This is a genomic window from Micrococcus porci, from assembly GCF_020097155.1.
Taxonomy (GTDB): domain Bacteria; phylum Actinomycetota; class Actinomycetes; order Actinomycetales; family Micrococcaceae; genus Micrococcus; species Micrococcus porci.
On the sequence record NZ_CP083691.1, the window covers coordinates 1,231,749 to 1,286,135 of the forward strand.

At 73.5% G+C, this 54,387-nt stretch carries 54 protein-coding genes and 4 pseudogenes (2 of these 58 running past the window's edge); 31 read left to right on the plus strand and 27 right to left on the minus strand.

Annotated features, from left to right (window positions below; genetic code table 11):
- On the minus strand, window positions 1-42 hold the 5' end (the start) of the coding sequence (locus KW076_RS05945) for an oleate hydratase (RefSeq protein WP_224356659.1). The gene continues 1,716 nt to the left of window position 1, outside the view; 42 of the gene's 1,758 nt are visible here — the first part of the coding sequence; the start codon lies at window positions 40-42; the stop codon falls past the left edge of the window.
- Between the two features lie 87 nt (window positions 43-129).
- Between KW076_RS05945 and KW076_RS05950 the strand changes: the two genes are divergently transcribed.
- From KW076_RS05950 to nhaA, 4 genes and pseudogenes are all read left to right on the plus strand, one after another.
- Window positions 130-852, plus strand: a complete 723-nt coding sequence (locus KW076_RS05950; RefSeq protein ID WP_224356660.1) for a TetR/AcrR family transcriptional regulator — start codon at window positions 130-132, stop codon at window positions 850-852.
- Window positions 853-920: 68 nt separating this feature from the next.
- A pseudogene (locus KW076_RS05955) lies at window positions 921-1,022 on the plus strand (type II toxin-antitoxin system YoeB family toxin); the annotation flags it as partial.
- Between the two features lies 1 nt (window position 1,023).
- On the plus strand, window positions 1,024-1,590 hold the full coding sequence (locus KW076_RS05960) for a mismatch-specific DNA-glycosylase (protein ID WP_224356661.1): 567 nt from the start codon (window positions 1,024-1,026) through the stop codon (window positions 1,588-1,590).
- An 86-nt stretch (window positions 1,591-1,676) separates the two neighbouring features.
- Window positions 1,677-3,521 (plus strand): Na+/H+ antiporter NhaA, encoded by a 1,845-nt coding sequence (gene nhaA, locus KW076_RS05965; RefSeq protein WP_224356662.1) that lies wholly within the window; start codon window positions 1,677-1,679, stop codon window positions 3,519-3,521.
- 147 nt (window positions 3,522-3,668) lie between these two features.
- Here nhaA and KW076_RS05970 read toward each other — a convergent pair whose 3' ends face one another.
- From KW076_RS05970 to KW076_RS06000, 7 genes are read right to left on the minus strand one after another with little or no spacing between them, the layout of a single operon-like run.
- Entirely contained in the window at window positions 3,669-4,451 is a 783-nt protein-coding gene (locus tag KW076_RS05970; RefSeq protein WP_224356663.1) for an SCO1664 family protein, read from the minus strand.
- Complete coding sequence (locus KW076_RS05975; RefSeq protein WP_224356664.1) at window positions 4,451-4,993, minus strand: DUF3090 domain-containing protein; 543 nt, start codon at window positions 4,991-4,993, stop codon at window positions 4,451-4,453. Before KW076_RS05975 ends, KW076_RS05970 begins: the two co-directional genes overlap by 1 nt.
- Entirely contained in the window at window positions 4,990-5,715 is a 726-nt protein-coding gene (locus KW076_RS05980) for a histidine phosphatase family protein (protein WP_224356665.1), read from the minus strand. Before KW076_RS05980 ends, KW076_RS05975 begins: the two co-directional genes overlap by 4 nt.
- A 30-nt stretch (window positions 5,716-5,745) precedes the next feature.
- The gene (locus KW076_RS05985; RefSeq protein ID WP_224356666.1) at window positions 5,746-6,135 is read right to left on the minus strand and encodes a hypothetical protein; all 390 of its coding nucleotides are present in this window, start codon (window positions 6,133-6,135) and stop codon (window positions 5,746-5,748) included.
- Window positions 6,132-7,538, minus strand: coding sequence for a Dyp-type peroxidase (locus KW076_RS05990; protein WP_224356667.1), 1,407 nt, complete (start codon window positions 7,536-7,538; stop codon window positions 6,132-6,134). Before KW076_RS05990 ends, KW076_RS05985 begins: the two co-directional genes overlap by 4 nt.
- Window position 7,539: 1 nt before the next feature.
- The gene (locus tag KW076_RS05995; RefSeq protein WP_224356668.1) at window positions 7,540-8,235 is read right to left on the minus strand and encodes a hypothetical protein; all 696 of its coding nucleotides are present in this window, start codon (window positions 8,233-8,235) and stop codon (window positions 7,540-7,542) included.
- A 53-nt stretch (window positions 8,236-8,288) separates the two neighbouring features.
- Entirely contained in the window at window positions 8,289-9,365 is a 1,077-nt protein-coding gene (locus KW076_RS06000) for a catalase family protein (protein WP_224356669.1), read from the minus strand.
- A 224-nt stretch (window positions 9,366-9,589) separates the two neighbouring features.
- On the opposite strand from KW076_RS06000, the gene abc-f reads away from it, so the two are divergent.
- The 4 genes from abc-f to KW076_RS06020 all read left to right on the plus strand — a co-directional run bounded on the left by abc-f (window position 9,590) and on the right by KW076_RS06020 (window position 13,924).
- Window positions 9,590-11,242 (plus strand): ribosomal protection-like ABC-F family protein, encoded by a 1,653-nt coding sequence (gene abc-f, locus KW076_RS06005; RefSeq protein ID WP_224356670.1) that lies wholly within the window; start codon window positions 9,590-9,592, stop codon window positions 11,240-11,242.
- Window positions 11,243-11,356: 114 nt separating this feature from the next.
- Window positions 11,357-12,040 (plus strand): type 1 glutamine amidotransferase domain-containing protein, encoded by a 684-nt coding sequence (locus KW076_RS06010; protein ID WP_224356671.1) that lies wholly within the window; start codon window positions 11,357-11,359, stop codon window positions 12,038-12,040.
- A 40-nt stretch (window positions 12,041-12,080) separates the two neighbouring features.
- On the plus strand, window positions 12,081-13,091 hold the full coding sequence (locus tag KW076_RS06015) for an NADP-dependent oxidoreductase (RefSeq protein WP_224356672.1): 1,011 nt from the start codon (window positions 12,081-12,083) through the stop codon (window positions 13,089-13,091).
- Window positions 13,088-13,924, plus strand: a complete 837-nt coding sequence (locus KW076_RS06020) for an alpha/beta fold hydrolase (RefSeq protein WP_224356673.1) — start codon at window positions 13,088-13,090, stop codon at window positions 13,922-13,924. The genes KW076_RS06015 and KW076_RS06020 overlap by 4 nt, the downstream gene beginning before the upstream one ends.
- A 33-nt stretch (window positions 13,925-13,957) precedes the next feature.
- Here the strand turns inward: KW076_RS06020 and KW076_RS06025 are convergent, their stop codons facing one another.
- Window positions 13,958-14,446, minus strand: a complete 489-nt coding sequence (locus KW076_RS06025) for a MarR family winged helix-turn-helix transcriptional regulator (protein WP_224356674.1) — start codon at window positions 14,444-14,446, stop codon at window positions 13,958-13,960.
- Between the two features lie 111 nt (window positions 14,447-14,557).
- Here KW076_RS06025 and KW076_RS06030 point away from each other — a divergent pair, with 111 nt between their 5' ends.
- Both KW076_RS06030 and KW076_RS06035 read left to right on the plus strand, forming a co-directional pair.
- Window positions 14,558-14,977, plus strand: coding sequence for an organic hydroperoxide resistance protein (locus KW076_RS06030; RefSeq protein ID WP_088478497.1), 420 nt, complete (start codon window positions 14,558-14,560; stop codon window positions 14,975-14,977).
- Window positions 14,977-15,402 (plus strand): DoxX family protein, encoded by a 426-nt coding sequence (locus KW076_RS06035; RefSeq protein WP_224356675.1) that lies wholly within the window; start codon window positions 14,977-14,979, stop codon window positions 15,400-15,402. The genes KW076_RS06030 and KW076_RS06035 overlap by 1 nt, the downstream gene beginning before the upstream one ends.
- Window positions 15,403-15,464: 62 nt before the next feature.
- Here the strand turns inward: KW076_RS06035 and KW076_RS06040 are convergent, their stop codons facing one another.
- The 3 genes from KW076_RS06040 to scpC form a co-directional block, all read right to left on the minus strand.
- The gene (locus KW076_RS06040) at window positions 15,465-15,752 is read right to left on the minus strand and encodes a M20/M25/M40 family metallo-hydrolase (protein WP_255612698.1); all 288 of its coding nucleotides are present in this window, start codon (window positions 15,750-15,752) and stop codon (window positions 15,465-15,467) included.
- Window positions 15,680-16,135, minus strand: a complete 456-nt coding sequence (locus tag KW076_RS06045) for an AbgT family transporter (RefSeq protein ID WP_224356676.1) — start codon at window positions 16,133-16,135, stop codon at window positions 15,680-15,682. The genes KW076_RS06040 and KW076_RS06045 overlap by 73 nt, the downstream gene beginning before the upstream one ends.
- Before the next feature lie 124 nt (window positions 16,136-16,259).
- A complete protein-coding gene (gene scpC / locus KW076_RS06050) occupies window positions 16,260-17,774 on the minus strand; it encodes a succinyl-CoA:acetate CoA-transferase ScpC (protein ID WP_224356677.1) in 1,515 nt (504 codons plus the stop codon).
- A 267-nt stretch (window positions 17,775-18,041) separates the two neighbouring features.
- On the opposite strand from scpC, the gene KW076_RS06055 reads away from it, so the two are divergent.
- The gene (locus KW076_RS06055) at window positions 18,042-18,452 is read left to right on the plus strand and encodes a DinB family protein (RefSeq protein WP_224356678.1); all 411 of its coding nucleotides are present in this window, start codon (window positions 18,042-18,044) and stop codon (window positions 18,450-18,452) included.
- Between the two features lie 502 nt (window positions 18,453-18,954).
- On the opposite strand, the gene KW076_RS06060 is transcribed toward KW076_RS06055, so the two are convergent.
- Entirely contained in the window at window positions 18,955-19,158 is a 204-nt protein-coding gene (locus KW076_RS06060) for a type II toxin-antitoxin system RelE family toxin (protein WP_350354987.1), read from the minus strand.
- 55 nt (window positions 19,159-19,213) lie between these two features.
- Between KW076_RS06060 and KW076_RS06065 the strand changes: the two are divergent.
- From KW076_RS06065 to KW076_RS06105, 9 genes and pseudogenes are all read left to right on the plus strand, one after another.
- A pseudogene (locus KW076_RS06065) lies at window positions 19,214-19,354 on the plus strand (IS3-like element ISAar24 family transposase); the annotation flags it as partial.
- Window positions 19,355-19,425: 71 nt separating this feature from the next.
- Window positions 19,426-19,995, plus strand: coding sequence for a type 1 glutamine amidotransferase domain-containing protein (locus KW076_RS06070; protein ID WP_224356679.1), 570 nt, complete (start codon window positions 19,426-19,428; stop codon window positions 19,993-19,995).
- Window positions 19,992-20,300, plus strand: a complete 309-nt coding sequence (locus KW076_RS06075; RefSeq protein ID WP_224356680.1) for a putative quinol monooxygenase — start codon at window positions 19,992-19,994, stop codon at window positions 20,298-20,300. Before KW076_RS06070 ends, KW076_RS06075 begins: the two co-directional genes overlap by 4 nt.
- Window positions 20,301-20,442: 142 nt before the next feature.
- Window positions 20,443-21,570, plus strand: a complete 1,128-nt coding sequence (locus tag KW076_RS06080; protein WP_224356681.1) for an NAD(P)/FAD-dependent oxidoreductase — start codon at window positions 20,443-20,445, stop codon at window positions 21,568-21,570.
- A 321-nt stretch (window positions 21,571-21,891) separates the two neighbouring features.
- A pseudogene (locus tag KW076_RS06085) lies at window positions 21,892-22,057 on the plus strand (IS3-like element ISPfr13 family transposase); the annotation flags it as partial.
- Window positions 22,058-22,244: 187 nt separating this feature from the next.
- A pseudogene (locus KW076_RS06090) lies at window positions 22,245-22,463 on the plus strand (transposase family protein); the annotation flags it as partial.
- 56 nt (window positions 22,464-22,519) lie between these two features.
- Window positions 22,520-23,653: an L-dopachrome tautomerase-related protein gene (locus KW076_RS06095; RefSeq protein ID WP_224356682.1), complete on the plus strand. Its 1,134-nt coding sequence runs from the start codon at window positions 22,520-22,522 to the stop codon at window positions 23,651-23,653.
- A 318-nt stretch (window positions 23,654-23,971) separates the two neighbouring features.
- Window positions 23,972-25,294 carry a DUF4921 family protein gene (locus tag KW076_RS06100; protein ID WP_224356683.1) on the plus strand — a complete coding sequence of 441 codons (1,323 nt, stop codon included), beginning with the start codon at window positions 23,972-23,974 and terminating at the stop codon, window positions 25,292-25,294.
- A 43-nt stretch (window positions 25,295-25,337) separates the two neighbouring features.
- On the plus strand, window positions 25,338-26,993 hold the full coding sequence (locus KW076_RS06105) for an ABC1 kinase family protein (protein WP_224356684.1): 1,656 nt from the start codon (window positions 25,338-25,340) through the stop codon (window positions 26,991-26,993).
- Here KW076_RS06105 and KW076_RS06110 read toward each other — a convergent pair.
- Complete coding sequence (locus KW076_RS06110; protein WP_224356685.1) at window positions 26,990-27,289, minus strand: hypothetical protein; 300 nt, start codon at window positions 27,287-27,289, stop codon at window positions 26,990-26,992. The genes KW076_RS06105 and KW076_RS06110 overlap by 4 nt on opposite strands.
- A gap of 144 nt (window positions 27,290-27,433) precedes the next feature.
- Between KW076_RS06110 and KW076_RS12635 the strand changes: the two genes are divergently transcribed.
- The gene (locus tag KW076_RS12635) at window positions 27,434-29,386 is read left to right on the plus strand and encodes a GNAT family N-acetyltransferase (RefSeq protein WP_350354988.1); all 1,953 of its coding nucleotides are present in this window, start codon (window positions 27,434-27,436) and stop codon (window positions 29,384-29,386) included.
- The gene (locus tag KW076_RS06125; protein WP_224356686.1) at window positions 29,383-30,018 is read left to right on the plus strand and encodes an SDR family NAD(P)-dependent oxidoreductase; all 636 of its coding nucleotides are present in this window, start codon (window positions 29,383-29,385) and stop codon (window positions 30,016-30,018) included. Before KW076_RS12635 ends, KW076_RS06125 begins: the two co-directional genes overlap by 4 nt.
- Window positions 30,019-30,021: 3 nt before the next feature.
- Here KW076_RS06125 and arfB read toward each other — a convergent pair whose 3' ends face one another.
- Together arfB and KW076_RS06135 are read right to left on the minus strand one after the other, a co-directional pair.
- A complete protein-coding gene (gene arfB / locus KW076_RS06130) occupies window positions 30,022-30,462 on the minus strand; it encodes an alternative ribosome rescue aminoacyl-tRNA hydrolase ArfB (protein WP_224356687.1) in 441 nt (146 codons plus the stop codon).
- A gap of 21 nt (window positions 30,463-30,483) precedes the next feature.
- The gene (locus tag KW076_RS06135) at window positions 30,484-31,005 is read right to left on the minus strand and encodes a DinB family protein (protein WP_224356688.1); all 522 of its coding nucleotides are present in this window, start codon (window positions 31,003-31,005) and stop codon (window positions 30,484-30,486) included.
- 102 nt (window positions 31,006-31,107) lie between these two features.
- Here KW076_RS06135 and KW076_RS06140 point away from each other — a divergent pair, with 102 nt between their 5' ends.
- From KW076_RS06140 to KW076_RS06155, 4 genes are all read left to right on the plus strand, one after another.
- Window positions 31,108-32,160: a cation diffusion facilitator family transporter gene (locus KW076_RS06140; RefSeq protein WP_224356689.1), complete on the plus strand. Its 1,053-nt coding sequence runs from the start codon at window positions 31,108-31,110 to the stop codon at window positions 32,158-32,160.
- 278 nt (window positions 32,161-32,438) lie between these two features.
- Window positions 32,439-33,740 (plus strand): ferredoxin reductase family protein, encoded by a 1,302-nt coding sequence (locus KW076_RS06145; protein WP_224356690.1) that lies wholly within the window; start codon window positions 32,439-32,441, stop codon window positions 33,738-33,740.
- A gap of 25 nt (window positions 33,741-33,765) precedes the next feature.
- Window positions 33,766-33,963: a hypothetical protein gene (locus KW076_RS06150; protein WP_224356691.1), complete on the plus strand. Its 198-nt coding sequence runs from the start codon at window positions 33,766-33,768 to the stop codon at window positions 33,961-33,963.
- The gene (locus KW076_RS06155; protein WP_224356692.1) at window positions 33,963-34,790 is read left to right on the plus strand and encodes an FAD:protein FMN transferase; all 828 of its coding nucleotides are present in this window, start codon (window positions 33,963-33,965) and stop codon (window positions 34,788-34,790) included. The genes KW076_RS06150 and KW076_RS06155 overlap by 1 nt, the downstream gene beginning before the upstream one ends.
- Window positions 34,791-34,840: 50 nt before the next feature.
- On the opposite strand, the gene KW076_RS06160 is transcribed toward KW076_RS06155, so the two are convergent.
- Window positions 34,841-35,380, minus strand: coding sequence for a DUF3253 domain-containing protein (locus KW076_RS06160; protein ID WP_224356693.1), 540 nt, complete (start codon window positions 35,378-35,380; stop codon window positions 34,841-34,843).
- Window positions 35,381-35,410: 30 nt separating this feature from the next.
- Between KW076_RS06160 and KW076_RS12640 the strand changes: the two genes are divergently transcribed.
- From KW076_RS12640 to KW076_RS06180, 3 genes are read left to right on the plus strand one after another with little or no spacing between them, the layout of a single operon-like run.
- A complete protein-coding gene (locus KW076_RS12640; protein ID WP_350354989.1) occupies window positions 35,411-36,430 on the plus strand; it encodes a GNAT family N-acetyltransferase in 1,020 nt (339 codons plus the stop codon).
- Window positions 36,431-36,452: 22 nt separating this feature from the next.
- Window positions 36,453-36,890, plus strand: a complete 438-nt coding sequence (locus tag KW076_RS06175) for a VOC family protein (RefSeq protein WP_224356694.1) — start codon at window positions 36,453-36,455, stop codon at window positions 36,888-36,890.
- Window positions 36,891-36,943: 53 nt separating this feature from the next.
- Entirely contained in the window at window positions 36,944-39,337 is a 2,394-nt protein-coding gene (locus KW076_RS06180; RefSeq protein ID WP_224356695.1) for an ATP-binding cassette domain-containing protein, read from the plus strand.
- Window positions 39,338-39,386: 49 nt separating this feature from the next.
- Here the strand turns inward: KW076_RS06180 and KW076_RS06185 are convergent, their stop codons facing one another.
- Genes KW076_RS06185 through KW076_RS06195 form a run of 3 tightly spaced genes read right to left on the minus strand, consistent with a single transcriptional unit; the run spans window position 39,387 to window position 43,196 of the window.
- Window positions 39,387-40,091 carry a ZIP family metal transporter gene (locus KW076_RS06185; RefSeq protein WP_224356696.1) on the minus strand — a complete coding sequence of 235 codons (705 nt, stop codon included), beginning with the start codon at window positions 40,089-40,091 and terminating at the stop codon, window positions 39,387-39,389.
- Window positions 40,092-40,116: 25 nt separating this feature from the next.
- Complete coding sequence (locus KW076_RS06190) at window positions 40,117-41,400, minus strand: NAD(P)/FAD-dependent oxidoreductase (RefSeq protein ID WP_224356697.1); 1,284 nt, start codon at window positions 41,398-41,400, stop codon at window positions 40,117-40,119.
- A gap of 26 nt (window positions 41,401-41,426) precedes the next feature.
- The gene (locus tag KW076_RS06195) at window positions 41,427-43,196 is read right to left on the minus strand and encodes a bifunctional 3'-5' exonuclease/DNA polymerase (protein ID WP_224356698.1); all 1,770 of its coding nucleotides are present in this window, start codon (window positions 43,194-43,196) and stop codon (window positions 41,427-41,429) included.
- A gap of 116 nt (window positions 43,197-43,312) precedes the next feature.
- Here KW076_RS06195 and KW076_RS06200 point away from each other — a divergent pair, with 116 nt between their 5' ends.
- The gene (locus KW076_RS06200) at window positions 43,313-44,416 is read left to right on the plus strand and encodes a DUF4190 domain-containing protein (protein ID WP_224356699.1); all 1,104 of its coding nucleotides are present in this window, start codon (window positions 43,313-43,315) and stop codon (window positions 44,414-44,416) included.
- Window positions 44,417-44,498: 82 nt separating this feature from the next.
- On the opposite strand, the gene KW076_RS06205 is transcribed toward KW076_RS06200, so the two are convergent.
- The 6 genes from KW076_RS06205 to KW076_RS06230 all read right to left on the minus strand — a co-directional run bounded on the left by KW076_RS06205 (window position 44,499) and on the right by KW076_RS06230 (window position 51,999).
- Window positions 44,499-45,797 (minus strand): dicarboxylate/amino acid:cation symporter, encoded by a 1,299-nt coding sequence (locus tag KW076_RS06205; protein WP_224356700.1) that lies wholly within the window; start codon window positions 45,795-45,797, stop codon window positions 44,499-44,501.
- Window positions 45,798-46,061: 264 nt separating this feature from the next.
- Complete coding sequence (locus KW076_RS06210; RefSeq protein WP_224356701.1) at window positions 46,062-47,699, minus strand: alkaline phosphatase D family protein; 1,638 nt, start codon at window positions 47,697-47,699, stop codon at window positions 46,062-46,064.
- Window positions 47,700-47,809: 110 nt separating this feature from the next.
- Window positions 47,810-48,982, minus strand: a complete 1,173-nt coding sequence (locus tag KW076_RS06215; protein ID WP_224356702.1) for a cysteine desulfurase family protein — start codon at window positions 48,980-48,982, stop codon at window positions 47,810-47,812.
- Window positions 48,979-49,899: a carboxylating nicotinate-nucleotide diphosphorylase gene (gene nadC, locus KW076_RS06220; protein WP_224356703.1), complete on the minus strand. Its 921-nt coding sequence runs from the start codon at window positions 49,897-49,899 to the stop codon at window positions 48,979-48,981. Before nadC ends, KW076_RS06215 begins: the two co-directional genes overlap by 4 nt.
- Window positions 49,896-51,236 carry a quinolinate synthase NadA gene (gene nadA, locus KW076_RS06225; protein ID WP_224356704.1) on the minus strand — a complete coding sequence of 447 codons (1,341 nt, stop codon included), beginning with the start codon at window positions 51,234-51,236 and terminating at the stop codon, window positions 49,896-49,898. Before nadA ends, nadC begins: the two co-directional genes overlap by 4 nt.
- A gap of 28 nt (window positions 51,237-51,264) precedes the next feature.
- Window positions 51,265-51,999 (minus strand): NUDIX hydrolase, encoded by a 735-nt coding sequence (locus tag KW076_RS06230; protein ID WP_224356705.1) that lies wholly within the window; start codon window positions 51,997-51,999, stop codon window positions 51,265-51,267.
- Between the two features lie 128 nt (window positions 52,000-52,127).
- On the opposite strand from KW076_RS06230, the gene KW076_RS06235 reads away from it, so the two are divergent.
- Window positions 52,128-52,961, plus strand: coding sequence for an alpha/beta fold hydrolase (locus KW076_RS06235; protein WP_224356706.1), 834 nt, complete (start codon window positions 52,128-52,130; stop codon window positions 52,959-52,961).
- 28 nt (window positions 52,962-52,989) lie between these two features.
- On the opposite strand, the gene KW076_RS06240 is transcribed toward KW076_RS06235, so the two are convergent.
- Window positions 52,990-54,387 carry the 3' portion of an MFS transporter gene (locus tag KW076_RS06240; protein WP_224356707.1) on the minus strand. The gene runs 33 nt beyond the window's last position, so 1,398 of the gene's 1,431 nt are visible here — the last part of the coding sequence; its start codon lies beyond the right edge, outside the window — the gene reads right to left on this strand; its stop codon occupies window positions 52,990-52,992.

A 54,387-nucleotide genomic window follows, 5' to 3' on the forward strand; every position in this document is an offset into this window, starting at 1 on the left:
GGGACGCGCGAACGCCTCGTAGTTACCTGCCGTGTACTGCATGATCCATCCTTCCCGGCGCGTGCCGGATGCCGATCACCCGGCCGCGATATTGAGTGTACTCAGAATTGAGTCGACTACAATGGCCGCATGGACACTCGGGATGACACGGAGCTGGCGCCCTCGGCGACGCTGGGCAGGCGCGAGCGGGCGAAGGCGGAGAAGCGCGCCCGCATCCTCGCCGCGGCGCGCGCGCTGTTCGAGGAGCGCGGTTTCGAGCGGACCTCGATGAGCGAGGTCGCGCGCGCGGCGGATGTGGCCGAGGGCACTGTCTTCCAGTACGCGGCGACGAAGGTCGAGCTGCTCATGATGGTCGTCGATGCGCTCTGGGGAGCCCACGAGCGCGCGACGACCACTCCTTCGCTCTCTGCGTTCGCCGCGCCCGGCGCCGCGACGGCGGGCGGGGAGACCGCGGACCGGATCGCGGAGCTGATCTCGCCGCTCGTCACCGCAATGTGGCGCTGGTCCGAGCTTGCGACGTGGGTCGCACGCGAGATCCTCTTCGGTGCGGACATGCCGCATCGCCGGCGGGTCCTCGACCACGTCGATCGCCTCGAAGAGGAGATCGCCGCGCGCCTGCAGGACGGCCGAGCCGACGCTTCCGGTGCGATCGGAGCGGCGCGGGACGGTGCCACAGGCACTGCCGGCGAGGAGCCCGGTGCGGCTGCGGCGGCCGGCGCCCGCCTCATCGTCGCCGGGGTGCTGGCCGAGCTCAACCGCTCCCGGCAGAGACGGATCGACGGCGAGGACGTCGATGTGGTGCTCCGCAGGCTCATCGACCTCGTGGTGGCGGGGGCGGGCGCCGCCCGGTGACCCGGAAGCCGTCCGGGCCGTTCGGGCCGCCGCTGGCACCGGCCAGCGCCGCCGCGATTGCCCGCCGCGCGGCCGGGGCGTGGTCGCGGCGCATCACGGCGGAGCACAGGCTCGTCTACCTCGTCGACGGCGAGGACCTGATCATCCTCCAGGCGAGGTATCACTACTGACATGCGCTTCACCCAGGCCGAGCTTCAGCAGTTCCGCGACCGCACCGTCCCCGACCTGCTGCCGGACCCGCTGCGGCTGCTGTTCATCGGCATCAACCCCGGCCTGTGGACCGCCGCCACCGGTGCGCACTTCGCCCGCCGCGGCAACCGCTTCTACCCGGCCCTGTACCGTGCCGGGCTCACCCGGCACCTGATCGACGCCTCCGGCGGCTACAAGGCCGAGGACCTCGCCGAGCTGCACGCCCGCGGCATCGGGATCTCCAACCTCGTCCCGCGTGCCACCGCCCGCGCCGACGAGCTCACCGCGGAGGAGCTCGCCGCCGCCCCCGCCCGCCTGGACGCGCTCGTGGCAGCGCACGCGCCGGCCGTCGTCGCCGTGTTGGGGGTGACGGCCTACCGGCAGGCGTTCGGACGCCCGAAGGCGGCGCTGGGGGAGCAGCAGACGCCGTGGCCGGGCACGCGGCTGTTCGTTGCGCCGAACCCCAGCGGGCTCAACGCTCACGCCACCCTGGACTCACTCGCCGCGGATTACCGCGCGGCCGGTGCCGCGGCGGGGCTCGTGGACTGAGTGCGCCCGCCGTCCCTGCGACCGCGCTGCACGGTCGACAAGGCTCGCCGCCGGGCGCTGCCCTGGGGTCCCGATATGCTTCCCGGATGACGAGCGGGCAGATGGAACGGCGCATGAGTTGGCGAACGATTCGCACGGAGGCGGGTTCGGCTGTGCTCCTGGTCGTCGTCACAGCGGTCGCCCTGCTCTGGGCGAACTCGCCACTCTCCGAGGCCTATTTCGGGCTGTGGGATGTCGAGATCGGGTTCGATGTCGGCGGGTTCGGACTGCACATGAACCTGCACCACTGGATCAACGACGGCCTCATGATGACCTTCTTCCTCGTCGTTGGCCTCGAGGTGCGGCAGGAGTTCGCGCATGGGACGCTCCGAGACGCCAGCCGCGCGCGTCTCGCGTTGATCGCTGGCGTCGTCGGCGTGGCACTGCCCGCAGTCTTCTACATCCTGATCGTGGCCGCCGCGGGCGGCGAGGGGCTCGGTGGATGGGGCGCGGTGGTCGGTACCGACACCGCGTTCCTGTTGGGTGCCCTCGCGCTCGTCGGCCCGAAACTCTCCGGCCAGTTGCGGGTGTTCCTCCTCACCCTCACCGTCGTCGATGACTTCCTCGCCGTCTCCATCATCGGCATCGTCTACAGCGACGAGATCCGGCTCGTTCCGCTGCTGATCGCAGGTGCCTGCCTCGTCGGGCTGTGGCTTCTGGGTCGTTCGCGGCAGTGGAGCGCCACACCGTACGTGCTGATTGTCATTGTGCTCTGGTTCGCGACCGTGGAATCCGGAGTCCACGCCTCCCTCGCGGGCATGGTCGCAGGACTCCTCATCCCCGCCTACCCGACGCGTCGGCAACAAGTGGTCGAGGCTCGTCAGCTGTTCCGCGACTTCTGGCAGTCGCCGAGCGCGGCATCGGCCCGCGCAGTCGATCGAGGCTTGGCGCAGGGCATCTCGGTGAATGAACGCATGCACGAGGTCTTGCGCATGCCCACCGCGCTCGTCATCGTCCCGATCTTCGCGCTCGCGAACGCCGGCGTCGACCTGCGCGGCGGCGTGCTCGTCGATTCCTTCCAGTCCTCCGTGACGTGGGGAGTCATCGTGGGTCTCGTGCTCGGCAAACTTCTCGGCATCGGTCTCGCCACCTTCGTCGCTGTGAAGCTGGGAGCCGGTCGGCTGCCCGAGGGTGTCGGGATGGGCAGCGTGTTCGGCGGCGCGGCGCTTTCGGGGATCGGGTTCACCGTGTCGCTCCTGGTGATCGGCCTCGCGTTCGGCTCGACGTCCGACCTGGGCCGGCAAGCGACCGTCGGCGTGTTGGTCGCGATGGTGCTCGCGACCGCGCTTGGTTGGCTGATCTTCCGGGTTGCTGCGAAACGCTGGGGAGAGGAGACGGCAGATCTGCCGATGGTGCTCACACCACCCGTTGATCCTGAAGTCGACCACATCCGCGGACCCGAGGACGCCCAGCTCACGCTCGTCGAGTACATCGACTTCGAATGCGCGTATTGCGCGCACGCAACGGGTTCCTGGGACGACCTTCGCAGCCGGTTCGGGGACGATCTCCGGTATGTCGTTCGCCAGCTGCCACATCACCCTCACGGCCCCCTAGCCGCACGAGCGTCGGAGGCGGCATCGAATCAGGGGATGTTCTGGCCGTGGCTGGACTTCGTCTTCACGCGGCAAGATGCGCTCGAGCGCGAAGATCTAATCCGCTACGCCGAAGAGCTGGGCCTGGATGTCGCCCAGTTCACGGCTGACCTCGACAGTGCCGCCGTAGGTGCCCGTGTGGAGCGGGATCTCGAAAGCGCCGATGCAAGCGGGGCGCACGCCACCCCGACGTTCTTCGTCGACGGCCGACGGTTGCTGGGCAGCTACGACGCTCGAACGCTCACCTCAGCCCTCGAAGCCAGCCGCCGAGGCACACGAACCCAGGAAGTGCGCTCCTGAGCCGTCAGGCGTCGCGGGGCGCGTCGGTACACCTGCCCGAGCGAACAAGAACACGGGGCTGGTGCAGGTACGCGAACCTGGCGCCCGGTTGAACCAGATCGCGAAGGACTTCGGCATCAGCGAGTCCTGTCTGACGCCTCAGGCCCGTCAGAAGAGCGGCCAGGGCACGGCCGGCGTCCGGCCGCTCGGGGCAGGGAAGATCCCGTCGTCGAGCAACCGGGCACCGCGTTCGGCAAGGGCTTCGACTTCCTCGGCACTGAGCAGCTCCGCCAGCCCCCGCCCCAGCTCACCATCGAGCCCGTCGAGAACCCGGCCGACGCCGTCGCGCTCCTCCTCGCTCAGCGCCTCGCCCAGCCACCCCCACAGCACGGTGCGCAGCTTGCCCGCTACATGGAACGTGAGCCCGTGGTCCACCCCGTACCGGTGACCACCGGGCATGGCGAGGATGTGGGCGCCCTTGCGGTCGGCGTTGTTGACGATCACGTCGAACACCGCCATGCGGCGCAGCGCCGCTGAGTTCTCGTGGGCCAGGGCCAGCCTGCGCCCTTCCTCGTCCTCGCCCTCCAGGATTGTGAGCCACCCCGCGGCCGGCACCTCGTCCGCCGGGAACAGGTCCACGGCGTCCTGCTCAGGATCCTGCTCCTGCCAGAGCTGCACCATCCCCTCGCCGAACGGGCCGTCGCGCAACCACGTGCGCGGCACGATCTCCCACCCCAGCGCTTCGGACACCAGGTGCGCGGCCACCTCGCGGCGGGCCAGGGTTCCGGCGGGGAAGTCCCACAGCGGGGCCTCGCCCGCCACCGGCTTGTAGACCACCGGGGTGTCACCGATCGCGCCGAGAAACGTGGCGTTGGACGCCGTCGTGATGCGGCCCGTGAGCGTCAGCTCCCCGTCCACCAGCTCGCCGGCGGGCACGTCCGCGGCGCTCATCAGGAGTCGGGGAGAGTGCAGTCGTGGCCGTCGGGGTCGATGGGCTGACCGCAGTCCGAGCAGATCGGTCGCCCGGCGTCCACGACCTCCCGGGTGCGCCGGGCGAACGCCCGGGCGGCGCCGACGGGCATCCGCACGCGCACGGCTTCCGCGTCCGTCTCGAGCACCGGGTCGGCGTCGTCGTCGGTCAGCGGGTGGGCGTCGATGAGCACCTGCGCGGTCGTGGGGTCCCAGCCCAGTCCGATGGCCCCCACCCGGAACCACTCCTGTACCGGGTCCAGCGGATCGTTGTCCACGAGTTCCACGGGCGTGCTGGCCGGGACGCTGTGCGGGTTGCCGTCCAGCGCCATCAGATCGTCGAGGATCTCGTCGATCATCTCCGCCATCAGGGCGGACTGCTGCTTCTCCAGGGCCAGGCTCACCAGCCGGGGCCCGGTGCGCACCTGCAGGTAGAACGTGCGGGCTCCGGGACGCCCGAGCGTCCCGATCACGACTCGATCCGGCCAGTCGAACTCATGGGCGGGGGCAGGTGCATCAGTCATGTCACGATCCTAGGCGTCTGCTCGTCCACCGCGCCGGGGCCGGTGCCCGCGCCGCCGCCCACCGGGGCGTCGTCGGACGGGCCGAGGCTCGAGAGCCAGGACAGGTCCCCGGCGTCGGTATTGGTGGCCCAGACCCGCGGTCGGCTCGGCCCGTAGCTCACGATGGACACGGAGGCGGGACCCACCTCGATCCGCTGGAACAGATCCAGGTGCGTGCCTAGCGCGTCGGCCAGGATCGACTTGATGACGTCCCCGTGGCTCACCGCCACCCACACCGCCCCGGGCCCGTGCTCGGCCTCGACCGCGGCGTCGTGCCGGCGGATCGCCGCCACCGCGCGGGCCTGCATGCCCGCCATGGACTCCCCGCCGGGGAAGACGACGGCGGACGGCTGGGTCTGCACCGTCGCCCACAGGGGCTCGGTGGCCAGGTCGCTGAGCGCGCGCCCCTGCCACTGGCCGTAGTCGCACTCGGTGAGGTCGTCGTCGACCAGGGAGGGCACCGCCCCCGACTGGCGATCGAGGAGGGCGCGGGCCGTCTGCGCGCACCGCTCCAGGGGACTGGCCACCACCGCGGCCACGGGCACGGCCGCGACCCGATCCGCGGTGCGGGCCGCCTGCTCCCGTCCGTGATCGTCCAGGCTGACCCCGGGGGTGCGGCCCGCCAGCAGTCCGGTCGCGTTGGCCGTGGTGCGGCCGTGCCGCACGAGAAGTACCGTCGCCATCACTCCAGCCTACTCACGCGGCGGAGCGCCTCAACGCGACGGGTCACGGGGCAGAGGAGTCCACCGCAGGGTGAGGCCCTCGACGGCGGCCAGCGCCGCGTGGGCATCGTCGGCGGCGTCCTCCAGCCCGTCCGCCACGTCTTCACCCGCCGAGGTGAGCAACAGGACCGCGTGGTCGTCCGCGTCGGGCTGCTCGCCCGGGTCGGCGCGCCAGCCGCCCCTGCCCCGGCCGCCGTCCTCGTCCCCGGGCAGGGAGCCCAGCCACGCGGCGGCCGCCCGGGCCGCCCCGGGGCCGACGACGTCCAGCCGCAGGGTCGCGGGGGAGCCGTCGTTGCCCGGCGGGGTGCCCCACAGCCAGTCCAGGTCCACCTGCCACGGCGGGGCGCCCGCGGGGCCGCCCGGGGACGGAGGCTGCATCACGCCTCGGCGTCCGACTGGTCCGACGTCCAGCCCGCCTCACCGATCCACCGCAGGGCGCGGAGCGAGGGCATGAAGAGGTACTCGCCTCCGGCCATCCGGTTGAAGGTGGTGATGCCGTTGATGCGCTTGCGGGCCGGCTCGGCGGGGATGGTGAACCGTCCCTGCGTCGGGTCGTCCTCGTGCAGACCGACGATCGGATCCCGCTCGGAGCCGAGGTCGACGAAGTTGCCGCCGTTGATCCACTCCTGCTGCATGAACTCGATCGTGTCGAAGGCCCGGGCGCTGATGAAGATGAAGTAGATCCCGCGGTCCTCCTTCGCGTCGTCGGCCGAGGTCACCTCCGGCGACCACCCGGGACCGTAGGTCGAGGAGCGCCGGATGATCCGCTTGATGTTCACGTCCGTCATGATCGACAGGTCGCTGTCCCGCGGGTTCAGGCGACGCATGTGGCTCGAGTGCGGGCACATCAGGCCCTTCGGGTCGTCCTCGAAGGTGAAGTCGTTGCGCCGCTCCGGGTCGTTGCCCAGCGCCTCGTCGTCGTGATCCGGGGAGAGCACGAGCGGGGCGCCGCTGCGCCACCGGCCGAACATCTTCGCGGCGATCCGGTGCTGCTCCTCCGGGTCCGGGCTCTGCGAGGCGAGGTACTCGTTGAAGGCGCCCACCCGACTGGCGAACTTGCGCAGCACCACGTAGGTCCCGTTGCGGCCCAGCACGTCCGGCTGTGGCACGGCCAGCGGGGAGCCGGTCTCGCTGTTCTCGCCCAGGATGAACTCGCCGGCGGAGATGGAGCGCTCCTGGCCCGGCTGGGGCCGCACCCCGCTGCCGGCCACCGTCGGCTGCGAGATGGAGTCCCGGAAGCCGAAGGGGTTCTTGTTCAGCTCGTCGACCCCGAACCGGTGGGTGGCCACCAGGGTCACTCCGGTGGAGTGATCCAGCACCTGCTGCGCCTGGTCCAGGGCGGCGTCCAGGGCGTCGGCGTCGGCCGCGTAGATCGTCAGCGCGATGTGGCAGGCGTCCTGGGTGAACGCCTCGTCCCAGTGCTCCGGGGCGTTCGGCCCGGTGTCCATGAGCTGCTGGGCGCGGGCGGCCATCCCCTGCTGGTAGGGCAGCGGGAAGCTGGCCAGGGGGTCCTCGGGCAGCCCCAGGGCGCGCAGGCCGGCGAAGCTGATCGCCACGCCGGTCCAGGACTGCAGGTCGTCGGCCCAGTCCTGCGCGGAGGTCACGTGCTCGGCCAGGCGACGGACGAAGTCCCGGCCGCCTTCGGCCTCCTCCACGGTCAGCATGGCGTGGGCGCCGACGTAGGGCTCGGGCCGCTCCCGCAACACCAGGCCCTGGATGTCGTCCAGGTGCAGCTCGACGCGCTCCCGCTCGAAACGTTCCTTCAGGTCCTTGAGCACGCCCATCTCAGTAGTCCACCGCCTCGGGGGTGGAGATCGCGTCGGTGAGCTGCTTCAGGGCGGCCGCCGTGTCCTCGTCCAGGTCGGTGCGCCCGGCCATCTGGTCCAGGAAGGTGTTCACCGCGTCCTCGGTGCGCTGCAGTCGGCGCGTGTCCACCACGGTGACCTGCGGGTTCGCCACGAACCACCCGGAGGCAGTGATCTGGTGGTCGGCGATGAAGTCCTTCACGGTCGGGCTGTCGATGCCCGGCCACCCCTCCACGTTCTGGAAGAGGAGGTCCATCAGCTCGGGGATCTTGGTGGCGAAGTCGTTGATGTACGCGTCCCAGTCGCCGTCGTAGGCCGTGGCGAAGAGGATGCGGGTGTTGTCGTCGAAGAAGACGAAGCGCATGTCGTGGAGCGTGGACACGCGCTGGGCGCCGTCCATGTTGCCGCGGGTCAGGTCGAAGATCCGCTGCAGCCGTTCGGCGCCGCCCGGCTTGAGGCGGGCGATGGCGGTCAGCTCCGAGACCTTGCCCGAGCGCATCCCCACGCGGCCGGCGGACTCGGCGGTGCCGGACAGGTTCGGGTTGTGCTTACGGATCATCGCCTCGAGGGCGATCTTGGCCAGCGTGGGGGCGTCCTGGGCGACGTCCTCGACGGCGCGCTTGACGGCGTCGAGGCGGCTCTCGTCTTGGAGCCGGGGGTCTGAGCGGTCAGTCATGGGGTCCTCCTTCGAGAATCCTTAGGGGTGGGTGGTGAGGGGCGAGGCCGGGATCAGTCTGGGATCTCGTCGAGCGACGTCGGCTCGGGGGCCGGACGGTCGTTGAACTCGTGGCGGAAGCGAGTGGACTGCTCATAGGCGCGCTTGCGGACGCGCATGATGGAGCCCAGCGGCTGGTGCTCGACCACGCCGTTCCACGGGTTGAAGGTGAGGGCATCGTCGCCGTAGACGCGGCGGGGATGGCTGTAGCTCTCCTGCGCCTCGATGCGCAGGGTGGCGACGGGCTGGTGCGGGGCCTCCTCCTCGTCCCACAGGACGGAGGCGTCCTCCACCGGCATGCGCTCCGCGTCGGTCGCCAGCTGCGCCCGCAGGACGTACTCTGCGCTCTCACGGGAGAAGAAGTCGGCGACGATCTCGCTGATCGAGGAGAAGTCCTTCACCTTCATGTCCTGGCCGGTCAGGGCGCGCACGTTCGCGGACGCCGGGGCCAGCGAGATCTTCGCGACGTGGTCCCCGTAGCGCAGGGCGCCCTGGGTGAAGTACGTCTCGCCGAGGACGTGGGCGTTGTCCCGCCCCAGGCCTTCCAAGGTGGCGCTGGGGGTCCCCCCGACGGTCTCCACCGCGCCCCGGACCACGCGCGCGGCGCCCGTCGTCAGGCGCTGCAGCAGCTCGGGGGACTGGGAGTTCTTCTCCAGCAGCCCCAGCATCTCCTGGTAGCGGGCCACGGTGCCGAAGGCGAGCGTCGGGAAGTTCACCATGAGGAAGTCCTGATTGTGGCTGTCCAGATCCGGCAGCAGCCGCTTGCCCTCCACGCCGAGCACCTTCAGGGCCCAGCCCCGCGGGGCGGGAGTGCGGTCGGTGTGGATGTCCCCGGGCGCTGAGGAGAGCCGCGCCACCGCCTCGTAGGTGCCCGGACGGGCGAAGATGCCCTGCGCCAGCTCGGGAGCCAGGCCCTCGTGCACCTCCAGCGTGGCCTTGAGGACGGCGTGGCTCTTGGCGTGGGCGTCGCGGTGGGCGTGCTTGTGCTCTCCCGCCGTGCGGCGCTGTGCCGCGCCCATCTGGGCCAGGATCTCGCGGGTCAGGTCCTCCTCGCGGTCGACCGAGTGCTCGATGTCGGGCGTGTACGTCACCGGTTCAGTCATCAGTGTGCTCTGCCTTCCCTCTCTGGAGCGCCGTGTGCGCCGCGCGGAGCCGCGCACCTGACCCGTGCGACGCTATGACTCTCCCCATGCCAGGGCAAGGAACGAAGCGCGCCGCAGGTCTGGGAGCCCGGGCCCGGGGGCGGTGCCCCGGGGGATCTGTGACAGTGTGGCGGTGACCCGCCCCAGGGAAGCGCACCCGAGCCAGGAGAAGCATGACCGCCACCCTCGTCGCCTCCGGCCTGGCCGGCGGCCACGGCCATCGCACGCTGTTCGACGCGCTCGACCTCACCGTCGCGCCGGGGGACGTCGTCGGCGTCGTGGGGGCCAACGGCGCGGGCAAGTCCACGCTGCTGCGCATCCTCGGCGGGAACCTCGCCCCGCAGACCGGCACCGTGTCCCTCGCCCCCTCGGACGCCTTCGTCGGCTGGCTCCCGCAGGAGCACGAGCGCGTGTCGGGGGAGACGGTGGCCGGGTACATCGCCCGCCGCACCGGCTGCGCCGAGGCCACCCGCGAGATGGACGCCTCTGCCGAGGCACTGGCCGGCCCGGACGTCACCGACGCCGCCGCGGACCGCTACAACACCGCCCTCACCCGCTGGCTGGCCTCCGGCGCCGCGGACCTGGAGGAGCGCATCCCCGCCGTCCTGGCCGACCTCGGCCTGGACCTCTCCGCCTCCCCGGAACAGGTCCTCATGACTTCCCTCTCCGGTGGGCAGGCCGCCCGCGTCGGCCTCGCCGCGCTGCTGCTCTCCCGCTTCGACGTCGTGCTCCTGGACGAGCCCACCAACGACCTCGACCTCGACGGTCTGACCCGCCTGGAGGCCTTCGTGCAGGAGCTGCGCGGCGGCGTCGTGCTGGTGAGCCACGACCGCGAGTTCCTGGCCCGCTGCGTCACCCGCGTCCTGGAGCTCGACCTCGCCCAGCGCACCAACCGCGTCTACGGCGGCGGCTACGAGGCGTACCTCGAGGAGCGGGCCACCCTGCGCCGCCAGGCCCGGGAGAAGTACGAGGAGTTCGCCGAGCAGAAGCAGGACCTCGTCTCCCGCGCCCGCACCCAGCGGGAGTGGTCCAGCCAGGGCGTGCGCAACGCCATGCGCAAGTCCCCGGACAACGACAAGCTGCGCCGCAAGGCCAACAGCGAATCGAGCGAGAAGCAGGCCCAGAAGGTCCGGCAGATGGAGAGCCGCATCGCGCGCCTGGAGGAGGTGGAGGAGCCGCGCAAGGAGTGGCGGCTGGAGTTCACCATCGGCGCGGCGCCGCGCTCCAGCTCGGTGGTCGCCACCCTCAACGACGCCGTGTTCCGGCAGGGCGGCTTCACGCTCGGCCCGGTGTCCCTCCAGGTCAACGCGGGGGAGCGGATCGGCATCACCGGGCCCAACGGGGCCGGCAAGTCGACCCTGCTGCGCGGGCTGCTGGGCCGCCAGGCCCCGGACGAGGGCACGGCCGCCCTGGGATCCAGCGTGCAGATCGGGGAGATCGACCAGGCGCGTTCGCTGCTGGCCGGGGCCGTCCCGCTCGCCGCGGCCTTCGAGACGCTCGCGCCGGAGATGACCTCCGGGGAGGTGCGCACCCTGCTGGCCAAGTTCGGCCTCAAGGCCGACCACGTGAACCGCCCCGTGGACGAGCTCTCGCCCGGCGAGCGCACCCGGGCATCCCTGGCCCTGCTCCAGGCCCGCGGGGTGAACGTCCTCGTGCTCGACGAGCCCACCAACCACCTGGATCTGGAGGCCATCGAGCAGCTCGAGCAGGCGCTGGAGACCTATGAGGGCGCCCTGCTGCTCGTCACCCACGACCGCCGCATGCTGGACACCGTCCGCCTGGACCGACGCTGGCACGTGGCCGACGGGCGGGTGACGGAGCGCTGATGTCCCGGGCGCGGCGGCCGTGGCGTGAGGCCGGTGGGCACCGTCACCCTTGCCCGAGATTCGGTTGTGTACGACCATGAGAGTGCAGTCCCCACCAATGAAAGGGCCCCAGACATGTCCCGCATCCTGATGATCCTCACCTCGCACGACCAGCTGGGCGACACCGGCCGCAAGACCGGGTTCTGGCTCGAGGAGTTCGCCTCGCCCTACTACGTCTTCACGGACGCCGGCCACGAGGTCACCCTCGCCTCGCCCCGCGGCGGCCAGCCGCCCATCGACCCGACGAGCTCGAAGTCGGAGATGCAGACCGAGGCCACCCGCCGGTTCGACCAGGACGAGGAGGCCAAGGCCGCCCTGGCCCACACCACGCCCCTGGCCCAGGTGGACGTGGACGGGTTCGATGCCGTCTTCTACCCGGGCGGTCACGGCCCGCTGTGGGACCTGGTGTCCGACGCCGACTCCACGCGGATCATCCTCGACAGCGACGCGGCCGGACGCCCGCTCGGCCTCGTCTGCCACGCTCCCGGGATCCTGCACCCGATCACCACCGCCGACGGCACCCCGTTCGTGCGCGGCCGTCAGGTCGCCGGGTTCACCAACGGCGAGGAGGAGGCCGCCCAGCTGACGGACGTCGTCCCGTTCCTCGTCGAGGACTCGCTGATCGCCGCCGGCGCGGACTACCGCAAGGGCCCGGATCAGGAGAGCTTCGTGGTCACGGACGGCACCCTGGTGACCGGCCAGAACCCGGCCTCCTCCGCCGACGCCGCCCGCCGCCTCCTGGACCTGCTCGCGCGCTGACCCCCGCCGAGCCCGCCGCTTCGACCCCGAGGAGACCACCATGAGCACCCCCACCCACACGCGCGAGATCCACCTCGCCTCCCGCCCCCACGGCGCCCCGACGCCGGAGAACTTCCGCCTCACGGAGGTCGAGCTCCCCGAGCTCGCCGAGGGCCAGGTCCTCGTGCGCAACACCGTGATGTCCGTGGACCCGTACATGCGCGGCCGCATGAACGACGTCGAGTCCTACGTGCCTCCGTTCCAGCTCGACGCCCCCCTCGACGGCGGCGCGGTGGGCACCGTGATCGCCTCGCGCCACGCGGACGTGCCGGAGGGCACGTCCGTGCTCCACGGCCTCGGCTGGCGCGAGCACGCCGTCCTCGACGGCGACACCGTCCAGGCCGTGGACACCTCCCAGTTCTCGGACAGCACCTACCTGGGCGTGCTGGGCATGACGGGTCTGACCGCCTACACCGGCCTCGTGCACGTGGCCGAGATGCAGGAGGGCGACGCCGTGTTCATCTCGGGTGCCGCGGGGGCCGTCGGCTCGACCGCCGGCCAGATCGCCCGCCTGCTGGGCGCCTCCCGCGTGATCGGCTCGGCGGGCACGCCCGAGAAGGTGGCGCGGGTGAAGGAGCTGGGCTTCGACGCCGCGTTCGACTACCACGACGGCTCGCCCACCGACCTGCTGGCCGAGGCGGCGCCGGAGGGCATCGACGTCTACTTCGACAACGTGGGCGGCGACCACCTCGAGGCCGCCATCGCCGCGATGCGAGTCGACGGCCGCGTGGCGATGTGCGGCGCGATCGCCCAGTACAACTCGACGGAGCCGCCGGCCGCCCCGCGCAACCTCGCCCTGGCGATCGGCAAGCGCCTGACCCTGCGCGGCTTCGTCCTGCAGAAGTACGCGGCGCAGGTCCGCCCCGAGTTCCTCGAGCGCGTGGGCCCGTGGGTCGCCGACGGGAAGATCCAGTGGGACGAGACCGTTCGGGAGGGTCTGGAGAACGCACCCCAGGCGTTCATCGACCTGCTCGAGGGCGCCAACACCGGCAAGATGGTCGTCCGGCTGTGACAGGCGGTGACGCACTGTGGGGCCGCGTGGACGCCTTCCGGCACCAGGGCCTGACCTTCGACGTCCGCGACGGCGGGCCGGCCGAGGGGGAGGTGGTCCTGCTGCTGCACGGCTTCCCGCAGGACTCCACGTCCTGGAGGCACGTCGAGCCGCTGCTGCACGCCGCGGGACTGCGCACGCTCGCCCCGGACCAGCGCGGCTACTCCCCGGGGGCCGCTCCGCGGGCGACGGCGGCCTATCGCCTCCCGGCCCTCGTGGGGGACGCCGTCGCGCTGGCGGACGCGGCGGGGGCGCGGCGCGTCCACGTCGTCGGCCATGACTGGGGCGGTGCCGTCGCCTGGGCGCTGGCCACCGCCCACCCCGAGCGCGTCGCGTCCCTGACGGTCCTGTCCACGCCGCACCCGGCCGCCCTGGCCCGCGCCCTGCGCGGCTCGGACCAGCTGCGCCGCAGCTGGTACATCGCCGCCTTCCAGGCACCGGCCCTCCCCGAACGGATCCTCTCGCGACGGCTGGGCTCCCTGCTGCAGCGGGGGCAGGTCCCCGGGGCGGAGCACTACGCCCGCCGGTTCTCCACCCCGCAGAGCCTGCGCGGCCCGGTGAACTGGTATCGGGCGAACCCGGATCTTGTGACCACCACGCGCAGCGCGCCCGTGTCGGTCCCCACCACGTACGTGTGGGGCACCCGGGATGCGGCCCTGGGGCCGCGGGCCGCCGAGCTCACGGCGGGGCAGGTGGCGGGGGAGTACCGGTTCGTGGCGCTCGACGCGGACCACTGGCTGCCCGAGCGTGAGGCGGACGCCGTCGCCCGCGCGATCCTGGACCGGGTGCGCTGACCCGCGTTCGGCGCGCGGGCCGCTCCCGCCGTCTCAGCGCGGCCCGGCGGCCTCGGTGATCCGGTTCAGCAGGCCCATGAGGACCTGGCGCTCGGTGGCGTCGAGGGGGATCCGCGTGAGGGCGTCCGCCGGGACCGTCCGGGCGGACTCCCGCAGCGCTCGCCCCTCGTCCGTCAGCCGGACCAGCACGCGTCGCTCGTCGTGGACGTCGCGCTCCCGCGTGACGAGCCCCATGCCGGCCAGGCGCCGCACCAGGGGCGTGATGGTGCCGTTGTCCATGCCGAGCCGGTCCCGCAGCGCGCCGACCGCCAGTGCTCCGGCGCCCGGCGTCGGCGCGTCCGTCTCGGCCGAGGCGTCACCCTCCACCTGCCACAGGGTGAGCATCACGAGGTACTGCGGGTAGGTGAGGCCGAGGCGGGAGAGCAGCGGGCCGTAGCCGCGCGTGACGGCGCGCGTCGCCCGGTGCAGGGCGAAGCAGAGCTGGTCCTCGAGTGCGAGGCTGGGGGTCGGCGCGGCATCCATGGGAGCGATTCTAGTGGTCGCTGACGAACAACTTGGTTGCACACGACCTAACCGGGTGGCAGGCTGGAGCCGACTCGTCCCGCACGGGGCGGGCGGATGAAAGGACCTCTCATGGAGACCATCTACACCGCCGAGGCGCTCAGCACCGGCGCCGGCCGCGACGGCCATGTCCGCACCACCGACGGGCGGGTCGACCTCGACCTCGCCGTGCCCACCGAGATGGGCGGCTCCGGCCAGGGCAGCAACCCCGAGCAGCTGTTCGCCGCCGGCTACGCCGCGTGCTTCCACTCGGCCCTGCAGATGGTCGCCCGCGCCTCCCGGGCCGACATCACCGACTCCTCCGTCGGCGCCCGCGTGGGCATCGGCCGCCAGGGTGAGGGCTTCGGCCTGGAGGTCACCCTCGAGGTCGTGCTGCCCCACGTCCCCGCGGACCAGGCCCGCGCCCTCATGGAGCAGGCGCATCAGGTGTGCCCCTATTCGAACGCCACCCGGGGCAACATCGACGTCGTCCTCGAGCTCGGGGAGGCGTGATGACGAAGCGCCGGCAGTCCGTCCCCCTCTCCCAGACCGCCGCCCGCCTCGGCCTCGGCGGGTTCATGACCGCCGCGGGGCTGTCCCACCTCACCGTGGCGCGCCGTGAGTTCCGCGCGCAGGTGCCCTCGTGGGTCCCGCTCCCGGCGGACCTCGTGGTGCTCGGATCCGGCGTGGCCGAGATCGGCCTCGGGGCCGCTCTGCTGGCGCTCCCCGGGCAGCGCCGCCGGACCGGCACCGCCCTGGCGGCCTTCTACACGGCGATCTACCCCGGGAACATCGGGCAGTACGCCGAGCGCAAGGACGGCTTCGGGCTGGACACCGACGGCCGCCGCCTGGCGCGGCTGTTCGGCCAGCCCGCCCTCATCGCGGCCGCCCTGTGGGCCGCGGGAATCCCCGAGCGGGAGCACGGCGGGCGCGGCTGACGCCGTCGCCGGCCCCGCGGGCCTGTGCCGGCTCCGGGCACATGCCCGGAGCCGGCGTGACCTCACCCCGCCGTGAGGCGCGGCCCGTTCCGCAGGACCTCCACGGCCAGCCGCAGGGCGATCGGGAAGGCGTCCTCATCCAGACCGAACCGCGGGTTGTGGTGACCCGCGTCGAAGCCCTTGGCGGCGTTGCCGGCCCCCACGAACACGTACGTGGCGGGCGCGGTCCGGGAGAAGGCCGCGAAGTCCTCGCCGCCGAGCATCGGCGGGTCGGTGATCACCGAGCCCGGGAACAGGTCCTCGCACAGCTCCTGGACCACCGCGGTGCGGGCCGGGTCGTTCCACACCATGTCGTAGCCGCGCAGATAGTCCAGCCCGACCGCTCGGCGACGCCGATGCCGAGCATGATGATGAGCACCTGCCCCAGCGGGGCGAAGGCGCCGAAGGTCTTGGCGGCGTCGCCGATGACGACGCGCATGCCCTCCGTGCTGAGCAGATCGGTCGCCACGAGGGTCTCACCCGTGCCCGGATGGACCGCGCTCCACCCGCTCAGCCCGGCCACGGCGGACGCCGCCAGGGTCAGGGCGCAGAGGGCCGCGAAGATGATGATCGGGTCCGGGAGCTTGTTGCCGCTCCATTCGATCACGTTGAGGAACCTGTTGAGCAGGCCTCCGGGGGTGTGTTTCCGGGGTGAGGCGTCGGCGGCGGTGGACCCACCGGTGGGCGAGGTCATGGGACTCCTCCGAGGTGCGAGAGACGGTGAGCCCTCGGCCACAGGGGCGAGATACGGCCCCCTGTAGGGTGCCCCGTCGTAGGTGTCCCGCAGGTGTCCCGCGGGTGTCCGGTCCGGCGGGCCGTCAGCCCTGACGCATCGTCCCGGTCTCGAGGAAGCGCTGGTGCCAGGACAGGGCCTCGCCGAGCAGGTGCGGGGTGTGCAGGCCGTCCGACCCGCGCATCGCGCGGTCGAAGTAGTCCCGCAGCTGCTCCCTGTAGTCCGGGTGCGCGCACGTGTCGATGATCGTGCGGGCGCGCTGCTTGGGGGAGAGGCCGCGCAGGTCGGCCAGCCCCTGCTCGGTGACCACCACGTGCACGTCGTGCTCGGTGTGGTCCACGTGCGAGACCATCGGCACGATGCAGGAGATGTCCCCGCCCTTGGCCGTGGAGGGGGTGAGGAAGAACGAGGTGAACGCGTTGCGGGCGAAGTCGCCCGAGCCGCCCAGGCCGTTCATCATCTTCGTGCCCATCAGGTGCGTGGAGTTCACGTTGCCGTAGAGGTCGGCCTCGAGCATGCCGTTCATGGCCAGGATGCCCAGGCGGCGCACCAGCTCCGGGTGGTTGGAGATCTCCTGGGTGCGGATGATCAGCTTGTCCTTGTACTGCAGCACGTTGTCGTTGAACCGCTCGGCCACCTCGGTGGACAGCGAGAACGCCGTGCAGGAGGCCATGGCCAGCGTGCCGGAGTCCAGCGCGTCGAGCATGCCGTCCTGGACCACCTCGGTGAAGGCCGTGAGGCCGTGGAAGCGGGACTTCACCAGCTCGGCCATCACGGCGTTGGCCACGTTGCCCACGCCGGACTGCAGGGGCAGCAGGTGCTCGTCGTAGCGGCCGGCCTTGACCTCGTGCTCGAAGAACTCCACGAGGTGCTGGGCGATCGCGATCGAGTCCGCGTCCGCAGGCTTGAAGGGGGAGTTGCGGTCCGGGCCGTGCGTCTCCACCACGGCCACCACCTTGTCCAGGTCCACCACGAACTCGGTCCGCCCGATGCGGTCGGACGGGTGGTTGACCGGCACCGGCTTCCGGTGCGGGGGCAGGGCCGTGTCGTAGTAGACGTCGTGGATGCCGTCCAAATCCTCGCTCTGCCACGAGTTGACCTCGAGGATCACCTTGTCCGCCAGCTGCAGCCAGGACTTGTTGTTGCCCACGGACGAGGAGGGCACGAGCGTCCCGTCCTCGCGGATCGCGGACACCTCGATCACCGCGGCGTCCATGGGCCCGTAGAAGCCCTCCCACACCGTCTGCGCGAGGTGGGAGAGGTGCGTGTCGATGTAGTCGACCGAGCCGTCGTTGATCTTGGCGCGCATGGTCGGGTCCGTGTTGAACGGGGTGCGCAGACGCACGCCGTCGGCCTCCGCCAGCGCGCCGTCCATCTCGACAGACGTGGAGGCGCCGGTGTGGAGGTCGATCCGGAAGTCCTCGCCCCGGGCGTGCGCGGACTTGATGCGCTCGGCCAGGGCCATCGGCACGGCCTTCGGGTAGCCGGACCCCGTGAACCCGCTCATCCCCACCGTCATGCCCGGCGTGATGAACGCCGCCGCCTCCTCGGCGGACATGACCTTGGCCCGGAGGCCGGGGTGGTGGATGCGGGACGACATGGGTGAGGCCTCCGTGCGGGTGGGTCGAGTCGAGCGAGAGCGCTGTGACGTGGAACAGCGATCAGCGTACCCGCGTCACGGGTGGCCGTGGGGATGATCACGCCGGAGGTCACGGGGCCCGCCCTGCGTGGTCGACGACGGCGAACAGGGCTCGGCCCTCCGGGCCGGCGCGCCTAGGGCGTGTCTGACAATGAATCCAGGGGTCGGCTGGCACCCTCGAAGACATGGCTGCAGTTCCCGACTCGCTGAAGCTCGAGGGTGCCCGCTTTGTCGGCAGGAGCCTGCGGGACGCAGCGGCGCGCCGAGGACGCCGAGGGACTGCGCGGGGCCTGGGGCGCGGTAGAAGCCTCCTGGCGTCAGGCGACCGACCGCGCATCGGCGCTCCCGGACGGCGCAGTCGACGTCTCGGTCGAGGGAGAGTGGTCCTTCTCCCAGACCCTGCGCCACCTCGTCTTCGCGACCGACGCCTGGCTGAGCCGGGGGATCCAGGGCGCCGAGGAGCCGTTCCACCCGCTCGGCCAGCCCCGCGCGGGTGCGGAGGACGATGGCGTCGACCTCGCCTTCTTCGCATCCACGCCCCCGCCCTACGAGCAGGTGCTCGCGGTGCGGTCCGAGCGCCTGGCCCAGGTCCGCGAGTTCCTGGAGTCCGTGGACGACGCCGCAGCCCAGGGACGCTGAACGACCACGGTCGTCGCCGCATCAATCCCTGACTGAGGCGTTAGTGGGAGTGCCGCCTGGACGCCTCTCGCTCACCCGCGCCAGGATTTTCCGGCCGGCCAGGCCACCACCGTCCTCCGCACCCCCGCTCACGTCGGCGTCGAGGAGACGCGCGTGAGTCTCACGGCTGAAGTACCTCTGAAACAGTGCGGATATCACCCGGCGTACCTCAGGCGTGGACGGCAACTCTGAGGGCGGCACGGCATCCGGTGGAGTTCCGGTTCAACGTGTGAGCGAGTCGCCGTTCACCCTCGCGACCGGGTGAGTTCCTCTGCGAACTCCGTCAGGAACTGGTCGCCAGCCGCCGTGCTGCGGGGGGGGGGGGGGGGGGGGCAGGGGACATTGCCCACGAGGTGATGTTATGCCGCGAGATGGGCGATGAGGGCCCGGGTGGAGTCGCTGGCGAGGCCTATGGTCTGGGCGCTCCGGCGCGCGTCAGCGATGCTCCGAGATCTGTCCCCGCTCATCGGTAGACCTCTCTGCGGTGCCCGACACGGAGGATCAGCACGACCAGCTCATCATCCACGACGTCATAGACGACTCGGCAGTCACCGATTCGGATGCGCAACTCGCCCTCGCCGCCCTGAAGCTTGATGCAACCGGGTGGGCGAGGGTCATCAGCAAGGGCGTTGAGTGCCTCGAGAATACGTCGGGCGGTCCGAGGCAAGGCGGCGTGCTTCCATGATCCCGTGCAGATCGGGGCCTGGGCCCAGGGTGGCGAGATCGAGCTCGCGAACGCGATCTTCGAGTACCTCGAGGTGCTCTACAACCGTCGTCGACGGCACTCCTGCCTCGAGTGCGCGACACCCTACGACTACGACCCCGCCGGCACCCCGCGGGCACTGACCACCACCGGAAGCTAGCGACCAAGAGTGGAAACCAAACCGTAGGGCAGGTCAAGATGTCACCGGATCGTGCAGCAGACCCAACTGACATGGCAGTAGATCTGCAGGGCAAGAGAGTCACGATCCTCGCCGCGGACGGGGTCGAGCGCGTCGAACTCGATCAACCCCGTGAGGCTCTGGACAGGGCCGGCGCTCGGACCGAGGTCCTCTCGGTCGATGAGGGCGAGATCAAGGCCCGCGAGAACGACCTGGATCCGGCGGGGACGTTCGGCGTCGACGGGCTGGTGGCTGAGGCCTCGGGGGCCGACTACGACGCCTTGGTGCTTCCGGGCGGCACGGTGAACCCCGACAAGCTCCGGATTGACGAGGACGCTGTCGCCTTCGTCCGGGACTTCGCCGAGAATGGCAAGCCGGTGGTGGCGATCTGTCACGGACCGTGGACGTTGATCGAGGCCGACGTGGCCACCGGTCGCACCCTGACGTCCTTCCCGAGCATCCGCACGGATCTGCGCAATGACGGCGCGAACGTCGTCGACCAGGAGGTCGTGGTCGACAAGAATCTCATCACCAGCCGCTCGCCGGAGGACCTGCCGGCGTTCTCCGAGGCGATCGTGGCCCAACTCGCGGGCACCACGACAAAGGAAGAGGAGACATCATGAGTGTGACCAAGGGATTGCTGGTCAGGTTTGACGCGTTGCCCGGCAAGGAGGACGACGTGAAGGATTTCCTTGACAGCGGCCGTGCGCTTGTTGCGGAAGAGCCGGCGACCATCGCGTGGTTCGCGATCCGCCTCGGGCCCTCCTCCTTCGGGATCTTCGACGTTCTCCCCGAGGACGCCGGACGTGACGCTCACCTGTCTGGCCCTGTTGCGGTAGCTCTCGGCGGGCAGACCGGTGCGGGTGCGTTGTTCTCCGAACCGACGATCGAGAAGCTCGACGTGTTGGGCTCCAAACTTCCCGCCTGACACCACAGACCGGGAGTACTGACCCCGACATGAGGGGTCGTTGCGCGCGCTGACTTCGGGCTGACACAGCCCGTTGACGTCGTGGCAGCGGCCCCGTACTTTTGACGTTTATCTCACATCCCTAACAGATCGAGGAACCGCGATGACAGGAACTGACGACGTTGCCCCGACGCGTTCACCCGAGGTAGCAGTGATCGGGGGCGGGATCGTCGGTCTGTCGACGGCGTACGCGCTGCGGGAACAGGGCGTGCCGGTGCGCTTGTACGAGGCCGGTCTGCCCGGAGCGGGTCAGTCCGCGGGCGAGTCGCGGATCTTCCGGCACGCCCACGACGACCCGCGACTCGTCGCTTTCGCGCGCGAAAGCCGCGGTGTATGGGATGAGTGGGCCGAACACTTCGACGTCGAGCTGGTCTCATCAGACGGTGTCGTGGCGCTCGGCGACAGCGCCCTGGCGCGGCTGCGGGTGCTCGACGAGGTCGGCGGCGTGGAAGCGCACGAGATCGATGCAGCCGAGCTCGCCCAGCGCATGCCGCTGCTCGCTGGGTACTCGGGGCCAGCGGTGCTCGACGAGTCGGGCGGCGCGATCCGCACCCGCGCCGCGATCACGGCACTCGCGGGTGCCCTCGGAGATGCCGTCACCACCGCAGAGGTGATCTCCATCGATCCCCGCGCCGATGGGACGGTCGAGGTGCGCAGCGTCACCGACCGGGCTGTCTACTCCAAGGTGGTCGTGTGCGCCGGCCGCGAAACCGCCCGCCTGGCCCGCACCGTCGGCCTGTCGCTGCCGGTTCGCCTTGCCGCACACGTCCGGCTGACCTTCGACGTGAAAGACGCCGCCCCGGCACGAGTCGCGTGCCTGCAGGACAGCAGCGGCGTCTTCGGCGAAGTCGGCGTGTACGCGACGCCGCTACCGGGCAACAGCAGTTATTCGGTCGGACTCAGCGACACCGTCGGCGTCCGCGACGACGGAACGTTCATCGACCCTGCGGCGATTCGATCGCTGGACGAACGCGCGCGCGAATACGTGACACGGGCGCTGCCCGGTCTCCACCCAGAGCCGCGCGACTTTCTTCACTGCTGGGTGACCGACCTCCCATGGAGCGAGGACGGCGTGGCCGTGTGGGAGGCAGGCTCTGTCCTTTTTGTGGCCGGTCACAATTTGTTCAAGCAGGCACCTGCGCTGGGTCGCGCTCTTGCCCGGGCTGCGACCGGCGGCGGTCTCGCCGCCGACCTCACGCCCGCCGCTCGCCTCGGCGAAGCCCTGCGATAGTTCGCCTGACCCCGGAACGGACGCACTCAATGGGTAAACGTCTCCTCGTCGAGGACGACGGCAGCCCGCCCTGGGTCAACCCAAAAGTCTCGGCTGGACAGCAGTCACAGGCTCAACCACCTTGTCATGCGGTGTCTTCATCGTGAGGATCGGTACGCGGAGGTGCCGCAGCGGGATCCGTCACTGCGGGATCCGCTCGCAGTGCGACCCGGCGCGGGATGATGAAACCGCGGCGCAGTGCGGGGTTCGGACATAGCCGTCAGGTTGTGAATCGGTCAGGGCTTGATGCCGCTGCTGTTTGAGTCCGGAAGGATGGACAGCGTGCCGAAGAAGATCGATCCCCAGCTGCGAGCGAGGTGCGTGCGGCTCGCCGGAAGGCGTCTCGCGCGAGTCCGTGCGGCGCTGGCTCGCACAAACCGAGGTCGACGATGGAACCCGCCCCGGCGTCACCAGCGAGGAGTCCGCCGAGGTCAAGCGACTGAAAGCGGCTCATCCGATTCCAGAGTGTAGTCGCGGTCTGAAGCCGCCGGTCTCGAGCAGGGACCTGGCGATGTAGTTGGTTGAGCGCGTTGGTGCCCGGGTCGAGGTCTCCCGGAGGGTGGAAGTTCTTCACGCTCACCATCCCGAAAGACCTCGACGTGCTTCACCCTCATTTCGCGTCCCCTGACCTGACCATGTTCTGCCGCCTCGACGAGCTCGACCTTGTCGCCGTCGGCCAGCTGATCGAGCCGGATCGAGCCACAATCGAGTGCCGGCCGGTGGCGACCGATCCGTGGTGTCGGAGGTGTGGTGCCGAGGGAGCGCCCAGGGACACGGTGACGCGTCGGCTCGCGCACGAGCCGTTCGGACACCGGCCCACCACCCTGCTTGTCCGGGTGCGCCGGTACCTTTGCGAGCGCCGCGCGCAACCCCCTGGGCGGCGTGCGGGCCATCCGCTAGCCTCGAACTCATGACGAACCCGTTTCTCGGCCGCGACGACCAGGCCATCGACGTCTCCGACACCCCGCGCGGTGAGCTCGAGGTGGTGCACACCTTCACCGACGGCCCCATGCCGACCGGCGTGAGCGTCTCGCACACCGGGCGCATCTTCGTGAACTTCCCCAAGTGGGGCGACGAGGTCCCCGCCACCGTCGTCGAACTCGTCGACGGCGCCGTGAAGCCGTACCCGAGCGCGGAGGCGAACCAGGCGAAGAGCAAGGCCGACCAGGATGCCTTCGTGTCGGTGCAGAGCATCGTGATCGACCCCGCCGATCGTCTGTGGGTGCTCGACACCGGCAGCCCGCTGTTCGAGGAGACGCAGCGCGGCGGGCCCAAGCTCGTCTGCATCGACCTCACCACCGACGAGATCACGCAGACCATCCTCTTCGAGCCGGATGTCGCCCTGCCGACCACCTACCTCAACGACGTGCGGTTCGATCTGCGGCAGGGGGAGGCGGGCTTCGCGTACATCACCGACTCCTCCGACCAGGGTCCGAACGGGATCATCGTCGTCGATCTTGCGTCAGGCGCGGCCTGGCGGCGCCTCCACGACCATCCGACCACCAAGGCCCTGCCGCCCGGGGAGATGGTGCCGGTCGCCGAGGGACGGGTGTTCGCCGAGCGCAGCGCGGGCGAGGCGCCTCAGCCGGTGAAGATGGGCGCGGACGGCATCGCCATCTCCCACGACGGCGAACGGCTCTGGTACTGCCCGCTCATCTCGCGTCGGTGGTACAGCGTCGATACCGCGGCCCTGCGTGACCGCGCGCTCTCGGATGAGGACGTGGCGGCGACGGTCGTCGATCACGGTGACAAGGGCGGCGGTGCCGACGGCCTCGAGAGCGACGACCAGGGCCGGCTGTACGCGACGAACTGGGAGCACAATGCCGTCCTCCGACGGCTGCCCGACGGTGAGATGCAGACCCTTGTGCACGACGAGCGGCTGCTCTGGCCCGACACCATGTCGGTGGCCCGCGACGGGCACCTGTACGTCACCGCGAATCAGCTGCACCGCCAGGCGAAGTATCAGGATGGCCAGGATCTGCGCGTCTACCCGTACCACCTGTTCCGCTTCGCCATCGACGCCGGGCCGGTGCTGCTGCGCTGAGGCGGGTCAGCAGCAGTCGCAGGACGGCCCTTCGCGCTGGCCGGTCAGCGCCGTGACCGGCTGCTTGCACGCGTCTCCGCGCTACACCCTCATTCGTGAAGAGCCATCAAACCTGGGGCGCTTCACAACCGTGGTACACGAGAGCACGCGTGGTGCGGCTCCTTCGGTGGGTGGGCTGCCGACTGGGAGCAGGCGTTCGAGCGTCTCGAGTCCCACCACGCCAAGGGCAAAGTGCTGCTCGAGTTCTGACCGGCGGGCGCGTCGGCGCCGGCCTGCCCGGGCCGGCACCGCCTCGTATCCTGGCCTCGTGCACCGTCTGTGAGCGAGCCCCTCACCCGACTGCCGGACGGCACCGTCAAGCAGCGCAACCCCTTCACCGGCACCGAGGTCTGGACCGTGCCCGGCCGCGGCCACCGCCCGCTCGGCCTCGTCCGGCCCGCCCCGCAGCCGCTCGACCCCGCCCAGCACGGCCGGCACTGCGCCTTCTGCGAGCACCGGATGCTGGAGACGCCGCCGGAGAAGGCACGCATCGTGCCCACGAGGGCCGACGACGACGCCCCGGCCTGGCAGATCCTGCGGCACCCGGCCGCGGAGCGGCTCGGGGAGACGACCCCGGCCTTCCGCCGGGTCCCCAACCTCTTCGAGATCCTCAGCTACGACTACTGGCGTCTCAACCACGGCTACGAGCTCCCCCCGGACGCGCGCCGCCGCCGTGACGAGTACCTGGCCACCGAGGCCGGCCGTGCCCACGTGCGGGCCGTCGTCGCCGCGAAGCTGCGCGCCTCCGGCCGCTCCGCGGAAGAGGCTGCGGCGATGTCCGAGGCGGAGTTGATCGCGGCGTCGGCCGCATTCTTCGGCGGCACGCACGACGTGGTGATCGCCCGGCGGCACTTCGTCGACGGCGCCGTGGACGACCACCAGCTGGCCTCCTCGGGCACCCTCACCCTGGACGAGCACCACGCGTTCCTGGCCCTGACCGCCGACGCGATGCGGGACCTCTACGCGACCACGCCCGCCGTGCGGTACGTCTCCGTGTTCCAGAACTGGCTCAAGCCCGCCGGCGCCTCCTTCGACCACCTGCACAAGCAGCTCGTGGCCATCGACGAGGTCGGCGCGCAGAACGCCGCCGCCCTGGACCGGCTGCGCGAGGACCCGCAGGTGTTCAACCATGCCGCGCTGGACGTGGCCGTGGCGCACGACCTCGTGATCGCCGCCAACGAGCACGCCGTGATGTTCGCCGGCTTCGGCCACCGGTACCCGACGGTCGAGGTCTACTCCACGAGCCCGGTGGGGCAGCCGTGGCGGCAGTCCGCGGCCGAGCTGCGCGCCGTCTCCGACCTGCTGCACGCCGCCCACGCGGCCACCGGGCCAGACGTCCCCTCCAACGAGGAATGGCACACCCGCCCGCCCGGGTTCGCGTCCCCGATGCCCTGGCGCGTGATGCTCAAGTGGCGCGTCTCCACACTCGCCGGCTTCGAGGGCGCCACCAAGATCAACGTCAACACCCTCAGCCCGTGGGACGTGCGGGACCGGGTGCTGGCGCGGCTGCGGGAGCTGCGGGCGGCGGGCGCACTCGCGGACGGGATGCGGATCGGGGCCGACGCACGGGTCCGGCCGGGCGCCCTGCGCTACGCCGACTGAGCGGCGAGGCTCACTCCTCCGCGCGGTCGGTAGCGTGGGCGCCATGGCCCTCCACCTGCAGCGCTACCGCGAGATCGCCCACGTCATGGCCCGCAACGGCCTCGACGCCACCGCCCGCCTGGCCGGGCTCGGCCGCTGGCTCGCCCCGCAGGACCCGACGGCGCGCCGGCCCCTCGACGCCGAGGCACGCCCCGAGCTGCTGGTCCGCACGTTCGAGGAGCTCGGCACCACGTTCGTGAAGCTGGGCCAGCTGATCTCCACCCGCCCGGACCTGTTCCCGGAGTCCTACTGCACCGCGTTCGCCCGGCTCACCGACCGCGCCACGCCCGTGCCGTACGCGGCGATCGCCCGCACCGTGGAGGAGGACTTCGGCGCCCCCGTGGACGAGCTGTTCGCGGAGTTCGACCGGACCCCGCTGGCCACGGCCTCCGTGGGCCAGGTCCACGGGGCCGTCCTCCACGACGGGCGCGACGTCGTCGTGAAGGTCCGCAAGCCCGGCGTGGTGGAGGCGGTGACCGCGGACCTGGAGATCCTGCGGACCCTCACGGGGCGGCTGGTCCGGGCCTCCCGGACGCTGGCGGACATGGACGTCGCCGGGATGGTGGACCAGTTCGACCGGTCCCTGCGGGCAGAGCTGGACTTCGTGGTGGAGGCCCGCGCGTGCGAGGAGATCGCGGCCGGGTTCACGGGCACCCCTGGCGTGCGGTTCCCCTGGATCGCCTGGGAGCTGACCAGCGCGCGCGTGCTCACCATGGAGCGCATGGCCGGGATGCGCGTGGACGACCTCCCCGCCCTGGAGGCCGCGGGCATCGACCGGGAGGAGCTCGCCTACCGGGCCGCGGACGTGCTGATGCGCATGGTGTTCCAGCACGGGGTGTTCCACGCCGACCCGCACGCCGGCAACGTGTTCATCGAGCCGGACGGGACCATCGGCTTCATCGACTTCGGCTCCGTCGGGCGGATCGGCCCCGGCGTGCGGGAGCGGATCTCGGGGCTGGCGATGGCGCTGGCCCGGCAGGACGTGGACGGGCTGGTGCGCGCCCTGCTGGAGATCGCCCCGCCCCGCGGGCCCGTGGACCGGCGTCGGCTGCGATCCGAGGTCGGGCGCATCGTGGCCCGGGTGGACGGCCGGGACCTGCAGGACATCAAGGTGCCGCAGCTGGTCTCCGAGGTCTTCGCGATCGTCCGCCGGCACCGGCTGTCCCTGCCCCCGGAGCTCGTGCAGGTGTTCCGCATGGTCCTGATCGTGGACGGGCTCGGCCGTCGCCTGGACCCCGGCTTCGACTACACCCGCGTGCTGGACCCCTTCGTGCGGCGCATGGTCATGGACCAGCTGGACCCGCGGCGCCTGGCCCGCCGGCTCCGCCGGGCCACCATCACCACCGCGGACATCGGCCTCGAGCTCCCGCAGTACCTGCGCACGCTCATGGAGCGCATCGAGGACGGCGGCATCGACGTGAACGTGCGCACCAGCGAACTCGAGCCGCTCGTGGCCCGCGTGGAGCGGACGGGCGACCGGGTGGTCGCCGCGCTCGTGGTGGCGGCCATGATCACCGGCGGCACCAACGTGCTGGTGGCCTACAAGGACCGGCTCGGCCCGTTCGCCGGACCGCTGGTGGCCGCCGGCGGCGCCGCCCTGACCTCGGGCAGCGCCTACCTCGCGTGGATCAGCCGTCCCCGCCGGGCGCCGCGCCGCTAGGCCGGCCGCGGCCGGACCGACCGGGCGCCCCAGCCGACGAGGATCTGCTGGACCTCGCGGTGGGTGGACCGGTCGGGGAGGTCACGGGCGTCCCCGGCCTCGCGCCAGCGCGCACCCTCGCTGGTGGAGACCTCCAGCATGATGTCCTCCGCCTCGGCGCCGCGGACCACGAACGATCCGGGGAAGCGGACGCCGGCGCGGCCCAGGGTCAGCTGCCGCGCCGGGACGGACCAGCCGGGCGCGGCCGACGGGGAGTCGGGGGTGAACGTGACCATGCCGTCCGCGATCTCCAGCACGCCCCAGGTGCCTGGACGGAGCGCCCCGTGCGCGGGGGCCCGACGGGGGAACCACCGGCCGACGCCCGTCGCCAGGGCGGCGTCCTCGCACCAGGGGAGGGGCCCCGGCCCGGGGCGCGCACCGCAGCCGTAGAGTGGATCCCTGTGACCCGTGACACCCCTTCCGCCGACCGTCCCCCGCTCAGCGCCGACGCGCTCCGGCCGATCGCCGCCGCCCTGGACCGCTGGCTGGCGACCCAGACCGAGGTCCGCCGGGTTCCCGGCGTCCAGGCCGCGGTCCGACTCGGGGACGAGCTGATCCTGTCCACCGCGCACGGCGTGGCCGACGAGTCCACGGGCGAGCGGCTCACCACGCGCCACCTGTTCCGTGTGGCCAGCCACTCCAAGACGTTCACCGCCGTCGCCGTGCTCCGCCAGGTGGAGCTGGGCACCCTACGCCTGGACGACACCGTGGGCGCCCTGCTGCCCGGGTACGCCGACACGCCGCTGGCCGGGGTCACCCTGCGCGAGCTGCTCAGCCACACCGCCGGCGCGGTCCGGGACGGCGCCGACGCCGACCACTGGATCCTCGACCGCCCCTTCCCGGACGCCGCCGCCCTCCAGGCCCTGGTCCGGGACCACGGCACGGCCTACGCCCCGCAGGAGCACTTCAAGTACTCGAACATCGGCTACGGCATGCTCGGCGCGGTGCTCGAGCACGTCACCGGCCGCCCCTACGCCGAGCACGTCCGCGCCTCCGTCCTGGACCCGCTGGGCCTGACGGACACCCACGCGGACCTCACCGACGACGTCGCCGCCCGCGCCGCGACCGGCCACACCCGGGCCGGGGGCCGGGCCCGCGCCCGCGTCACGGTGGAGCAGACCACCACCGGGGCGCTCGCGGCCGCCACGGGGTTCGTCTCCCGCGCCGAGGAGCTCAGCGCGTTCTACGCCTCCCTGGCACTCGGGGCCCGCGGCGTGCTCTCCGACCGCAGCCTCCGGCTGATGCACCGCGCCGAGGCCACGTTCCGCCGGGGCGGCGGGACGGGCACCTATGGGCTGGGGCTCCTCGGCCAGGAGGTCGGCGGACGCCGCCTCCTGGGCCACTCCGGCGGCTTCCCCGGGCAGATCACCCGGACGCTGTTCGACCCCGCCACCGGCCTGGCCGTCAGCGTGCTCACCACTGCCGTGGACGGCCCCGCGGAGGCGCTCGCGGTCGGCGTCGTCCAGCTGATCGACCTGCTCACCGCACCCGCCGCCGACTGGCAGGCCCTGCCCGGCGGCGTCACCGCCGCCGACCTGGACCGCCTCGCCGGACGTTACGTCTCCCTGTGGGGCGCCACGGACGTCCTGCGCGGAGGCACCGCGGAGCGGCCGCGGCTGGTGCTCCTGGACCCCGCCGCGCCCGCCCCCGCCGACGCCGCGGAGGAGCTCCGCGCCCTGGACGCCACCACGCTGCGGGTCGAGGACGCCGACGGCTTCGGTGCCTGCGGGGAGCCCATCCCGTTCGACCTCGACGCCGCCGGCCGGGTCACCCGGATGCGCGTCACCGGGGTGAGCGCGTGGCCGGAGGAGGCGTACCGGGCCCGCCGCGGCGACGCGTGGCGGCACGCAGACGGCGTCGACGGGGCGGAGGCCGAGCCCGACGCGCACGAGGAGGCGGCGCCCGTCCTCGTGCAGGCGGCGGCGTTCGCGGATCTCGACCCGGCCACGGCCTACCGGCTGTGGGCGCTCCGCCAAGCGGTCTTCGTGGTGGAGCAGGACTGCCCCTACCAGGACATGGACGGGCGGGACATGGAGCCGGCGACCGTCCACCTGTGGGTGTGCGACGAGGAGGACGCCCCGATCGGCACCGTGCGCCTGCTCGACGACGGGGACCACGCGCGGATCGGCCGCGTGGTGGTGGACCGTGCCCACCGAGGACGCGGGGTGGCGGCGGCCCTCATGGAGGCCGCCCTCGAGCAGGTGGGGGAGCGGGCCTGCGTGCTGGACGCGCAGGCCCACCTCGAGCACTGGTACGGCCGCTTCGGGTTCGCGGCGGACGGCCCGGAGTTCCTCGAGGACGGGATCCCGCACGTGCCCATGCGCCGCCCGGAGGCGGGACGGCGCACGCCGTGAGCGCCCCCGCCGCCCCCGACCTGACCGGCGCGCTCGTCCTGGTCACTGGCGCCAGCTCCGGGATCGGATCCGCCCTGGCGCGCGGCCTGGCCGCGGCCGGGGCGGACCTGGTGCTGGTCGCCCGCCGCGCGGGCCGGCTCGCCGCGCTCGCGGACGAGCTGCGCGCCGCCCACCGCACCGAGGTCACCGTCCTGCCCCGCGACCTCGCCGCGCCCGACGCAGGCCCCGCCCTCCGCGCCGAGCTCTCCTCCCGCGGCCCGCGCGTCACGGGGCTGGTGAACAACGCCGGGTTCGGCAGCGGCCTGCCCTTCGGGCGGGAGGACCCGGCCCGGCTGGAGGCGATGCCCGCGGAGGAGGAGCGGGGCCGCGAGCGCGTGCTGTGCGTGTCCCCCTCCAGCACGGGCACGGAGTTCTTCGACGTCGCCGGCACCCCGGGCGCTGGCGGCGGGTTCGCGCGCCGGGCGGCCCCGGACGACGTCGCCGCCGCCGTCCTGCGCGTCCTCGCCCGCCGCGGCGGGCCGGCGGAGGTGGTCCCGCACGACCGCGCCGTCACCGTGGCCGCCCGCCTGCTGCCGCGGACGGTCCTCCGGGGCATGGGGGCGATGCACCGCCGGGGAGCGGCCCGGCGGTGAGGCTCAGTCCATCCGGGGCCGGCGGCGGGACTGCTTGACCTCCGACCGGCGCGCCTTCGCCTGCAGCCGGCGCCGCTGCGAGCCGCGCGTGGGCTTCGTGGCCCTTCTGGGCGTCTCCGGCACGAGCGCCTCGCGTAGCAGCGCGGCCAGGCGCTCGCGCGCCGCCGTCCGGTTGCGGCGCTGGGCGCGGTGCTCCGCGGCGTCCACTGTCAGCACCGTCCCCGCCAGCCGCGGGGCCAGCCCCTCGAGCAGCCGGATGCGCTGCGCGTCGGTGAGCGCCGTCGTCGCGGCCAGGTCCAGGCTCAGCTGCACGCGCGAGTCCGCCGTGTTGACCCCCTGACCGCCCGGGCCGGAGCCGTGGGAGAACCGCTCCGAGAGCTCCGCCGCCGGGATCCGCAGGCCGCGGGGCACGCCCGGGCCCGGCGGCACGCGCAGGTCGTCCACGGCGGCCTCCTCCCCGGCGGCTCAGACGGCGAAGCGCCAGCCGTCCACCAGGCCACGCGCGTAGGCGGCCTGGCCGACGTGCACGGCGGCGTCGTCGATCATGCTGACGATCCGCACGCCGCGCGTGACCGGCTCGCCCTCGTAGGTGTCCACGACCTCGCCCAGGTCCTCGGTGGTCAGCGATGACGTCCACGTCACCAGCGCGTCCACGCACGCCTCCAGATGCTCGCCGAGTGCCGGGACGTCCGTCACCCGCAGGGCGGAGACGTCCTCCGCGGTGTCGCCGAGCCCGAAGTCCTGCGCGTCCCGCTCGACCCCCAGCCGCCGCGCCCAGCCGCCCGCCTCCCAGACGGTCGTGCCGCCCCTGAGGGCGACCGTCTGCACGTCCATCTGCCGGGCGGCATGCCACAGCAGCCACGCGATGGAGTTGCCTGCGCCGCCCGGGCGCGTGTGGGCGGCCTCCGCGGAGAGCCCGTCCAGGACGGGGGCGGCGAGGTCGAGGGCACGGTGGGCGGCGTCGGCGATGAGGTCCTGGGGCTGCATGGGCCCAGGGTATGACGGCGGACCCCGAGCATCCAGCGTGGGGGACGAGACCTTCCCGGGCGCGGTCGGGCAGGGGCGGCGGGAAAGGAGCACACTGGGGGCATGAGCCACTCCGACGACATCCGACCCTCCGTCGCCGCCCACCCCGACGACGGCGACGCCACGTCCGACCCCGCCCTCGCCCCGCCGCAGGCGGAGGACCGGCCCGAGGGGCTGGTCACGGTGGTCATCGCGCTGGCGGTCAACGTGGCGGTGGCCGTCGTGAAGTCGGTCGTCGCGGCGCTCACGGGCTCCGCCGCCATGGTGGCGGAGGCCTCGCACTCCTGGGCCGACGCCGGCAACGAGGTGTTCCTCCTGGTCGCGGAGCGTCGGGCCGCCCGTCCCGCCGACGCGCGGCACCCCCTGGGCTACGGGCGCGCCGCCTACGTGTGGTCCATGGTGGCGGCGTTCGGCCTGTTCGCGGTGGGAGCGGCCGTCTCCGTGTGGCACGGCATCACGGCCTGGTCCGCCCCCGAGGAGGAGGGCGGCGGCCACCTGATCGGCTACGTCGTGCTCGCGGTCGCCTTCGTGCTGGAGGCGGTCTCCTTCGGGAACGCCCACCGGCGGGTGAGCGCCGGAGCGCAGGAGCACCGGGTGAGCCGGTCCCGGTTCCTGGCCCGCACCTCCGACCCGACGCTGCGGGCCGTCTGGGCGGAGGACTCCGCCGCGTTGGTGGGCATCGGGATCGCCGCCGCCGCCATCGCCCTGCACCAGCTGACCGGGGACGCCCGCTGGGACGCCGCCGGGTCGATCCTCGTGGGGGTGCTGCTCGGCGCGGTCGCCGTGTTCCTGCTCTCCAAGAACATGGCCTTCCTGGTGGGCGAGGTCGCCGACCCGGCCGTCCGGGTGCGCGTGCTGCGGTGGCTCTTGGAACGCCCGGAGGTGCTCTCGGTGAGCTACCTGCACCTCGAGTACGTCGGCCCCGGACGGCTTGCCGTGGTCGGCGCCGTGGACCTGGCGGCTGACGAGGTCGAGTCCCTGGCCGCCGTCGCCCTCCAGCGGGTGGAGGACGCACTGCTCGCGCATCCGGTGGTCGCGGCGGCGGTGCTCTCCCTGTCCAACCCCAGTCACGCCCCGCTGCGCCTGGAGGACGAGGAGGCCGCCGCACGGCGGTGATGCCGGCCCACGGGTGGGGCGCCAGGGCCGGCCGCACCTCGTTCAGAGAACATCCGGTCGATGTCCAGGAATGCCTCTGGCGAGGGGCGCATGCTTCCAGCCATGACCGCAGCGCCCTCCACTCCCGCCCCTCCCGGGGAGGTTCCGCAGACCCAGCGCCTGCCGACCGTCCCCCCCCGCCCCTCACACCCGCACCGGGCCCCGCCGGCATCCGTGACCGCCCCGCCGGGCGCATCCCCGCCTGGTGGCGCGACGCCTCCGGCTCGCTGCTGTGGCTGGTGCTGCTGGCGGTCACCGCCCTGTGGGTGCACGGGGGAGGGGTGCAGGACCTCGCCGCCGTCGGTTCCGGGCTGACCTCCCTGGGCCGGCTCACCGGGCTGATCGCGTCCGCCCTGCTCCTGGCGCAGGTGTTCCTCATGGCCCGCGTCCCGCTCGTCGAACAGGCATGGGGCCAGGATCGCCTCACGCGCGTGCACCGCCGGGTCGGATTCACGTCCTTCACCCTGATGTTCGCCCACCTCGCGCTCATCACCGCCGGCTACGCCTGGGACACCCCCGCGGGCCTGTGGGGCACGCTCGTGGACTTCGCCGTGGACTACCCGGGCATGCTCCTGGCGATCGCCGGCACCGCCGCCCTGGTCATGGTGGTCGTGACGTCCTTCAAGGCCGCCCGCGCCCGGCTGCGGTACGAGTCCTGGCACCTGATCCACCTCTACGGCTACCTCGGTGCGGGCCTCGCGCTGCCGCACCAGCTGTGGACCGGCCAGGAGTTCCTGGCCTCGCCCGTGGCCACCGCGTTCTGGTGGACCCTCTGGGCGGTGACGGCGGGCGCCGTCGTCGTGTTCCGCGCCCTGCTGCCCCTCTGGTGCTCGGCCCGGGCAGGGCTGCGCGTGCAGTCCGTGACCGCCGCGGGGCCGCACGCGGTCACCGTGACCGTGGCCGGCCGGGGCGCCCACCGGCTGCACGCCCGCGGCGGGCAGTTCTTCCAGTGGCGGTTCCTCGACGGCCCGGGCTGGACGCGGGCCCACCCGTACTCGCTGTCCGCCGCCCCCGACGGCCGCACCCTCCAGTTCACCGCGGCCGTGGTGGGCGACGGCACCGGCCGCCTGTGGGACATGCGCCCCGGCACGCGGGTGCTCGTCGAGGGCCCCTACGGGCGCATGCATGACGGCGTCCGCACCGGCCGCAAGGCCCTGCTCATGGGTGCGGGCATCGGCATCACCCCCATGAAGGCGCTCCTGGAGTCCCTCCCCGCGGACGCGGGGGAGATCACCGTGGTCCACCGCGTGTCCGACCCCGACGACCCCACCCTGCACGCGGACCTGCTGGCCGCCGCCCGCACCCGTGGCGCCCGCTACATCCGCCTCGAGGGGCGCCGCCGCCCGGGCGCCGACAGCTGGCTGCCCGCCTCCGCGGGGGACGTCGACGACGTCACCGCCCTGCGCCGGATCTGCCCCGACCTCGCCGAGCACGACGTGTTCGTCTGCGGCGCACCCGCGTGGACGGACCTGGTGCGCCAGGCGGCCCGCCGCGGCGGCGTCCCCGCCGAGCGCATCCACGACGAGCGCTTCTCCTTCTGACCCCATCCCCAGAAAGGCCCCTCCCATGCGCCGCATCACCACCTGGCTCCTGGCCACGCTGGCCGGCCTCGTCCTGCTGTTCAGCTACCACACCTCCACCGACCCGAACGCGTCCGCCACCGCCTCCCAGGGCACGAGCGTGCACATGGTCTCCGGCGCGAGCTTCACCTCGGCCGCGTACGAGCAGAGCCTCCAGTCCGCCCTCGACCGGGCGCACCTCTGATGGACGCCGCCCAGCTGCCGGCGTTCCTGACCTCCGGGACGGTCGAGGACCTCATGGCCGATGCCGCCGCCCCCGCCTGGGGCACGCGCGCGTTCGTGGAACAGGTCATGGGCGGGCCCGTCTCCGTGCACGTGCGCGCGGAGGACCCGCGCCGCGCGGACATCGCCGCCGCGGTGCGGCGTGTCTGGGACCTCCTGCACCGGATCGACGCCGTCCTCTCCCCCTGGAGGACGGACAGCGACCTGCTCCGCATGCGGCGGGGCGAGCTCGACGCGGCCGCGGCCCATCCGTGGCTGGCGGAGGTCCGGGCCCTGACCGACGAGTCCGAGCGCGTCACGGGCGGCCTGTTCACCACCGACCTGCCCGCCCCGGACGGCAGCCGCGGCTGGGACCCCACCGGCCTCGTCAAGGGCTGGGCGGGGGACCTGGCCGCTCAGGTGCTGGCCGGGGTCCCCGGGATCTCCTATGCCGTAAACGCGGCCGGCGACGTGCGCGTGGGCGTCACACCGGGCGGCCCCCGCGACCCGTGGGAGGTCGGCGTGGAGGATCCCGCGCGGCCCGGGCAGATGGCCGTCGTCGTCTCGCTCGTGGAGGGCGCCCTGGCCACGTCCGGGACCGCCGCGCGCGGCGCCCACGTGATGGACCCGCGCGTCGTGGTGGACGGGCACCCCGCCCCGGCGACGCCGCAGCTCACCTCCGTCAGCGTCCTCGGCCCCACCCTGACCTGGGCGGACGCGTGGGCCACCGCCAGCCTGCTGGATCCCGGGGCGCTGGCTGCCGCCGGCCCCGCCTGGGCCGCCTACCGGGTGGTCTCCCGCACGGTGTGACGACGGCGGGAACCTCACGGTCCCGCCCCGTCCGCGTGCCCGGGGTGAGGTCAGGTCTCCAGCGCCGGGCCCGCGGCGATCCGGACGGGCCCGCGGGCGGTGGCCACGTCCACGGCCGCGCCCTTCCGGGTCACGACGACGACGCCCTCCTCGGCCAGGGTGCCGGCCACCTCGCGGGCCACGGGCATGAGGTCGCGCCAGTCCTCGCCGCCGACGACGCGGGCCGCGTCCGAGGGGCAGATCGTGCGGTCTTCCCCCCGCTGCCGCAGCAGGGTGCGCATGGCGGCGGCCAGCCGGTCGCGGCGGCCCTGCTCGGTGGGCTCCCACCAGGGGTCGCCGCGCTCGCCGAGGGCCACCTTCGCGTCCTGGACGCGGACACGGGCGGCGTCCCCGCGGGACTTCACGAGGCGCCGGGCGGCCATGAGCTCCTTCACCAGCTCCGCGCGGAGGGCCTCCGGGATGTCCGGGTCCGTGGCGCGCCACCGGCGGCCGTCGACGATGATGAAGTGCCCGTCCGGGGTGTGTTCGGGACCGGTGCGTTCGGGACCGCTGTGCTCCGGATCGGACGGAGTGATCGGCTCTCCAGTCATGGGTGGGGACTCTACGGGCAGAATCTCCCCATGGACACGCATCGGAGCACCCCCGTCGTCGCCCTGCGCCCCGTGGAGGCCGGGGACGAAGAGTTCCTCTGGACGTGGATCCACGGCACGCCCGACGCGGAGTGGAAGCGGTGGGACGCGCCCTACTTCCACGCCGCGGAGCAGGCGGCGCCCATGGGCCGCGCCGCGTTCGCCCGGTCCTTCGCGCCATGGCCCGACGACGCTGACCGCCGCATCATCACCGCGGACGGGGCGGCGATCGGACTGGTCACCCGTCACGAGGAGGCCCCCGCCGGCGGAGGCTGGTGGGAGCTGGGCATCCTGCTGTTCGACCCCTCCCGCTGGGGCGGCGGGATCGGGACCCGGGCGCTGGCGGCCTGGACGGAGGCGACGCTCACCGAGACGGACGCCCACGTGCTCACGCTCACCACGTGGTCCGGCAACGCTCGGATGGCCGGTGCGGCAGAGCGGGCCGGATTCCGGATGTGCGCGCGGGTGCCGGAGTCGCGAGCCTGGGACGGACGACGCTGGGACTCCCTGCGGTTCGCCCTGCTGCGCGGCGACCATGAGGGCGAGCAGGCGTCGGCACCGGAGCCGCCGGCACGCCGCCCCGAGCTCGCGGACCTCACCGTGGTGACGGGACGGATCCCCGACGCCGCGGCGCTCCGGGCCCTGTACGACGCCGTCGGCTGGACCGCGTACACGCGGAACCCGGACGCGCTGGCGGCGGGGGTCGCGGGCTCCGCGTGCGTGGCGACGGCCTGGGCGGGGCAGGAGCTGGTGGGGCTGGCCCGGGTGGTCTCCGACGGGCACACGATCGCCTACCTCCAAGACGTGCTCGTGCACCCGGAGCGCCGGCGGCAGGGCGTCGCTGGAAAGCTGCTGGACGCCGTGTTCGCGCCGTTCGCCCACGTGCGCCAGCAGGTGCTGATCACCGATGAGGAGCCGGGCCAGCGGGCGTTCTACGAGGCCTGCGGGTTCCGGCAGTTCGGCGGAGGCGGTCCCGTCCCGGGCCGGACGTTCGTGCGGTTCGCCGGCTGAGGGCGGGGCCTAGGCTGGCCGCATGGGCATCCGGTTCGAGAACGTGGGCATCGCCGTCGAGGACCTCGAGGAGGCGGTCGACTTCTTCCAGGGCCTCGGGCTCGTCGTCGTCGGCCGGGACGAGGTGCAGGGGGAGTGGGCGGACACCGCTGTGGGCCTGGACGGCAACCACGCGCGCATCGCCCTGCTCACCGCGCCGGACGGCGGCCCCGGCGTCGAGCTGTTCGAGTACCTGCACCCGGAGGCCCTCCCGACGCCGGACACGCTCCCGCACATGATCGGCATGCACCGCGTGGCGTTCCGGGTGGACGACCTCGACGCCGCCCTCGCCGCGTGCGACCGCCGCGGCTACGCCCCGCTGCGCGGCGTCGCGGACTACGAGGGCGTGTTCCGGCTCACCTATGTCCGCGGGCCCAGTGGGATCGTCGTCATGCTGGCCCAGGCCACGGGGGAGGGCTGACCCCCTGACCTGGGCGGCCCCGCGGCGTCCGCCCGCGCCGCTACCCTGAGCGCATGCCCACGCCGCACGCCTCCGCCGCGCCCGCCCCGCACACCGCCCACCCCGCCGACGGCCACGACGTGATCCGCGTCCACGGCGCGCGCACCCACAACCTGCAGGACGTGTCCCTCGAGTTGCCCAAGCGGCGGCTGACGGTGTTCACGGGGGTCTCCGGCTCCGGCAAGTCGTCCCTGGTGTTCGGCACGCTCGCGGCGGAGTCGCAGCGGCTGGTCAACGAGACCTACCCGTCCTTCGTGCAGGGGTTCATGGCGGCCATGCCCCGCCCGGACGTGGACGTCCTCGAGGGGCTGACCACGGCCATCGTCGTCGGGCAGGAGCGGATGGGTTCGAACCCGCGCTCCACCGTGGGCACGGCCACCGATGCCACGGCCCTGCTGCGGATCCTCTTCTCCCGGCTGGGCACCCCGCACATCGGCTCCCCGCAGGCGTTCTCGTTCAACGTCGCCTCGGTCTCCGGGGCGGGCGCGGTGAGCACGCAGAAGAACGGACGCACCGTGAAGGAGCGGCGCGAGTTCTCGGTGACCGGCGGCATGTGCGAGCGCTGCGAGGGCACCGGCCGGGTCAGCGACATCGACCTCGCCGCGCTCTACGACGAGGAGCTCTCCCTCGAGGACGGCGCCCTGAAGATCCCCGGCTACTCGATGGACGGCTGGTGCGGGCGCATCTTCCGCGGCGCCGGCCTCTTCCCCGTCGACACGCCGATCAAGAAGTTCACCCAGCGGCAGCTGGACGCCCTCCTCCACAAGGAGGCCACCACGATCACGGTGGACGGCATCAACCTCACCTACCTGGGGCTGATCCCGCAGATGGAGCGCTCCATGCTCTCCAAGGACGTCGAGTCCCTGCAGCCGCACATCCGCCGGTTCGTGGAGTCCGCCGTCGCGTTCGGCACCTGCCCTGACTGCCACGGCACCCGCCTGAACGAGCGCGCCCGCTCGGTCACCCTCGGCGGGGCCTCGATCGACCAGGTCTGTGCCCTCCAGATCACCGACGCCGCCGCGTGGCTCCGCGGCCTCGACGCCGGCCCCGCCGCCCCGCTCGTGGCCGGTCTGCAGGAGCTGCTGGACGCGTTCGAGCGCATCGGCCTGGGCTACCTGAGCCTGGACCGCGCCACCGGCACGCTCTCCGGCGGCGAGTCCCAGCGGGTGAAGATGATCCGCCACCTCGGCTCCGCGCTCACGGACGTCACCTACGTGTTCGACGAGCCCTCCGTGGGCCTGCACCCGCACGACCTCGCCCGCGTGAACGCGCTGCTCACCGACCTCCGGGACAAGGGCAACACGGTGCTCGTCGTCGAGCACAAGCCGGAGACCATCGCGATCGCCGACCACGTGGTGGACATGGGCCCGCGCGCCGGCGCCGACGGCGGCCGGGTCACCTTCGAGGGGACGGTGGAGGAGCTCGCGGCCTCGGACACCCTCACCGGCCGGCACCTGAAGGACCGGGCCGCCCTCAAGGGGGAGGTCCGCACGCCGACCGGCGTCGTCGAGATCCGCGGGGCCTCCGAGCACAACCTGCAGGACGTGGACGTGGACATCCCCCTGGGCGTGCTCGTGGCGGTGACGGGCGTGGCCGGCTCGGGCAAGAGCTCCCTGGTGCACGGCTCCCTGGCCGGGCGGGAGGGCGTCGTCGTGATCGACCAGGCGCCCATCACGGGCTCGCGCCGCTCCAACCCGGCCACCTACACGGGCCTGCTGGAGCCGCTGCGCAAGGCGTTCGCGAAGGCCAACGGCGTGAAGCCCGGTCTGTTCTCCCCGAACTCGGACGGCGCCTGCCCGGCTTGCAAGGGCGCGGGCGTGATCTACACGGACCTGGCCACGCTCGGCGGCGTGGAGAGCGTCTGCGAGGAGTGCCAGGGCCGCCGCTTCCTCCCCGAGGTGCTCGAGCTGACCCTCGCCGGCCGCAGCATCGCGGACGTGCTGGAGATGTCCGTGGACCAGGCCGCCGCCTACGTGGCCGAGGGGGAGGCGCGCCTGCCCGCGGCGCAGAAGGTCCTGGGCCGGCTGCAGGACGTGGGCCTGGGCTACCTGACCGTCGGCCAGCCCCTCACCACCCTGTCCGGCGGCGAGCGCCAGCGTCTCAAGCTCGCCGTGCAGATGGGCGAGAGGGCCGAGGTCTACGTCCTCGACGAGCCCACCACCGGCCTCCACCTCGCCGACGTCGATCAGCTCCTGGCCCTCCTGGACCGCCTCGTGGACGGCGGCACGTCCGTGGTGGTCATCGAGCACCACCAGGCGGTCATGGCCCACGCGGACTGGATCGTGGACCTGGGTCCCGGCGCGGGGCACGACGGTGGCCGCATCGTCTTCGAGGGCACGCCGGCCGCCCTCGTGGCCGACGCCTCCACGCTCACCGGGCGGCACCTGAAGGAGTACGTGGGGGCCTGAGCAGCGGGGCAGGCCGGGTGCTCGGCCGGCCCGCGCTCAGCCGGCGCGCTCAGCCCAGGAGGGAGAGCCCGCAGGCCAGCGCGAAGCCGACCACGGTGACGAGGCCCGCGGTCTCGCCGCCCTGCTCTCGCGCCTCGGGGATCATCGTGTCGATGAGCATGACCAGCAGGGCGCCGGCCGCGAAGCCCTGGACGCCGGCGGTCATGCCCGGCGTCGCCAGCTCGGCGAGCAGGCCGCCGACGACCGTGGCCAGGATGCAGACCACGGTGACGACCGACCACTGCGTGAGCACGTGGCGGCGGGTCTTGCCCGCGCGCAGCAGGTCCGCGGAGGAGCCGATGGCCTCGGGCAGGTTGGAGACGAAGATCGCCACCACCAGGGCCAGGGAGATCTCCCCGCCGGCGGCCAGGCCGACGCCGAGGACGACCTGCTCGGGGATGCCGTCGAGGAGCGCGCCGACCGTGAGGGCCGCGCCGCTGCCGCCGCCGGAGCCGCCGCCGCGGCGTTCCACGACCCGGTTGGCGGTGAAGTACGCGGCCGCGCCGAGGGCCAGGCCGACGCCCACGGCGACGGCGCCGCCGGTGTTCACGCCCTCCTCCGCCAGCTCGAGGGACACGGAGGCGATGAGCGCGCCCGCGCCGAACGCCAGGATGCGGCCGATGGTGGGCCGGTGCCAGTCGCGGGCGAGGGCGAGGAGGGCACCGAGGAGCAGGGAGGAGGCGGAGACGACGCCCCACAGGAGGATCTGGGTCACCCCCGCAGGGTAGTCCTCCCGCGGGTCAGCGCGGGAGCTCGTGCAGCAGCCGCTCGGCCACGCGGCGGCCCGAGACCAGCGCCCCCTGGATGGAGGCGGTGTCCCGATGGTCGCCGGCGGCGTAGACGCGCTCGGCGACCCGCGCCTCGGCCCGCAGCCGCAGCGGGGCGGCCTGCACGGGCAGGGCGTGGGGGACGTCGTCCCGGGCCAGCAGGTCCCAGTCGGACGCGTCGACGCCCCAGATGCGCGCCGCGTGGGCGCGCGCCTGCGCGTCGGTGACGGCCGGGGCGGACGGGTCCAGCAGGGCCGTGGCCTCCACCAGCGGCGTGCCGTCCGGGGAGAGGCCCGGCGCCGCCGCCGTCATCACCGCGGTGTGCACCAGCGGCCCGGAGCCGGTGCCGTCCACGGCGAGGAAGCGCTCGCGGGCCGGGGCCGAGGGGGCGCGGAACCACCAGGTGGTCAGGCCTCGGGAGGGGACGGGGAGGCGATCCGTGGCCGCCTCGGGGAGCAGTCCGGTGAAGGCCTCCGGACCCACCGCCAGCACCGCCGCGCGGGCGTGCAGCGGGGCGCCGCCGGCCACGTCCACCACGACGCCGTCGGCGGCCGGCCGCACGGCGGTCACCGACGCACCCGTGGTCACCCGCGTCCCCGCGGCCCGGACGCGGGCCGCGAGCTGCTCCGGCAGCGCGGCCACGCCGCGGGCGGGCACGCCCGGCGTGCCGAGCACGAACATCCGCACCAGCAGCTCCGTGAACCGGGACGACGTCGTGAGGTCCGGGTCGGCGAGCACCCCGCGCAGGAACGGCTCGAGGACGGCATCGCGCAGCGGGCCCCGCACGCCCGCCCGGTCCCACGCCTCGATGAGGGGCGCGTCCATGCGGTGCTTGGCCACCCGCGGCGCGGCGAGGGCGGGCGCCGCCCAGCGGGACAGCGCCGCGAGCTCCCGCGCATCGAGCAGGCCGTGCCGGACGCCGTCGCGGAGGGTGCGGGCGGCGAGCCGGGGCTCCCGGCGGGGGTCGGCCAGGAGCGCGAGCCCGCGGCGCGTGCGGACCCGCACGCCCGCGCCGAAGGGCCGCAGCCCCAGGGCGTCGACGTCGGCGTGCCGGGGCAGCTCCGGGTAGGCGGGGTTCACCAGCTGGAAGCCGCGGTCCAGGACGAAGCCGTCCACGGTGCGGGTGCGCTGGCGCCCGCCGACCTCGGCCTCGCGCTCCAGCACGCGCACGCTCAGGCCGGCCTCGGCGAGGGTGCGGGCGGCGACGAGTCCGGCCAGGCCGGCGCCGACGACGATGACGTCAGAGGGGGTCTCCATGCGCCCCAGTATGGGCCACGGAACCCTCACTTGGCCTGGGCGTAGGACTCCACCTGGGCCACGGTGAGCGGGAAGTCCACGGGCGCGGCGCCGAAGAGCAGCCGACCCGCCTGGGATGCCGCCTCCGTGACGATGCGGGCGACGGCGCCGGCCTCCTCGGCGGGTCCGTGGAGCACCACCTCGTCGTGCACGAAGAACACGAGGGCCGTGCTCAGCCCCGCCCGGTGGAGCCCGCCGCGGATCTGCCCCATCCAGCACAGCGCCCACTCCGCGGCCGTGCCCTGGACCACGAAGTTCCGGGTGAACCGTCCCGCCGACCGGCGCAGCGAGCGGGCTCGGGCCTCGGCCTCCCGGGTGGAGCGGTCGGCCACGCGCTCGAGCCAGCGCTCCGCGGGCGCGGGGGAGGTGCGCCCCAGCCACGTGTGGACCGGGCGGCCCGCCTCGCCGTCGGCGGCGGCGGCCTCGAGCATCGCGAGGGCGGCCGGGTAGAGGCGGCGCAGGTGGGGCAGCAGGGCGGCGGAGTCGCCGGTGGTCGCCCCGTACATGGCCCCCAGCAGGGCCACCTTCGCGCGGGAGCGGTCGTCCAGCGCCGTGCCGGCGGAGCGGCCCTGCTCCGCGACCTCCCGGTAGAGGTCCGGGGTGGCGCCGGCCGCCGCGAGCGCGGCGTCCCGGGACATCGCGGCCAGGATGCGCGGCTCCACCTGGGAGGCGTCCGCCACGGTGAGCACGTGGCCCGGGTCGGCGCGGACGGCGTCGCGCACCCCCGAGGGCACCTGCATGGCCCCGCCGCCGTGGGCGGCCCACCGGCCGGTGACGACGCCGCCCACCAGGTAGGTGGGACGGAACCGGCCGTCGCGGGCCCAGGTGTCCAGCCAGTGCCAGCCGTGGGCGGTCCACAGCCGGTAGAGGGCCTTGTACTCCAGCAGCGGGGCGATGAGGGCCTCCCGGGCCTGCCGTTGCGCCCCGCCCTGGTCCGCCCACGCGGTGAGCTCCCACTTGCGGGTGGAGTCGACGGTCACCCCGGCGGTCTGCAGGGCGCGCAGCAGCGCCGGCGGGGAGTCCGGGTTGAGCCCGGGGGACCCGAGCGCCGCCGCCACCCGCTCGCCGAGGGCCTGGAGCCGGGCGGGGCGAGCCCCCTCCGGAGGGCGGGGGCCGAGCTGCTCGGCGAGGAGGGCTTCGTGCACGTCCGCGCGCCAGGGCAGGCCGGCGTGGTGCATCTCGGCGGCGACGAGCGCCCCCTGGGACTCTGCCGCCAGGAGCAGCCGCAGGCGGTGCGGGTGCGCCGAGGCCGCCACGGCGGCCTGCTGGGCCGCCAGCTCCCGGGCGAGCGCCGCGGCGTCGGGGGCGGGCTCGGGGCCGGCCAGCTCGAACATGGCCCCCTGCCCGGGGGCCCGACGGGCGGTGGCCGGGTCCTCGGCCTCGGGCTCGTGGACGGGCAGGTCTACCGTCGGGGCGTACGCCAGTCCCGCGGCGGCCGCCCCACGGAGGATCCGCTGGCCGAGGGAGAGGTCCCGGCACCGGTCCCACCGCACGCCCGCCGCCAGCAGCGCCGGATAGACCTCGGCCGCGTCGGCCACCGTCCACCGCACGACGGCGGGGTCCACGCCCAGCCGCCCCGGCAGGGCCCGCACCACGTCCGCCAGCTCGTCCCGCGCGAACCGGGCCACGGGTCCCCCGTCCCCCTGACCGGGCGACGCATCCGCGGGGGAGGGGGCGGCGTCGTCGGGCAGGACCAGGGCGCACCATCTCCCGGGCGGGGTGCCGGGAGCGGGATCCGGGCCGAGGACGATGACCATCCGCCCATTCTCGCCCGTGCCCCGCACCGGGGGTCGAGCCCTGTGCCGCGGCGGTGCGCCGCCTAGACTCGAGTCAGCGGCTCGCTGTGACCGCCCGCACACCATTGGAGGGACCCGTGACCGAGAACCAGCACCCCGACGACCCCCGCCGTCCGGAGGACACCGGGGGCGGCGCCGTCCCCGGTGAGTCCGCCCGCCACGGCGTGGAGGAGGGCGCACCCGAGGCCGGCGCCGCCGGCTGGCCGGACAAGCCCCCGTCCGCCGGCTGGCCGGACCACACGCCGGTCACGGGCACCGGGCACGGCTCCAGCGCCTACACCCCCGGCGGGGACGGCGCCGTCCCGGGCCCCTACGAGCAGCCCTCCTACGGGCAGCCCGCCTACGGCCAGGACGCCGGAACGCAGCAGGCCGGTGCGCACGGCCAGCCGCAGGGCGCCTACGGGGCGGATGCATACGGGGCCGGCGCCCAGCATCCCGGCTCCTACGAGCAGCAGGGCCCCTACGGTCAGCCGACCGGCGCCTACGGCCAGCAGCAGCCGGGGGCCTACGGCGCCTACGGCCAGCCCCTGGGCGGGTACGGCGCCTACGGACAGCAGCCGGGAGTCTACGTGACGGGTGCGGGCGCGCCGCGCCCGGCCTCCAACGGGCTGGCGATCGCCGCGCTCGTCTGCGGCGTCATCGCCCTGCTGCTCAGCTTCCTGCCGTTCATCGGCCTGGTCAGCGTGCTGATCGGCGCGGCCGCGGTCATCACGGGCGTCCTGGGCCTGCGCCGGGGCCAGTCCAAGGGGATGTCCATCGCGGGCATCGTCACGGGCGCGCTGGGCCTGCTGATCTCGATCGCCGTCACGGCCCTCACGGCCGCCGCCGTCTCCGCCGCCGTCCAGGAGGGCGGCCCGGCCCTCTCCTCGATCGGGGCCTCCCTCTCCTCCGAGGCGAATGCGCCGCACGAGGTGGAGCTGCGCGCCACCGTGGACCAGGGCGACGCCACGGTGAACTACTCGATCGGCGGCAGCTCCTCGGACCAGGACATCACCGCCGAGCAGATCTCGGTGACGGACTCGGTCACCGGCAGCGAGACCCTCAGCATCTCCGTCACCGAGGACGTCACGGACACCGGGTCGCAGAACGTGACGTGCGAGATCCTCGTCGACGGCCGGTCGGTCGCGAAGGAGACCGGCACCAGCTCGGCCTACTGCAACGCCGGCTACGGCGACTACTGAGCCGTCCGTCCGCCGCGGCCGCCACGCACGACGGGCGCCCCCTCCTCGCGGAGGCGGCGCCCGTCGTCGTCCCGGCGTGGTCTCAGGCGGCCGGGGACTCCTCGGCCACACCGGGGTCGGCGGCGATCCGGTCCCCGGCGATCCGGTCCATGATCAGCGCGATCGCGCCGTCGCCCGTGACGTTGGTGGCGGTGCCGAACGAGTCGATGGCGATGTAGGTGGCCACCATCAGCGCGACCTGCGGCTCCGTGAACCCGAGCATCGAGGAGAGCAGGCCCGAGGCGGCCACGATGGCCCCGCCCGGCACACCGGGGGCGGCCACCATGGTGATGCCGAGCATGAAGATGAATCCGACCATCAGGCCCACGTCCACCTGCCCGCCGGTGAGGATGATGACCGCGGTGGAGAACGCCACGATCTTCACCGTGGAGCCGGCCAGGTGGATAGTCGCCGCCAACGGCACCACGAACGCCGCGATCGGCTGCCGCACGCCCAGGGAGACCACCTGGCGCAGGGTCACGGGGATGGTGGCCGCCGACGACGAGGTGCCCAGCGCCGTCGCATAGGCGGGCATCATGGCCTTCAGGGCGGTGAGGGGGTTGCGGTGGGCGATGACGCCGGCCACCGCGTACTGCACCAGCAGCAGGACCACGGTCAGGGCGAACACGATGAGGATCACGCCCAGGAACGTGCCGATCACCTCGAACACGCCGCCCGAGGCGGCCATCGCGAGGAAGATGCCGAAGATGTAGAACGGCAGCAGGGGCACGACGATCCCGGTGACCACGCGTTCGATGATGGTCCGCAGCTCCTCGAAGCCCTGCTGGAGCACGCCGCGGGGGATCAGCGTCATGCCGATGCCCAGGACGAAGGACAGCAGCAGCGCCGTCATGACGCCGAACGGCGGGTCCATGGCGATCTCGAAGAACGGCGTCGCCCCGCCCTCGGAGGGATCCGTCACGCCGGAGATCGAGCCCGGGGTGAGGATGCGCGGGAACAGCGCCAGCGCCACCCCCAGGGACAGGAACCCGCCGAAGAGGGTCGAGCCGTAGGCGATCGCCGCGGTGACGGACAGCCACCTGCCCGCGCCGCGGCCGAGCTCGGCGATGGCCGGGGCCACCAGCGCCACGATCAGCACGGGGACGATGAACCCGAGGAACGCGCTGAACAGGGACGTGCCGGTCACCGCGGTCCGGGTGAGCCACTCGGGGGAGACCAGGCCCACGACGACGCCCAGCACGATGCCCAGCAGGACGCGCGGCAGCAGGCCCAGCCGGCGCAGCCCGCGGCGGGGGGCCTTCTCCGGCGCGGCGGTGCCGTCCGTGGCAGACGACGACGGCGGGGCGGGCGGGACGGATGAGGACGGGGCGGCGTGCGACATGCCGAACACCCTAGAGCCGCGCACCCGCGCCGAGCGGCGCGCGCGCCACTGTTGCGGAGGCCATCCGCCCGGGACGGGCTGCGCGCCCGGGGGCTCAGCGCAGGGCGCCCACGGCGTGGACGGCGGCGACGATCGCGTCCGCCGCGGCGCCGAGTGTGGCCGCGTCCGAGTCCGGCCCGAAGGTGCGGCGCAGCGCCGAGCGGCCCCCTCCAGTGCCGCCTCACCATTGCCCCGGGCGGCACGAAGGACGCGTGCCTGGGCAGGTCAGGCCGCCGTCAGGGTCCGCGCGTACACGGTGCGACCGTTCGCGTTGATCAGACGCACCCGGAACTCACGGCCGTCCTCGGGGATCTCGACGTGGCCGAAGTACTGGTGCTCGCCGGAGCGCGGCGAGCCCATGACCGGCCCGTGCGCCTCGAAGTCCAGGCGCGGGCCGAAGGTGCCGTCCAGCGTGTTCGGGCCGAACGATCCGGCGTTGATGGGGCCGGCCACGAACTCCCAGAACGGCTCGAAGTCGGTGAACGCCGCGCGGTCGGGGGAGTAGTGGTGCGCCGCGCAGTAGTGGACGTCGCCGGTGAGGAACACGACGTTCTTCACGCCGTGGTCCTTGATCGCCTTCAGGAGGCGGGCGATCTCCAGCTCGCGGCCCAGCGGGGCGCCGTCGTCGCCGTTGGACAGGGACTCCTGGCCCGTGCCGTCGGGGACGACCAGGCCCAGAGGCAGGTCGTTGGCGATGACCTTCCACGTGGCGGTCGACGCCCGCAGCCCGTGGATGAGCCACTGCAGCTGCTCCTCGCCCAGGATCGGGGTCTCGTGGGTCTCGAGACCCGGGGTGTTCTCACCCTTGTGGGTGCGCATGTCCAGGGCGAACACGTCGAGCGTCGCGCCGCGGGGGATCCTGCGGTAGATGCGGGCGGGCTCGAAGCCGGAGCCGCGGCGCAGGGCCGTGGAGTCGGCGATCGGCATGTACTCCTGCCACGCGCGGCGGGCGCGGGCGGCCAGCGTGTCCACGTCACGGACCTGGGTGTAGCGCGGGTCTTCGAGGACCTCGCCCGGCCACCAGTTGTTGGTCGTCTCGTGGTCGTCCCACTGGGCGATGACGGGGACGTCCGCGTACAGGGCGCGGAGGTTGTCGTCCATCATGTTGTAGCGGTGGCGGCCGCGGAACTCGTTCAGCGTCTCGGCGACCTTGGACGTCTCCTCCGTGACGAGGTTGCGCCAGGTGGGCTCGCCGGCCACCTCGAGGGTCTCCGGGATGGGGTTGTCCGCGTAGATCGTGTCGCCGGAGTGCAGGAAGAAGTCGGGCTGCGTGGCGTGCATCGCCGCGTAGCCGCGCATGCCGCCGATCTCCGGGTTGATGCCGTAGCCCTGCCCCGCGGTGTCCGCGGTCCACACGAAGGACTGGGCGGCGGAGGTCTTCCGGCCGAACCGCGCGCCGGGCGCCGTCGTGAAGCGGGCCACGGCCGACTCGCCCAGGCGGCCGGCCTCGTCCTCGAACGCGTACGTCACCTCGAAGCGGGTGCCGGAGGGCAGCGTGTCCGCGAGGATCTTCGCGGTGTGGTCGGTGGCCCCGTCGACCCAGCCGGAGCGCAGGGTCAGCCCGCGAGCGAAGCGGCCGCGCAGCACCTTCCCGTCCTCGTCGACCGCGCGCAGCGTGGCGTGCAGACGCGAACGGCCGGACGAGCGCGCCCACAGCACGGCCGAGTTCGAGGTGACGTCGCCGGTGGCGACGCCGGACGGCAGCGTCAGGCGGGACGCGACCAGGCCACCGGGGGTGTGGCGGGCCGGACGGGCGGCGGCGGGGCCGGCCAGGGCGGCGGGGGCGAGCACGGCGGCGGACGCCGCGGCGAGCACCGAACGGCGGGAGGCGGAGTGGGACAGGGGTGCGGTGGTCTGCTTCACGGAGCCAGGGTGGGGCACGCAGGCGAGGGACATGTGGCGTCGGGCTGACCCCCGGGTGAACTTCCGACGCCGGCCCCCGGCGGCATCGGGGTCGACCGGCCCGGGGCCGCTCAGCGCAGGGCGGTGACCGTCCGGACGGCGTCGACGATCGCGTCCGCGGCGGCGTCGAGCAGCGGGGCGTCGGCGTCCGGGCCGAACGTGCAGCGCAGGGCCGTGCGGGCCTCGTCCTCGCTGAGGCCCAGCGCGAGCAGGGCCGGGGACGGCTCGGCGTCGTGGGCCGAGCACGCGGATCCCGCCGAGGCCAGCACGCCCCGGCGGGCCGCCTCCTCCAGCACCGACTCGCCGTTCACGCCGGGCAGCACGAACGAGGCGTGACGCGGCAGCCGCCGCGCGGGATGGCCGGTCAGCCGCGCGTCGGGCACGAGCTCCCGGACGCCGTCGAGCACGCGCGCCGCGAACCGGTCCCGCAGCCCCGACCACGCGTCCGCGGCCGCGGCGCGTTCCGCCTCGGCCTCCTCGAAGGCGGCCGCGAACCCGGCCGCGCCGGCCACGTTCTGCGTCCCGGACCGCCGACCCCGCTCCTGGCCGCCACCGGGCACGAGCGGTTCCAGGGCGTGACCCGGGCGCACCCACAGTGCGCCGACCCCCTTGGGCCCGCCGACCTTGTGCCCGGACAGCGCCACGAGATCCGCCCCGAGGGCGCGCACGTCCACCGGGATCTGCCCCGCGGCCTGTACCGCGTCCACGTGCAGCGGCACGCCCGCCTCCCGGGCGACGGCGGCCAGCTCGGCCACCGGCTGCACCGTGCCCACCTCGTTGTGGGCCAGGTGCACGCTGACCAGCGCGGTGTCCGGGCGCAGGCGGGCGGCGAGGTCGTCCGCCGAGGTCAGGCCGTCACGGTCCAGCGCGAGGTGCTCGACCTCGACGCCGTGCAGCCGGGCCAGCTGGTCACAGGACTGCCGCACCGCGCTGTGCTCGATCCCCGTGGTCAGCACGTGGCCCGCCGGGCGGCCGGCGAGGATCCGGGCGCGCACCGTGCCGAGCACGGCGAGCGCGTCGGCCTCCGTGCCGCCCGAGGTGAACACGATCTGCCCGGCCCGGGCGCCGATCGCGCGGGCCACCCGCGCGCGGGCGTCCTCGAGCAGGGCCGCCGCCGCCCGGCCGGCCTCGTGCGCCGAGGACGGGTTGCCGTAGACGCCCGTGAGCGCGGGCCACATCGCCTCCAGCGCGCTGCGCCGGACGGGCGCGGTGGCCGCGTGGTCCAGGTCCAGGATGGTGCTCATCGGCGCGGCGAGACCTCCTCGACCACGGCGTCCAGGCCCAGGTCCAGGGACCGGACGGTATGGGTCAGCGCCCCCACCGAGATCACGTCCACGCCCGTGGCCGCGATCGCCCCGATCGTCTCGAGGCTCACCCCGCCGGAGGCTTCGACGACGGCGCGGCCCGCCACGAGCTCGACGCCGGCCCGCAGCTCGGCCGGCGAGAAGTTGTCCAGCATGATCGTGCCGACCCCGGCGGCGAGCACCGCCGGGATCTGCTCGAGCCGGTCGACCTCCACCTCCACGTGGGTGGTGTGCGGCAGGCGGGCCATCCCGGCGCGCAGGGCCGCGGTGAGGGCCTCGCCCGGGTCGCCGGCGCCGCCGAACCCCAGCGCGGCCAGGTGGTTGTCCTTCAGCATCACGGCATCCGAGAGGCTGGAGCGGTGGTTGTGCCCGCCGCCGTCCCGCACCGCCTGCCGCTCGAGCACGCGCAGACCCGGGGTGGTCTTGCGGGTGTCCACCACCCGTGCGTGCCCGCCGCCGGCGCGCACGGCGGCCACGTGGGCGGCCGTCGTCGTGGCGATCCCGGACAGCCGCTGGACGAGGTTCAGCGCCACGCGTTCGGCCCGCAGCACCGAGCGGGCGGGGCCCGCGACCTCGGCGACGACGGCGCCGGGGGACAGGTCGGCGCCGTCGGCCAGGTGCAGGGTGACGGACACGGCCGGGTCGACGAGCCGGAAGGCGGCCTCGAGGGCGTTCGTGCCGGAGAGCACCCCGGCCTCGCGGGCCACCACGCGCGCGGTGATCCGGGCCTGCTCCGGGACGAATGCCTCCGAGGAGACGTCGCCCCAGGGCGCGTCCTCGGCGAGCGCCGCGGCCACGATCCGCTCCACGTCCGGCTGCGGGGCCGGCGTCGCCGGGGCGCGGTCGGCCGGGGTCACGTCCCGGCCCCGGCGGACTGCGCGGCGGACTGCGCGGCGGACTGCTTCGGCGCGACGGCCAGCATCCGCTCGAGCGCGGTGCGGGCCGGGTCGGCCACGGACACGGGCACGGTGATCCGGTTGACCACGCGGCCGGCCACGAGCTCCTCGAGCACCCAGGCGAGGTAGCCGGGGTGGATGCGGTACATCGTGGAGCACGGGCAGATCACGGGATCGAGGCAGAAGATCGTGTGCTCGGGGTGCTGGGCGGCCAGGCGCTGCACGAGGTTGATCTCGGTGCCGATCGCGAAGGTCGAGCCGGCCGGCGCCGCCTGGATGGCCTTGACGATGAAGTCCGTGGACCCGGAGGAGTCCGCGGCCTCCACCACGGGCAGCGGGCACTCGGGGTGCACGATCACCTGGACGTCCGGGTGCTCGGCGCGGGCCTGCTCGATCTGCGCCACGGTGAAGCGGCGGTGCACCGAGCAGAAGCCGTGCCACAGCAGGACCTTCGCCTCCCGCAGGGCGTCCTCGGAGTTCCCGCCCAGCGGCAGGCGGGGGTTCCACGTCGGCATCTGCTCGAGTGGGATCCCCCGGGCGCGGCCCGTGTTCCGGCCCAGGTGCTGGTCCGGGAAGAACAGGACGCGCTGGGCACGCTCGAACGCCCAGTCCAGCACGGCCGAGGCGTTGGAGGACGTGCACACGATGCCGCCGCGCTCGCCGACGAAGCCCTTGAGGGCCGCGGAGGAGTTCATGTAGGTCACGGGCAGCAGGGGCATGCGCCCGTCGTCGTCCGGCTCGGTGCCGTAGACCGCCTCGAGCTGCTCCCACGCGTCCTCGACCGAGTCCAGGTCGGCCATGTCCGCCATGGAGCAGCCGGCGGCGAGGTTGGGCAGGATGACGGCCTGGTCCGGGGTGGAGAGCAGGTCCGCGGTCTCCGCCATGAAGTGCACGCCGCAGAACACGATCGCCTCCGCCGCGGGCCGGCCCTGGGAGGCCCGCGCGAGCTGGAAGGAGTCGCCCACGAAGTCGGCGTGCTGGACGACCTCGTCGCGCTGGTAGAAGTGGCCCAGCACGACGACGCGTTCGCCTAGCGTCTGCCGCGCCGCGCTGATCCGGGCGTGGAGCTCCTCGTCCGAGGCCCGCTGGTACTCCTCGGGGATGCGGCCCTGCACGGGGGCGTCGGCCGGGACGGCGTCGTCCTGCGATGCGCCGGGGCCGTAGGCGGGCAGGCCGGCGTCGAACGCCCAGGGGCCGCGGGTCAGGTCGGGGGAGCACGAGGAGCCGCGCGCGGCGTCCTTGTCGATCAGGGTCAGGGTGCGGGCCACCGAGGCGGTGGTCCCGGTCGGGGTGGTCATGGGTGACTCCTGGGTCGGGGCTGGTGGGTCAGCGGCTGGCGTCCGGCCCGGCGGGATTGGGGTCGGTCCCGGGCCCGGCAGGCCGGTAGCGGTAGAGCTTGGGCGGGCGGTGCGGGGTGCCGTCGCGGACCTCGCCGGTCTCCTCGAGGGTTCCGGCCGCGAGGGTGGCGCGGCGGAAGTTGGCGGCGTCGAGGCCGCGGCCGAGGACGGCCTCGTGCACGGCGCGCAGCTCGGCGAGGGTGAAGGAGGGCCCCAGCAGCGCGTGCCCGACGCCGGCTCGCGGCAGGTCCGCGCGCAGGCGCGCCACGGCCGCCGCCAGGATCTGGGCGTGGTCGAACGCCAGCGCGGGCGGTGCGTCGGCCCGGTGCCAGCGCACGTGGACCCCGATGGGCAGCCCTGCCACGTCCGGGTCCGGGCGGGACGCCGGGGCGGCGCCGTCGTCGTCCAGGGTGGGGCTGAGCGCCCAGTGGGCCACCGTGAGGACGCGTCCGGTGGGGGAGCGGTCCACGGCGCCGAACGCCGCCAGCTGCTCGAGGCGACGGACGGGGCCGGGCACGCACTCGGCGGCCACGCGTGCGGCGACGTCGGCCAGCTCCTCGTCCGCGCCGAGCCACGCGCCCGGCAGCGCCCACCGGTCCAGGAACGGCTCGCGCATCCGCGGGACGAGGGCGACGCAGAGGCGGGGCACGCCGTGCGCATCCGGGCGCACGCCGAAGACGGCCGTGGACACGGCGACGCTGACGCGGGCCTCAGCGACCGGCATGGGACCTCCCGGGGCGGACTGGCAGGACTGTTCTGGTCAGTATGACACTTTTCCCGCCCATCTCAGAGGGTCGAGTAGACTGTAAGGCGGGGGAGGTGCCGACGTGGTCCCGCGCTAGCCTGAGTCGGGTGAACACGACCGCCGCCTCCGCCCCGTCCGACGCCCCCCTGGCCTCCACCCGCATCGGGGAGGGCTCGCGCCGCGTCGCGTTCCTGCACGGGCTCATGGGCCGCGGCCGCAACTTCACCGGCGTGGCCACCGCGCTCGCGGACGACTTCACGGTGGAGCTGATCGACCTCCCGGACCACGGGCAGTCGCCGTGGACCGACGCCGTCGACTACCAGGACATGGCGGACCGCGTGGCGGACCACCTCCGCGCTGGCCTCGCCGCCGACGGCCCGGTCCACCTGCTCGGCCACTCGATGGGCGGCAAGGTTGCGATGGTCCTCGCCCTGCGCCACCCCGAGCTCGTGGAGCGCCTCGTCGTCGTGGACATCTCCCCGCGCATGTCGCCCTCGGCCACGGGGGAGTTCGTCCACCTGCTCGGGACGATGCTGCGCATGGACCTCGCCTCCTACACGTCCCGCGCCGAGGCGGACGCGGCCATGGCCGAGCACGTGCACGACGCGCGGGTCCGCGGCTTCCTGCTGCAGAACCTGCGCCGCGAGGACGGCCACTTCGCGTGGCAGCCGAACGTGCGGATGCTCTTCGAGCACCTCGACGAGATCGGCGCGTTCCCCGACCCGGTGGTCCCCGAGGACCCGGACCGTGTCTTCGACCGCCCGGTGCTGTGGCTCGGCGGCGCCGACTCGGACTACATCCGAGACGGGGACGCGCCGGAGATGAAGGCGCTGTTCCCGCGCGTCGTGCGGGTGACGGTGCGGGGCGCCTCCCACTGGGTCCACGCGGACCAGCCGGAGGCGTTCGTCTCCGCGGTGCGCACCTTCCTCACGGCGGACTGAGCCGGGCCGCCGGCGGCGGGCCGTCCCGTCAGCGTCCGCCCTGGCGCGCACGGCGACGCTGGTCCGCCACGGCCACGGCGAGCGCCGCGGCGATGGACACCGCGATCAGGCCCAGGGCCGCCATGAACCCGCGGTCGGGACCGCCCGTGCCCGCCACGCCCAGGTAGACGCCCACGATCACGGCGGAGCCGACGGAGGTGCCCACCCGCTGCCCGGTCTGCAGGATCCCGCCCGCCGTCCCGGACTGCGGCCGGGGGACCTCCGCCAGGCTGAGGGTCTGGTTGGGGGAGACGGTGAGGCCCTGGCCCATGCCGAACAGTCCCAGGGTGGCCAGCAGCCACCAGGGGCTCAGGCCGAACGCCTGATGGGCGGCGACCACGCCGATCGAGCCGACCACGGCCGCCAGCACGAGGCTCACGCCCACGACCACCAGGCGGCGCCCGGCCCGCAGCACCAGGCGCCCCGCCACGGTGGCCATGACGGACGAGCACACGGCGGAGGGCAGGCCCACCAGGGCCGCCTGCAGCGCCCCGTAGCCCAGCCCGTTCTGCATGAACATGGCCACCACGATGAACAGGCTCGTGGAGCCGGTGAAGTAGACCCCGATCATCAGCGCGCCGTTGCGGAACCCCGGCAGGCCGAACAGGGACAGGTCCACCATCGGTGCCCGGCCGCGGGCGCGGTAGCCGCGCTCCCAGACCGCCCAGCCGGCGGCGAGGGCCGCGCCGAGCGGGAGCAGGGCGAAGCGCCACGGGCCCAGCCCCCGGTCCAGGAAGGGGAGCATCACGGCCACGAGCGCGGACGCCAGCAGTGCCACGCCCACGGGGTCGAAGTCGCGGCGGCCGGCCGGCGCGGGGGACTCCTCCGGCAGCCAGCCTCGGGCGATCAGCACCGCGGCCAGGGCGATGGGCACGTTCACGAGGAAGGTGGCGCGCCAGCCGAGGTCCCCTCCGAGCACGGCGATCAGGCCGCCCGCCAGCAGGGGCCCGGCCGCCACGGAGACCCCCACCGTGGAGCCCAGCGCACCGAACGCCCGAGCCCGGGCCTGCCCCTCGAACTCGGCCTGGATGAATCCGCTGACCTGCGGGTTGAGGAGGCCGGCCCCGACTCCCATGAGCACGCGGGCCAGCACCAGCAGGAGACCGGAGGGGGCCAGGCCGGACAGCAGCGCCCCGAGGCCGAAGCCCAGCACGCCGATCCGGAACAGGCGCGCCCGCCCCAGCAGGTCCCCGGCCCGCCCGGCCGGCACCAGCACCATGCCGAAGGCCAGGGTGTACCCGGAGATGGACCACTGCAGCTCGGCGTCGGAGGCGCCCAGGCCGCGTTGCAGCGAGGGCAGGGCCACGTTGATGCTGGACACCGCCAGCAGGGACATGAAGACCGGGACGAGCAGCACCGCGAGGACGCGGCGCTGCCGTGCGGTGAA

Bases quoted from the DNA above. Each gene is read 5' to 3' on its own strand.
- scpC (WP_224356677.1), bottom strand. From the start codon at position 17,774: ATGTCGTCCCGCATCCACCACCCCGGCCTCCGGGCCAAGGTCATGTCC.
- KW076_RS06030 (WP_088478497.1), top strand. From the start codon at position 14,558: ATGGAGACCATCTACACCGCCGAGGCGCTCAGCACCGGCGCCGGCCGC.
- KW076_RS06175 (WP_224356694.1), top strand. From the start codon at position 36,453: ATGGGCATCCGGTTCGAGAACGTGGGCATCGCCGTCGAGGACCTCGAG.
- abc-f (WP_224356670.1), top strand. From the start codon at position 9,590: ATGACCGCCACCCTCGTCGCCTCCGGCCTGGCCGGCGGCCACGGCCAT.
- KW076_RS06095 (WP_224356682.1), top strand. From the start codon at position 22,520: ATGACGAACCCGTTTCTCGGCCGCGACGACCAGGCCATCGACGTCTCC.
- KW076_RS05995 (WP_224356668.1), bottom strand. From the start codon at position 8,235: ATGACTGACCGCTCAGACCCCCGGCTCCAAGACGAGAGCCGCCTCGAC.
- KW076_RS05950 (WP_224356660.1), top strand. From the start codon at position 130: ATGGACACTCGGGATGACACGGAGCTGGCGCCCTCGGCGACGCTGGGC.
- KW076_RS06195 (WP_224356698.1), bottom strand. From the start codon at position 43,196: ATGGTCATCGTCCTCGGCCCGGATCCCGCTCCCGGCACCCCGCCCGGG.
- KW076_RS06075 (WP_224356680.1), top strand. From the start codon at position 19,992: ATGAGTGTGACCAAGGGATTGCTGGTCAGGTTTGACGCGTTGCCCGGC.
- KW076_RS05990 (WP_224356667.1), bottom strand. From the start codon at position 7,538: ATGGGCGTGCTCAAGGACCTGAAGGAACGTTTCGAGCGGGAGCGCGTC.
- KW076_RS06105 (WP_224356684.1), top strand. From the start codon at position 25,338: ATGGCCCTCCACCTGCAGCGCTACCGCGAGATCGCCCACGTCATGGCC.
- KW076_RS06015 (WP_224356672.1), top strand. From the start codon at position 12,081: ATGAGCACCCCCACCCACACGCGCGAGATCCACCTCGCCTCCCGCCCC.
- KW076_RS06040 (WP_255612698.1), bottom strand. From the start codon at position 15,752: ATGGTGTGGAACGACCCGGCCCGCACCGCGGTGGTCCAGGAGCTGTGC.
- KW076_RS06140 (WP_224356689.1), top strand. From the start codon at position 31,108: ATGAGCCACTCCGACGACATCCGACCCTCCGTCGCCGCCCACCCCGAC.
- KW076_RS06080 (WP_224356681.1), top strand. From the start codon at position 20,443: ATGACAGGAACTGACGACGTTGCCCCGACGCGTTCACCCGAGGTAGCA.
- KW076_RS06070 (WP_224356679.1), top strand. From the start codon at position 19,426: ATGGCAGTAGATCTGCAGGGCAAGAGAGTCACGATCCTCGCCGCGGAC.
- KW076_RS06045 (WP_224356676.1), bottom strand. From the start codon at position 16,135: ATGACCTCGCCCACCGGTGGGTCCACCGCCGCCGACGCCTCACCCCGG.
- KW076_RS06215 (WP_224356702.1), bottom strand. From the start codon at position 48,982: ATGAGCACCATCCTGGACCTGGACCACGCGGCCACCGCGCCCGTCCGG.
- KW076_RS06190 (WP_224356697.1), bottom strand. From the start codon at position 41,400: ATGGAGACCCCCTCTGACGTCATCGTCGTCGGCGCCGGCCTGGCCGGA.
- KW076_RS06230 (WP_224356705.1), bottom strand. From the start codon at position 51,999: ATGCCGGTCGCTGAGGCCCGCGTCAGCGTCGCCGTGTCCACGGCCGTC.
- KW076_RS06180 (WP_224356695.1), top strand. From the start codon at position 36,944: ATGCCCACGCCGCACGCCTCCGCCGCGCCCGCCCCGCACACCGCCCAC.
- nadA (WP_224356704.1), bottom strand. From the start codon at position 51,236: ATGACCACCCCGACCGGGACCACCGCCTCGGTGGCCCGCACCCTGACC.
- KW076_RS05975 (WP_224356664.1), bottom strand. From the start codon at position 4,993: ATGACTGATGCACCTGCCCCCGCCCATGAGTTCGACTGGCCGGATCGA.
- KW076_RS06150 (WP_224356691.1), top strand. From the start codon at position 33,766: ATGCGCCGCATCACCACCTGGCTCCTGGCCACGCTGGCCGGCCTCGTC.
- KW076_RS06135 (WP_224356688.1), bottom strand. From the start codon at position 31,005: ATGCAGCCCCAGGACCTCATCGCCGACGCCGCCCACCGTGCCCTCGAC.
- nhaA (WP_224356662.1), top strand. From the start codon at position 1,677: ATGACGAGCGGGCAGATGGAACGGCGCATGAGTTGGCGAACGATTCGC.
- KW076_RS12640 (WP_350354989.1), top strand. From the start codon at position 35,411: ATGGACACGCATCGGAGCACCCCCGTCGTCGCCCTGCGCCCCGTGGAG.
- KW076_RS06010 (WP_224356671.1), top strand. From the start codon at position 11,357: ATGTCCCGCATCCTGATGATCCTCACCTCGCACGACCAGCTGGGCGAC.
- KW076_RS05960 (WP_224356661.1), top strand. From the start codon at position 1,024: ATGCGCTTCACCCAGGCCGAGCTTCAGCAGTTCCGCGACCGCACCGTC.
- KW076_RS06035 (WP_224356675.1), top strand. From the start codon at position 14,977: ATGACGAAGCGCCGGCAGTCCGTCCCCCTCTCCCAGACCGCCGCCCGC.
- KW076_RS06155 (WP_224356692.1), top strand. From the start codon at position 33,963: ATGGACGCCGCCCAGCTGCCGGCGTTCCTGACCTCCGGGACGGTCGAG.
- KW076_RS06160 (WP_224356693.1), bottom strand. From the start codon at position 35,380: ATGACTGGAGAGCCGATCACTCCGTCCGATCCGGAGCACAGCGGTCCC.
- KW076_RS05980 (WP_224356665.1), bottom strand. From the start codon at position 5,715: ATGGCGACGGTACTTCTCGTGCGGCACGGCCGCACCACGGCCAACGCG.
- KW076_RS05970 (WP_224356663.1), bottom strand. From the start codon at position 4,451: ATGAGCGCCGCGGACGTGCCCGCCGGCGAGCTGGTGGACGGGGAGCTG.
- KW076_RS06205 (WP_224356700.1), bottom strand. From the start codon at position 45,797: ATGTCGCACGCCGCCCCGTCCTCATCCGTCCCGCCCGCCCCGCCGTCG.
- KW076_RS06025 (WP_224356674.1), bottom strand. From the start codon at position 14,446: ATGGATGCCGCGCCGACCCCCAGCCTCGCACTCGAGGACCAGCTCTGC.